General features: G+C 36.6%; 35 protein-coding genes and 1 pseudogene. 8 read left to right on the forward strand and 28 right to left on the reverse strand.

Annotated features, from left to right (window positions below; genetic code table 11):
• Together LIZ98_RS06985 and LIZ98_RS06990 are read left to right on the forward strand one after the other, a co-directional pair.
• Window positions 1–389: hypothetical protein (locus LIZ98_RS06985; RefSeq protein WP_227203003.1), on the forward strand; the 389-nt coding region annotated here is incomplete at its 5' end.
• The gene (locus tag LIZ98_RS06990; RefSeq protein ID WP_227139282.1) at window positions 383–649 is read left to right on the forward strand and encodes a hypothetical protein; all 267 of its coding nucleotides are present in this window, start codon (window positions 383–385) and stop codon (window positions 647–649) included. The genes LIZ98_RS06985 and LIZ98_RS06990, both read left to right, overlap by 7 nt.
• Before the next feature lie 379 nt (window positions 650–1,028).
• On the opposite strand, the gene acpS is transcribed toward LIZ98_RS06990, so the two are convergent.
• Window positions 1,029–1,385 carry a holo-ACP synthase gene (gene acpS, locus LIZ98_RS06995; protein ID WP_041845422.1) on the reverse strand — a complete coding sequence of 119 codons (357 nt, stop codon included), beginning with the start codon at window positions 1,383–1,385 and terminating at the stop codon, window positions 1,029–1,031.
• Between the two features lie 86 nt (window positions 1,386–1,471).
• Between acpS and LIZ98_RS07000 the strand changes: the two genes are divergently transcribed.
• A complete protein-coding gene (locus LIZ98_RS07000) occupies window positions 1,472–2,053 on the forward strand; it encodes a rhomboid family intramembrane serine protease (RefSeq protein WP_227092244.1) in 582 nt (193 codons plus the stop codon).
• Between the two features lie 264 nt (window positions 2,054–2,317).
• Here the strand turns inward: LIZ98_RS07000 and LIZ98_RS07005 are convergent, their stop codons facing one another.
• From LIZ98_RS07005 to LIZ98_RS07035, 7 genes are all read right to left on the reverse strand, one after another.
• Window positions 2,318–3,802, reverse strand: a complete 1,485-nt coding sequence (locus LIZ98_RS07005) for a PH domain-containing protein (protein WP_227139280.1) — start codon at window positions 3,800–3,802, stop codon at window positions 2,318–2,320.
• A complete protein-coding gene (locus LIZ98_RS07010; RefSeq protein WP_041845424.1) occupies window positions 3,795–4,274 on the reverse strand; it encodes a PH domain-containing protein in 480 nt (159 codons plus the stop codon). Before LIZ98_RS07010 ends, LIZ98_RS07005 begins: the two co-directional genes overlap by 8 nt.
• Before the next feature lie 388 nt (window positions 4,275–4,662).
• Window positions 4,663–6,084, reverse strand: coding sequence for a degradosome RNA helicase CshA (gene cshA / locus LIZ98_RS07015; protein WP_227139279.1), 1,422 nt, complete (start codon window positions 6,082–6,084; stop codon window positions 4,663–4,665).
• Window positions 6,085–6,189: 105 nt separating this feature from the next.
• A complete protein-coding gene (locus tag LIZ98_RS07020) occupies window positions 6,190–6,912 on the reverse strand; it encodes an alpha/beta hydrolase (RefSeq protein WP_108897479.1) in 723 nt (240 codons plus the stop codon).
• A 303-nt stretch (window positions 6,913–7,215) separates the two neighbouring features.
• Window positions 7,216–8,592 (reverse strand): UDP-N-acetylmuramoyl-tripeptide--D-alanyl-D-alanine ligase, encoded by a 1,377-nt coding sequence (locus tag LIZ98_RS07025; RefSeq protein WP_227139278.1) that lies wholly within the window; start codon window positions 8,590–8,592, stop codon window positions 7,216–7,218.
• Window positions 8,593–8,853: 261 nt separating this feature from the next.
• Window positions 8,854–9,930 carry a D-alanine--D-alanine ligase gene (locus LIZ98_RS07030; RefSeq protein WP_227139277.1) on the reverse strand — a complete coding sequence of 359 codons (1,077 nt, stop codon included), beginning with the start codon at window positions 9,928–9,930 and terminating at the stop codon, window positions 8,854–8,856.
• Between the two features lie 237 nt (window positions 9,931–10,167).
• The gene (locus LIZ98_RS07035) at window positions 10,168–10,956 is read right to left on the reverse strand and encodes a hypothetical protein (protein WP_227139276.1); all 789 of its coding nucleotides are present in this window, start codon (window positions 10,954–10,956) and stop codon (window positions 10,168–10,170) included.
• A 515-nt stretch (window positions 10,957–11,471) separates the two neighbouring features.
• Here LIZ98_RS07035 and mgtE point away from each other — a divergent pair.
• The 3 genes from mgtE to LIZ98_RS07050 all read left to right on the forward strand — a co-directional run bounded on the left by mgtE (window position 11,472) and on the right by LIZ98_RS07050 (window position 16,565).
• Entirely contained in the window at window positions 11,472–12,833 is a 1,362-nt protein-coding gene (gene mgtE / locus LIZ98_RS07040; protein ID WP_227139275.1) for a magnesium transporter, read from the forward strand.
• 607 nt (window positions 12,834–13,440) lie between these two features.
• On the forward strand, window positions 13,441–14,805 hold the full coding sequence (locus LIZ98_RS07045) for a hemolysin family protein (RefSeq protein WP_034767816.1): 1,365 nt from the start codon (window positions 13,441–13,443) through the stop codon (window positions 14,803–14,805).
• Window positions 14,806–15,386: 581 nt separating this feature from the next.
• On the forward strand, window positions 15,387–16,565 hold the full coding sequence (locus LIZ98_RS07050; RefSeq protein WP_227139274.1) for an FtsW/RodA/SpoVE family cell cycle protein: 1,179 nt from the start codon (window positions 15,387–15,389) through the stop codon (window positions 16,563–16,565).
• Between the two features lie 100 nt (window positions 16,566–16,665).
• Here LIZ98_RS07050 and LIZ98_RS07055 read toward each other — a convergent pair whose 3' ends face one another.
• The 6 genes from LIZ98_RS07055 to LIZ98_RS07080 form a co-directional block, all read right to left on the reverse strand.
• On the reverse strand, window positions 16,666–18,618 hold the full coding sequence (locus tag LIZ98_RS07055) for a TRAP transporter permease (protein ID WP_227139284.1): 1,953 nt from the start codon (window positions 18,616–18,618) through the stop codon (window positions 16,666–16,668).
• 46 nt (window positions 18,619–18,664) lie between these two features.
• Window positions 18,665–19,198, reverse strand: coding sequence for a DUF1850 domain-containing protein (locus LIZ98_RS07060; protein ID WP_041845431.1), 534 nt, complete (start codon window positions 19,196–19,198; stop codon window positions 18,665–18,667).
• A 276-nt stretch (window positions 19,199–19,474) separates the two neighbouring features.
• Window positions 19,475–20,491, reverse strand: coding sequence for a TAXI family TRAP transporter solute-binding subunit (locus tag LIZ98_RS07065; protein WP_227139273.1), 1,017 nt, complete (start codon window positions 20,489–20,491; stop codon window positions 19,475–19,477).
• Between the two features lie 341 nt (window positions 20,492–20,832).
• A complete protein-coding gene (locus LIZ98_RS07070; RefSeq protein WP_375293572.1) occupies window positions 20,833–21,924 on the reverse strand; it encodes a toxic anion resistance protein in 1,092 nt (363 codons plus the stop codon).
• 134 nt (window positions 21,925–22,058) lie between these two features.
• A complete protein-coding gene (locus LIZ98_RS07075; protein WP_034767775.1) occupies window positions 22,059–22,676 on the reverse strand; it encodes a 5-bromo-4-chloroindolyl phosphate hydrolysis family protein in 618 nt (205 codons plus the stop codon).
• A gap of 298 nt (window positions 22,677–22,974) precedes the next feature.
• On the reverse strand, window positions 22,975–23,988 hold the full coding sequence (locus LIZ98_RS07080) for a DUF1646 family protein (protein WP_227139272.1): 1,014 nt from the start codon (window positions 23,986–23,988) through the stop codon (window positions 22,975–22,977).
• A 471-nt stretch (window positions 23,989–24,459) separates the two neighbouring features.
• Here LIZ98_RS07080 and LIZ98_RS07085 point away from each other — a divergent pair, with 471 nt between their 5' ends.
• Both LIZ98_RS07085 and LIZ98_RS07090 read left to right on the forward strand, forming a co-directional pair.
• Entirely contained in the window at window positions 24,460–25,380 is a 921-nt protein-coding gene (locus LIZ98_RS07085; RefSeq protein ID WP_052480353.1) for a helix-turn-helix domain-containing protein, read from the forward strand.
• A gap of 128 nt (window positions 25,381–25,508) precedes the next feature.
• Window positions 25,509–26,609, forward strand: a complete 1,101-nt coding sequence (locus LIZ98_RS07090) for an ABC transporter ATP-binding protein (protein ID WP_041902675.1) — start codon at window positions 25,509–25,511, stop codon at window positions 26,607–26,609.
• A 328-nt stretch (window positions 26,610–26,937) separates the two neighbouring features.
• Here the strand turns inward: LIZ98_RS07090 and LIZ98_RS07095 are convergent, their stop codons facing one another.
• From LIZ98_RS07095 to LIZ98_RS07160, 14 genes and pseudogenes are all read right to left on the reverse strand, one after another.
• On the reverse strand, window positions 26,938–27,933 hold the full coding sequence (locus LIZ98_RS07095) for a LacI family DNA-binding transcriptional regulator (protein WP_034767761.1): 996 nt from the start codon (window positions 27,931–27,933) through the stop codon (window positions 26,938–26,940).
• A gap of 85 nt (window positions 27,934–28,018) precedes the next feature.
• The gene (locus LIZ98_RS07100) at window positions 28,019–29,074 is read right to left on the reverse strand and encodes an aldose epimerase family protein (protein ID WP_227139271.1); all 1,056 of its coding nucleotides are present in this window, start codon (window positions 29,072–29,074) and stop codon (window positions 28,019–28,021) included.
• 334 nt (window positions 29,075–29,408) lie between these two features.
• A complete protein-coding gene (gene galT / locus LIZ98_RS07105) occupies window positions 29,409–30,923 on the reverse strand; it encodes a UDP-glucose--hexose-1-phosphate uridylyltransferase (protein WP_227139270.1) in 1,515 nt (504 codons plus the stop codon).
• An 11-nt stretch (window positions 30,924–30,934) separates the two neighbouring features.
• Complete coding sequence (gene galE / locus LIZ98_RS07110) at window positions 30,935–31,924, reverse strand: UDP-glucose 4-epimerase GalE (RefSeq protein WP_227092232.1); 990 nt, start codon at window positions 31,922–31,924, stop codon at window positions 30,935–30,937.
• 286 nt (window positions 31,925–32,210) lie between these two features.
• Window positions 32,211–33,401, reverse strand: coding sequence for a galactokinase (locus LIZ98_RS07115; protein WP_227139269.1), 1,191 nt, complete (start codon window positions 33,399–33,401; stop codon window positions 32,211–32,213).
• A gap of 198 nt (window positions 33,402–33,599) precedes the next feature.
• A complete protein-coding gene (locus LIZ98_RS07120) occupies window positions 33,600–35,372 on the reverse strand; it encodes a phospho-sugar mutase (RefSeq protein ID WP_227139268.1) in 1,773 nt (590 codons plus the stop codon).
• 118 nt (window positions 35,373–35,490) lie between these two features.
• Window positions 35,491–35,859: a DUF488 domain-containing protein gene (locus LIZ98_RS07125; RefSeq protein WP_227139267.1), complete on the reverse strand. Its 369-nt coding sequence runs from the start codon at window positions 35,857–35,859 to the stop codon at window positions 35,491–35,493.
• Window positions 35,860–36,220: 361 nt separating this feature from the next.
• Window positions 36,221–38,554, reverse strand: coding sequence for a glycoside hydrolase family 31 protein (locus LIZ98_RS07130; RefSeq protein WP_227139266.1), 2,334 nt, complete (start codon window positions 38,552–38,554; stop codon window positions 36,221–36,223).
• Complete coding sequence (locus LIZ98_RS07135; protein ID WP_052522541.1) at window positions 38,544–39,608, reverse strand: LacI family DNA-binding transcriptional regulator; 1,065 nt, start codon at window positions 39,606–39,608, stop codon at window positions 38,544–38,546. The genes LIZ98_RS07130 and LIZ98_RS07135 overlap by 11 nt, the downstream gene beginning before the upstream one ends.
• A 47-nt stretch (window positions 39,609–39,655) precedes the next feature.
• Window positions 39,656–40,471, reverse strand: a complete 816-nt coding sequence (locus tag LIZ98_RS07140; protein ID WP_041847503.1) for a carbohydrate ABC transporter permease — start codon at window positions 40,469–40,471, stop codon at window positions 39,656–39,658.
• The gene (locus LIZ98_RS07145) at window positions 40,468–41,352 is read right to left on the reverse strand and encodes a carbohydrate ABC transporter permease (protein WP_043988561.1); all 885 of its coding nucleotides are present in this window, start codon (window positions 41,350–41,352) and stop codon (window positions 40,468–40,470) included. The genes LIZ98_RS07140 and LIZ98_RS07145 overlap by 4 nt, the downstream gene beginning before the upstream one ends.
• A gap of 67 nt (window positions 41,353–41,419) precedes the next feature.
• Entirely contained in the window at window positions 41,420–42,805 is a 1,386-nt protein-coding gene (locus LIZ98_RS07150; RefSeq protein ID WP_041902710.1) for an extracellular solute-binding protein, read from the reverse strand.
• A 359-nt stretch (window positions 42,806–43,164) separates the two neighbouring features.
• Window positions 43,165–43,464: a calcium-binding protein gene (locus LIZ98_RS07155; protein WP_041902664.1), complete on the reverse strand. Its 300-nt coding sequence runs from the start codon at window positions 43,462–43,464 to the stop codon at window positions 43,165–43,167.
• 100 nt (window positions 43,465–43,564) lie between these two features.
• Window positions 43,565–43,801 (reverse strand): annotated as a pseudogene (locus LIZ98_RS07160) (hypothetical protein); the annotation flags it as partial.

Below are 43,801 nucleotides of genomic sequence, written 5' to 3' on the forward strand. Positions count from 1 at the left end.
AGCTTTTCTCAACCAAAAGTGGCGACGAAAACGAGTCTCGTCGTCAAAAACAAGCTTTTCTCAACCAAAAGTGGCGACGAAAACGAGTCTCGTCGTCAAAAACAAGCGTTTCTCAACCAAAAGTGGCGACGAAAACGAGGCTCGTCGCCAAAAAAGAGCGTTTCTCACCGAAAAATGGTGACGAAAACAGATCTCGTCGTCAAAAAGAGGCTTTTCTCAACCAAAAGTGGCGACGAAAACGAGGCTCGTCGTCAAAAACAAGCTTTTCTCAACCAAAAGTGGTGACGAAAACGAGGCTCGTCGCCAAAAACAAGCATTTCTCACCTCAAAATGGTGACGAGAATGAGTTTCGTCGCCAAAAACAAGCGTTTCTCACTCAAAAATGGTGACGAGAACAGATCTCGTCGTCAAAAAAGAGCGTTTCTCACCGAAAAATGGTGACGAAAACGAGTCTCGTCGTCAAAAACAAGCGTTTCTCAACCAAAAGTGGCGACGAAAACAAGGCTCATCGTCAAAAACAAGCGTTTCTCACCGAAAAATGGTGACGAAAACAAGTCTCGTCGCCAAAAACAAGCATTTCTCACCTCAAAATGGTGACGAGAACAGATCTCGTCGCCAAAAATGGTCATATCTCACCGAAAAATGGTGACGAGAATGAGTTTCGTCGCCAAAAACATGCTTTTCCCACCGAAAAACGGTGACGAGATTGAGTCTCGTCGCCAAAAAAGACCATATCTCACCGAAAAATGGTGACGAGATTGAGGCCCGTGCCAAAAAGGATGTTTTTTGCCTTAAAATGGATATCAAAGGGAACCCGACACGTTTCATATTGAATATAATTCATCGGGAATTGTCCCTCTCAAAGTGTACCCGGCACTTTCACTTTTAAATCTAACTCAACCGGAATTGTGTCAGGTGTCAGGTGTCAGCTTGGACCTCTTAATAGGCTTTTACTTGATTCCGAAAATTCTACTCGAATTCACTTTGTTGCCGGAAGCTTGTAACTATTAACGAATAAGCAATAAAATTTAATCTTCTTCCTCAATGATCACTTGAGCTATTGCATAGTTGTCGCTATGACTAATTGACAAATGGACACGCAAATCAATCGGATTAACGAGATAAGGTTTGCCCCTGACATCTGTCTCAATCTCAATGTCATGAAAAGATAAATCCTTTCCAATTCCCGTACCGTATGCTTTTGAAAAGGCTTCTTTTGCGGCAAAACGCCCTGCTAAAAATTCGATTTTTCGTTTTGGAGATAATTGTTCAAAGATTTGTAGTTCTTTATTTGTCAAAACCCGCTCTTTAATCCGCTCATTATGTTCATAAACTTTTTTTATTCGGGTAATTTCTACAATATCAATTCCTATCCCTTTTATCACTTGACCACCTTCTATTTTTCACATTCTTTCATATACATAATGTACAAGTATAGGTAAAAAAGCAAATGGTATGGTGAGGTGCAAACATGTATCAAAGTAGGGGATTGAAAAATTTTATTCGAACACATCCGGTCATCTTTATATTAGTTGGTATAAACATTTTATTTTTCCTATTCATTACTTTGCCAATTTTTCCGAACCGCTGGATAGCAGAGAAAATGATTGGTGTTAATATCCTAATTGCAAATGGTGAATGGTGGAGGCTGGTTACACCGATTTTTATCCACAGTAACTTTAACCATTTGTTGTTCAATTGCATTTCCTTAGTTATTATCGGTTCACTTCTTGAAGAACGGACAAAAAAATCAACTTTTCTGTTGGTGTACTTGAGTTCAGGAATTTTTGCCAATGTATTTACATATATTTTCGCACCCCTTACTTTTATTCATGTCGGGGCAAGCGGGGCAGTTTTCGGATTATTAGGTGTTTTTGCTGTGTTAATCTATTTGAATAAATTACCTTATCAATTGAAAAACAGTTTACTGGTGATAATTATTCTGGCACTCTTATTTACATTTATGGAAAAAAATACAAATATATATGCACATCTCGGCGGGTTTTTGTGGGGATGTCTTTGTGGTTTTCTTATTATAAGAAAAACGATTTAATTTCTTAAACATCCGTATAGAAAATAGCTCGTGAACAAAATTGTACATCTTCAGTGCGGATTCCATTACCTTTGCAGCTTGTTTCATATTGCGGGTATAGAGTTTATCTTCATGTTAGAAAGTAGTATAGGTAGCTGAGGTAGATATTCGAGGGTACTTTTTATGCACTATAATATGTAAAAAGGGCCCAATTTGCTTAATGAGCCCTTTTCTTCAAAGTAAAAGAAAATAAAAGTTTTGTTGCCAAGTCGCCCTGCACTTATCTTATTCCACTTCATATTTTTCTGTACGGGAATACCATTGATAGATTGCTTTGGCAACAGACTCGTCTAAATCAGCCACACGACCGCTACCTGACATGACGTGTGAATAGATGGTTCCTAGACTCTTTCGCCGTTGAAACCAGTTTTTGGAAATCTCTAATGATTGGATTCGGTTTTTAAACGTATAAAACGTCCTTGTTTGAATCCATCTGCTGCGAAGTGTCAACTGATGCCCGCTCATATTCCATCCGGCTCCCCGGTAACTTTGATAGCCGAAGATCATGGATAACGGAATGAGCACCAATAACAACCATCCAAACGGACGTAAAAAATATCCTCCGATAATAACAGGGATAGAAATAACATAAGCCGGTCGCAACATATATCGAATTTTCGCACGGTCCGGTAAGGTTCCTAATTCAACGTCTACTTGATAATCCGGCAAACAGCTTTTTACAATGGCAGTAATTTCCTGTTTTTTTATTAACGGACAAATGATCACTTTCCCCGGTTCCTCCATATCCGTCCCGCCCTCATTTATTACTTGGAAAGTTACATATCCGAAAAGACGTCGCAAAGGATTTTCAATAATTTCCATACCTTGAATCCGGTGAATGGGAACGGTTATTTTTCGCTTTTCCAACAATCCGTGGGAAATGATTAAATTTTTCTCGGTTTTTTCTACCTTGTAATCGTAATACTTCAACATGGTTTGTACAATGGCAATCAAATAGGCAAACACGATAATGAATAATGACAGAATAATAAAGAGTGAAATACTGCTTGCAATAAATAGTTGTGCCTCTGTGTAAAATTTTTCATAAGGTATCAATTCATCAAATTGTGAGAAAAATGCAATGACCGCAGTAATTACACCAATAGCACCACCGCTTGTTATTGCCAATAAAAAAATATTTTTCATACTCGCTTGATAAATAATGTCTACAGGTTCCTCATCAGAAATAGAAGTATCTACAGCTATTGTCGCCATCTGTTCACCGGAAGCTTCCGTTGGTATACTTTGTTTTTTCTTTGATTTTTTTATGTATGACTGGATATTTTCCGCTTCCTCTTTTTTGATGGCAATTAATTGGGCTTCCGATTCATCCAGGGCGCCTCCTGCTGTTTCAACCGTAATTTTTGCCAAACCAAAGATCTGCTGCAATAAACCTTCTGTCACCGAAATACTTTGAATCCGCTCAAAAGGAATATATCGCTTTTTCCTAACAAACAAACCGTGTTCTATTCTTAACTCTTCATCTTCAATCCAGTAAGTGAAACGGAACCAATTAATAATTCCACTAATGATTGTAAAAAAAATGATCACCGACGGAATCCCGAAACGAAATAATAAATCGAGTGTTGAAGCGTCCTCACCGCTTCCACCCAAAATAAACATGAAAATGATGGGGAGAACTGCATCTTTTATATTTTTAATAATGAATAATATAACCGAAATCGGGTGCATTCGTTTCTTCTCAAACATCTTCATCCGCCACCCTTGCTAAGTTGGAAATGACATGCCTTAATTCTTCCGCTTCCACATCTTCTAAGGCAGGAATTTCATGAACAGTTGCTGCGGTCGATATTTTGACGGAAGCTAAATGGTACTTTTTTAATAATGGGCCTTGAGTCGTATCGACATGTTGAACACGAATCATCGGAACTAATGTTTTCGTAACAATCCATAAACCGTGCTGAATTTCAATTTCTTGTTCTCTTACTTCATAACGCCAGATTTTCCAGCGAATTTTTGGATTGAAAAAGATGATGAAATATGTTTCAACAATCCATAATAAAACTAATGGTATAATAATCCACTTCGGCCAATGGAAAATAAAAATAACAACACTAATAGTCACATAAATTAATAACGATAAACCAGAGGTAATGATTCCGCGGATTTTCCAAACAGTTAATGCCCGTTCAGAAATATGTTTTGCCGGTTCCCCTAACATGTTTTATCCTCCTTAAAAGTTTTCCTACCTTTATACGTTAATATCGGTAAAAAGTTACTACTATTTTACTATAATTGTATATGTTGAAAAATTCAGTCACAAATCCTTGAACATATGTTAATCCGCAACATTTTTGCCGTACTCTTCGAAGCCGATTCATCTCATGACAGAAGTCACAAGTGTTCTCATTTCATCCATTAAATGATTAACACGCAAAAATTTTATAAAAATTTCGCCCAAGTTCAATTTGTATCGTACATAATACCTAATGAGAAAATTTTTCGCAAAAACCTTTTTGTGTGCTAATCATAAAATGAAAATAGCGTCCAGAGCCGATCTGACGCTATTTAAAGAATATAATATTCAAGGTTTCGGGAATTACCGGATACTAGCTTTTTTTATAGCTGCGATTATGTGACCGTTGTCTTCTCGGCATTTCTCTTGAGCCTCTGCCAACTTTTTTAGAAAAATTATTTTTGTCTCGTTTTACCGGTAACGGAGCTTCGTAGGAAATTTTCACCGGCGTTGTAGCAGGTTCTTTTGTTAATAATTTGAGAGCGGCCGATACAATCGTAAGTGCGTCATGCTGCGTCAATAATTCTTCAGCTGCTTTCCGGTAAAGGGAAAGGTCATTCTCATCGATCGTATTATGAATCTTATCAATGGTTAAACGTTGTTGACCTTCAATCGCTTCTGCAATGGACGGGACCTGCATCCGTTTCATCCGTCTTTTCGTGGTTTCTTCCACTGTCCGTAAATATCCCATTTCACGCGGTGCTACAAAAGTGATTGCCATCCCAGTCTTTCCGGCACGACCAGTCCGTCCGATTCGGTGAACATAGCTTTCTGGATCTTGAGGTATATCAAAATTATATACATGAGTAACACCTGAAATATCCAACCCGCGTGCAGCAACATCGGTGGCAACCAAAACATCGATCGATCCTTCTTTAAATTTACGAAGAACAGAAAGGCGTTTTGCTTGCGATAAGTCGCCGTGAATGCCTTCAGCCGTATAACCTCTGATGGAAAGGGCCTCTGCCACTTCATCGACGCGCCTTTTTGTCCTGCCAAAAACGATCGCCAAATCCGGTGATTGGTAATCAAGCAACCGAGTTAACGCGTCAAATTTGTCTTTTTCCTCCACTTTAACAAAAAATTGATCAATTTGTGGAACCGTCATTTCTTTTGCTTTAATCCGAACTGTTTCCGGATCTTTCATAAACTTAATAGCAATCTGACGAATTCGCTCAGGCATAGTTGCCGAAAATAATAATGTTTGCCTTTCTTCAGGAACACTTTCTAAAATTTTCTCAATATCTTCAATAAATCCCATATTCAACATTTCATCAGCTTCATCGAGGACAACCGTATGAATATCTTGAAGCTTAATGGTTTTCCGGTGAATATGATCCAGCAGTCTTCCGGGTGTACCGACAATAATAGCCGGTTTCTTCTTTAAGGCACGAATTTGTCTTGAAATATCTTGACCACCGAAAACTGACAATACTTGGACATGCTTTTCATAACCAAGTTTAAACAATTCTTCTGAAACTTGAATAGCCAATTCTCGGGTTGGGGCAATGACTAAACTTTGGATATTTTTATTTCTGGTATTGATTTTTTCAATCAAAGGGATTCCAAAGGCGGCCGTTTTCCCCGTACCTGTTTGCGCTTGTCCAATGATATCTTTTCCTTGCATGCTTAACGGAATTGTTTGTTCCTGAATCGGCGTCGTTTCCTCAAAACCAATTCGCTTCAGTGACTTTAATGTAGTAGAACTTAAATTTAAATTTTCAAATTTTCCCAATGCTTTCATACTCCTTTAATTTACAGAAAAAATACTCTCACACCTTTTTGAGAGTAATGTACTTTACACTATGATTTTCTCCATTTTGGTTCATTTATATTACCATTAATTAGCTGTCATTGCAATTTTTTTACAAGTATCCTCTTCATTCAAGAAGGTGAAAATTTCCTGAAACACTCGCTGCTGTTCTTGGCAATAGCAAATATGGTGATTAGCCTCTTCAAGTAAGAGCAGCTTTTTTTCCGGTGTATTTATTGACTCATACAGAAAATATGCACTTTTCAAAGGTACAATTGGATCCATTTTTCCTTGGACAATCAATGTCGGTACATTTACTTTTGAAAAAATTGGCCGGATGGTGTTGACAAGTTTACGAAATTCCAAATACGCTTTTAAAGGTGTGGAAGTAAACTTTCTTTTATATTTTTGAAAAATTGTACTGTGACGGAATGAATTTGTCAGGCACTCTGAAATCATATTTTGCATTTCTAATAAAAAATTTCTTGGATTCATATAATAAGCCGCTGCACTTAATAAAACCATTTTTTTCACAGGATATTGAGTAGCTAACCAACTCCCTATGAGACCGCCCATGGAGAAACCACATATATATATTGTATCACATTGTTCCATCAATTTAACGAGTTCTTCTTCAGCATGACGAATCCAGTCACTATAGCGGATCCCTTTAAGTTTCAGTTCATCTCCATGACCGGGTAAAACCGGGGTACGTATCAACCAATTCGTTTGATTATTTAAAAATGAGACGAGTGGTTCAATTTCTCTTGGTGAACCGGTAAAACCGTGAATACATAACAATCCATTCATGGCACACCACCCTTTAAGGAAAACTCCTCCCAGTAAGATGCCATTTTTTTACAAGCGAGTTGAAAGAATTAGGGAGGTTGTTCTTTAAATTTCCCTAAAGTGCGGGTTTCATGCATTTTTCAAGGGACGACCTTCGTAACGGTTTGACCACTGTTTAGGGATTACCAAAAAATAAATATTATTGCCGAGATCTGGAAAAAGCTCATACAGAATTTTTCAATTAACAATGGCCAAAAAGCTGGGGCCGGAGTTATCCTGTCAGAATTAGGGATTTCAATTACAACAGAGACCAACTATTGTGCTTTACAACTTAATCCCTTCGACAACCTCTTCCAGTCTCATCCCTCTTGAAGCTTTTACCAAAACGATTGTTTGACTGTCTAACTTAGGTTTCAAATGTTCAATTAATGCTGTTTTATCGGTAAAGGAAAAACACCTGTTTGTGTCAAATTTTTCCTTTGCGCCGACTGCAATATGTTTTCCTAATTCCCCATATGTGTAAACGTAATTGATCTTTTCCGGGCGAATATGGCGACCTACTTCTTTATGAAATTCTTGTTCTTGCGGCCCCAGTTCTAACATATCACCAAGAACGACGATTTTTTTATCAAACCCCGGGAGGTCCGCTACTAAGTCAATAACGGCTTTCATCGATGTCGGACTGGCGTTATAAGCGTCATTTAAAATTTGGCAACCGTTTATGCCAGGTATCATCTCTAATCTCATCTGGGTGAGCTTGATTTTTGAAAAACCTTCATTGATGGAAGAAAATGATACTCCCCATTCCCGGGCGACAATCATTGCTGCCATGGAATTTAAAACATTATACTCCCCTAAAATCGGGAGGTTAAACGTGATGTTAGATTGATTAATTGTAAAGAGAGAACCGGCTGCGCTCATTTCCATTTTAGTCGGATAGTAATCATTTTTTGCCGATTTGCCGAATGTCTGGATTTTCCATGGTTTATCCATATGCATGAGTTGGGAGACAATGAGCGGTTCATCACCCGGGTAGACGAATAAACCACCGGATTTCAGGCCGTTTACAATTTCTAATTTTGCTTTTGCGATTCCTTCTCGTGAGCCCAGTTCCTGTAAGTGAGCATCCCCGATATTTGTAATGATGGCTGCATCCGGTTTTGCCATTTTAGTCAAAAAATCAATTTCACCAAAGTTACTCATGCCCATCTCTAATACGGCAACTTCTGTATCTTTTTGTAATCCAAGGATGGTAAGTGGAAGACCAATATGGTTATTAAAGTTTCCAGACGTCTTTTGAACTTTATATTTTACCGATAATACTTCCGCAAGAATATCCTTCGTAGTTGTTTTCCCATTACTCCCGGTTACCGCGACAACTTTTAAAGATAATTCATCCCGGTAAACTCTTGCAAGTTGTTGCAAAGCTTCTAACGTGTCGTCAACGATGAGAATAGGGAGATTGGTTGGAGGATTTGGGACGTCTTTCTGCCATAAAGATGCACCGGCGCCTTGCCTCATTGCTTGTTCAACAAATTCATGCCCATCATGTTTTTCCCCTTTTAGCGGGATAAACAAATTTCCTTGTTGGATTGATTTTGAGTTGATTGAAACACCTTGTACTGTTTGATCTTGAAAGGAAGAAATATCATTGTGGACTTGAATCATGTTTGCTAACTGTTGGACTGTTTTTTCAATCATCCTAGCACCTCCAATGGTGAATTTCGTTTGCAATTAATTTTGGGGCTGCATGTGTTGTTTCTAGAATTGTTTGGCTGACAATTTGCCTCGATTTCCTGCCCATTTTGCTTCAAAAATAAAATAATAGTTAAATTTTGCCCTTGTTATAAACGACAGTATCTCAGTAAGCCTACCCCGAAAAAATGTACATTTGGACAAATCACTAAAAGACTTTATTCCAAGGAAAACAACACACCTTGAAATAAAGTCATTAAAACTTGCTTAGTCTAATGTGTACCGGATTTTTTGTTTCTCTTCATAACGTTCGAAACCAAGTTCGATTAGTCGGTCAATCAATTCCGGATAGTCCAATCCTGAATGTTTCCAAAGTAACGGGAACATGCTGACCGGAGTGAATCCCGGCATCGTGTTAATTTCATTAATCAAAACTTTTCCTTCTTTTGTAACAAAAAAGTCTGCACGGACAAGGCCTGAACAATCTAAAGCTTTGAAAGCTGCTATGGCCATTTCTTTTATCGTTTCATAGATTTCCTCGGACACATCTGCCGGGATAACCAAAGCCGTATCATCATCTTCATATTTCGCTCGATAATCATAAAATTCTGTTTTTGGAACAATTTCACCAGCCACAGAGCAAATCGGTTGATCATTTCCTAATACACCGATTTCAATCTCGCGGGCTTCCACACCTTGCTCAATGATAATTTTCCGATCAAATTGAAAGGCTTCTTGGAAAGCCTTGGCTAATTCTTCCCGGTTTTTACACTTGCTGATTCCAACACTTGATCCTAAATTGGCCGGTTTAACAAAACAAGGATAGTCAAGAGCTTTTTCAACCTTTTCATATGAAGCAGCGGCATCATTTTCCCATTCGTGACGAAGAACGGATACATAATCAACTTGATTCAATCCGGCATCACGAAACAAGTTTTTCATAATGACTTTATCCATTCCGGCTGCTGAAGCCAAAACACCATTCCCAACATAAGGAAGATTTAAAACTTCCAGCAAGCCTTGAACTGTTCCGTCTTCTCCGTTAGGTCCGTGTAATAGTGGAAAAATAATTCCCGGTTCATCCATTTTTTCTATCGAGTCTCCTATAAAAAGAGCCGGACTGGTAGTTGTCGATTTTTGTCTATCCAATCTCAATTCGCCAATTTGTTTGACCGGATTTTCTAAAGCTTCACGTTTCACCCATTGGCCAGCCTCTGTTATATAAATCGGGGTAACCTCATACTTTTCAAAATTTAATGCTTGGGTAACAGCAAAAGCCGTCCGTATGGATACTTCGTGCTCGGCTGATTTACCGCCGTACAATAAGAAGATTTTCTTTTTCATGAATAAGCCTCCAAACAAAATAATAACAACATGTAACTAATTTCCCATATATTTTACCACTAATAAACGAACAATAAAGGTATTTTTTCAGCAGTTCATTCTTTTTGTATCATATGATTTAGAAGAATGAATAACACCCAAAAAAGTCTGTTTTTCGAAAAAACACACACTCAAATTAGAAAATAATGTGTCAAGCTAATGTGAAAAAACCTTTTGGGTGCTCATTTATCGAACCTTTCAATTTCCATTTTTATTTAAGTTTACTTGCCATTCCTTTTGTTTTCGGTCAAATACAATACTTCCATGTGGCACAACAGCGGTTGACACAGCTAGATATTTTTCCATCATTTCATCCATATCATAATAATCACCGACAACCCAAAACGGGATTTCAATTTGACCGCGTTCTTGGCTAAAATGTTGAAACGAAAAGACTAGACCTTCCGTCAATACAGAATTCAGTTGGTGTAACACATTTCGTTCGATTGGTGGATATACCTTTTTTTTACGAAAACCAATGATTGATTTATCATATTTCGCTTCACTTAACCTGCTGGCCAGAATCCCGCCGAGGCAATCATAAAAGTCGGTCCAATAGCGATAATACGTTTTATTTAGCCAGCCATCATCTTCCGTCAAATAGGCAAAGCGATTGTTTAATTTTTGGAAAAATGGGAGTGACAGGTGTTTTTTCATATGGCCTAAATATAGTAATTCCGCCAATTCTTCCCCTTCAATAGTATCTAGACTAAATACATCATCAAAATCCACCCAGCAAAATTCAGCAAATTTATGAACTCCTTTTCGGATTAGTTGTTCCACTTGATCCTTTAATATATAATCCAGTTGGGTATCTAAATGGAATTCCGTGTCATCATATTTGTGTTTTAACAACAATAAGTTTGCTAATGGCTTTTTCAATGATTGAATAAATCCGGGAAAAGTAATCCCGTTTGAAATGACATAATGATCTCGTGTATTTACTAATATATAAATTAAATCTTTGAAATCATCATTTCTGGCCACCTTGTTCATCTCCCTAAAAGTCGGTCATTATATAAAATGGATATTCCACTCATTATATAATGAATGATATTAATAATGCTTTTCAAATTTATTACGATTATATATCCAGATTGGTTTCAATTTTACGTTTTCTACATAAATAAGTTTCTTACATACAAATTTTATCATATTTTTTCCATTTTCCTTTTTCCCCTGTGAAAAAATTTTTGTATATACTAATAAGGTGTTTTGATTATTTCACATAACTTGTTTTGCCTTCATATATATGTGAAAATAGTTTTAGAAAATATATTGGAAAAATGGACGCTCATGATTCCGCCTTACCATTGACTATAAAGAAAACTCGAGCGTCCGAGCCTTTCGGCGAGAGCAGAGCCGTAGTTCACCGAAAAAATATAAAATTTTTTCGGCTGCGATGTATTCCCACGTAGCTTTTCTTGTGAACTTATGAGTTAGGAAAGTAGAAATTGGAAAATTTTTACTTTCCTATTAGCAAATAAAGGAGGGGAGCTTTCATGAACCATTTAATGACAAATGAGCAACTATTAGTAACCGTTGTAAAATTATTGCGAGAAAACAAACGGAATGAACTCATGCTCATCATTGATGAATTGCAACCTTATGATATTGCAAATTTATATAAAGAGTTACCGCATAAATTGAAAACTCGGTTTTTATTCCACTTGGACAACCATCTACTGGCAGACGTAATCCAAGAAGTGGAAGATTCCGATTTACAATTGGAAATTCTTAATAAATTAACAATCGATAAAAAGGGCGAGGTTTTAAACTTAATGGATAACGATGACCTTGCCTCTTTGCTTCATGACTTACCGATCGAGAAAAGCGAATCGCTCTTGGCAGAAATGAAACTTGAAGAGTCGGCAATTGTTCAAAACATTATGAAATACCCGGAGGAAACAGCCGGCCGACTTATGACGAACCGATTTGTTTGGATCCGTAATACTTTTACAGTCAGGGAGGCTGTTGAAAAATTAAAGAACTTTGCCGAGTATGCCGAAACCATTAACTACTTATATGTTATCGATGAAAACCGGAGACTGGTCGGAGTAGTTTCATACCGCGATCTCCTTCTTGCCGATTTGAATGATAAAATTGAAGACATTATGTTTGAACGGGTTATTTCGGTATCTGACTATACCGACCAGGAAGAAGCAGCACGAATTTTGGAAAGATATGACTTTCTCGCTCTTCCCGTTGTTAACGAAGATAATGTACTGCTTGGGATCATCACGTTTGATGATATGTTAGACGTCATTATCCGTGAAGCAAATGAAGATATAGAAAAATTATCCGCTTCAGGGAAAGCCATCGATTTCGATACAAAAGCAACCATCGCTGCCTGGCGGAGATTGCCTTGGCTCGTTTTATTACTCATTATCGGATTGTTTTCCGGTAGTATTATCAGTTATTTTCAAGAAACATTGGATCTTGTTGTTGCATTGGCATTCTTTATGCCGATGATTTCAGGGATGACCGGGAATACCGGCACACAATCTTTGGCCGTCGTTGTTCGTGGTTTAGCCGGACAAGATTTAAATAAAAAGGCGATTTTTCATCTGATTTTACGGGAATTTATCGTTGGCTTCATTATCGGCGTCATTTGTGGGATTCTTATTTCTTTTATTGCTTATTTTTGGCAAGGAAACATTTATATTGGGCTTGTCGTCGGTGTATCCCTGTTTTTAACCTTGATTATTGGCACATTGGCCGGAACAGTAATTCCCCTTATTCTCTATCGGCTGAAAATTGATCCGGCGATTGCTTCCGGTCCACTTATTACAACATTAAATGACATTTTTTCACTGACAACGTATTTTTCCATAGCTTCCATTTTTTTAGACAAATTATTATGACTATGTGTTTTTAGAAGGATAAAGAATACACCCCATCTCCCACCTATCTTCCCCTTTGATTTGGAGCTTTAGGTGGGAGTAAATTTTTATGTAAATAGTTATCTAAATATTACAAATTTATAAATAAAACCTCACAATAAATATTGACTCCAGAAATATATATATCTATAATAGATATAATAAAGAAAATTTTTTGCTTTTTTAACTGTTTATAAGTTTCAAACAAGGCTTAAGTGAATACAAGTCATTTTTCTGTTAGGGGAATGGAAAATTCAGCCAACATTTCATACTTATTTTTTTATAGAAGTCTCCAAAGCTCCATTAACAAAAACCCCAATGTGTTGTAAACTATTAATTAAAAGGAGGAATGTACCTTCGTAAAGAATGATGAATGACCTTACACTGCCTGTCTAATAAAAATAGTTAAGAAAACTCAGGCGTAAGAACCTGACGTTGCGTAAAGTGTAGTTCACCGAAAAAATATTATACTCATTTTTCGGCGAGAAATGTAACTTTCGAGGCTTTCCATATGCACTTTGCGTTGGAAAAATTATGAATTCTTTTAGGAGGTGAACTCCCGACCCTGTTTTAAGGGGCGGGGATTTTGTTGGACGACATAGTTGGTCTGATTTATATCGCCGTTCTAATTGCGTTAACGGCATTTTTCGTAGTTTCTGAGTTTGCCATTGTTAAGGTGCGAACGTCGAAAATTGAAGAACATATCGAAAAAGGAAGAAAAAGTGCAATTGCTGCAAAAAAAATCATTACCAACCTGGATGAATATTTATCTGCCTGTCAACTTGGGATTACCGTTACCGCACTTGGAATCGGTTGGTTAGGAGAATCTACTTTTGAGTCGATTTTTACCAAACTTTTTACGAACTTCAGTATTCCTGAGTCGATTTCCCATTTGTTGACAATTACCATCGCATTTTTAATAATGACGTTCTTACATGTTGTTGTTGGCGAGTTGGCACCAAAAACGGTTGCTATTCAAAAAGCTGAAGAAATTACATTACTGGTTTCCAGACCGCTGATTTTATTTTACAAAATTATGTATCCGCTCATCTGGGTACTGAACGGTTCCGCACGCTTAATTACGAAAGCTTTCGGTTTAAAACCTATGGCGGAAAATGGTAGTGCTCATACGGAAGAAGAACTTCGGATCATCTTAAGTGAAAGCTATCGAAACGGTGAAATAAACCTGTCAGAATACAAGTATGTAAATAAGATATTTGAATTTGATAATCGGATTGCAAAAGAAATCATGGTTCCGCGAACAGAAATTGTAAGTATTGACATAAATGATTCCATTGAGTCTCTATTAGACCTTGCTCGTGTAGAAAAATTTACCCGTTATCCGGTGATTGACGGAGATAAAGATCATATTGTCGGATTTATTAATATGAAAGAACTGCTAACAACTTATATTTCCGGCAAAGATCTTTCAAAGTATACCGTCAGATCCTTTATTCGACCTATCATCAGGGTGATTGATACAATCCCTGTTCATAATCTTCTTGTCAAAATGCAAAAAGAACAAATTCATATGGCTATTCTTTTTGATGAGTATGGTGGAACAAGCGGTCTTGTCACGGTGGAAGATATTGTGGAAGAGATCGTAGGTGAAATCCGGGATGAGTTCGATTTAGATGAAATCCCATTAATTCGACAATTGTCTGAAAACCACTATATCTTTGACGGTAAAGTATTAGTCAGTGAAATAAATGCATTATTATCACTTGACATTAATGATGAAGATGTTGATACGATTGGTGGATGGTTTTTAACGGAAAATTTTGAGGCAAAACAAGGTGACATCCTCATCTATAAAGATTACCAATTTAAAGTAATTGAGATAGAAGATCACCATATTAAATATATCGAAGCAAGAAAAGTTGTCACAGAGAGTAACTATGAAAATCCAGTTCATCCGACGAACATGGCGACTGCGAATACAGAAGTGGTTTAATCATGTCCATGGGAAAGGACAACTTTTATCAAAACCGTTCACATGAAATATTTGATGATTGTAAGTGTAAAACGGAAAATTTCAGTCGTACCTTTATGAGAGAACTAGGGAGGAAAGCCATGCGTGATTTCATGCTTTCCGTTCAGGCCGCTTTCTCCCGGTTCAACGTTCGTATTTGGTATTTTACATGGAACTGCACCTATTATGGTAGTTCCTTTTATTTTGGAGTTTTTCACCTGATTGATTCAGGAGGTTTCGGGGCACGATATGTCACTATTTCATATCTATAAAACTTGAAGAAAAAATAACTGAATAGATGTGCATCCCCAAAATTAACATTCTGCCAAATTTTTGTTTTTGCTACTTTCACTAAATCGATTATAATATGGTTATGTAAAAAATAAACTAACATCCAAACAACATTTGGACGAAAAATTCCCTGTCCAATTTTCTTGAACCATTTTTTTACAACAAAAATCCGAAAATTTTATCCGTAAGATTCCGAAAAACGGACTTTTTGGGTGTTAAACGTGATATAATATTATTTTATTCGATTTTTTAAAAGTGAAAAGGTGAATATAATGGAAAATGAAAAAAAAGTTCCAGATCGTTTTGATTGGACTTTAGCTTTTATATTATTTCTGTTTTTTATTGTTAGTTTAATATCTATATACAGTGCTCAGACTTCAGGGCAATATTCAACAAACTTTGTACTTGATCAATTAAAATGGTACATCGTTGGGGCTATCATTATTGGGGGGGCCTTGTTTTTTGATCCGGATCAATATAAAAAATTATCATGGATATTTTATGGTTTTGGGATATTTTTACTTATTGTATTATGGATTGCAGCCAAACTCCATTTGGGTATTGCAGAGGAACGAAATGGAGCCTATAGCTGGTTCACCCTTCCATTCGGGAGCATTCAGCCGTCCGAATTTATGAAAGTATTTTTAATCTTGGCGATTAGTCGGCTTACATCCGATCATAATCAAAAATATCCGGTAAAAACATTACAATCAGATTTTTGGTTGTTAGTTAAAATTGGCCTCACTGCTTTGGTTCCATTGGTGTTAATTATGGAACAGCCGGACTTAGGAACTGCATTAGTCATCATGGCCATTACAGCCGGAATGATTTTAGTATCTGGAATTTCATGGAAAATAATATTACCCTCTTTCTCTCTAGTTGCTCTTCTTGGGGTAGGTATTATTGGTGTTATGATATATTTTCCGGATTTTCTAAAAGATCATATTGACCCTTATCAGTATGGAAGGATTTATGCCTGGTTAGACCCATATAGTTATGCATCCGGTGATGGTTTACACTTAATTAGTTCCCTGCAAGCAATTGGGTCCGGTGAGATTTTCGGGAAAGGCTTTATGGGGAAAGAAGTATACGTCATGGAGCGCCATACAGACTTTATCTTTAGTCTAATTGCTGAAGAATACGGCTTTATCGGTGCCAGTGTCGTTATCAGTTTATTTTTCCTGCTTATCTATCATTTAATAAAAATTTCATTAGAAACGAACTCTCAATTTAATTCTTATATTTGTGCAGGTATCATTAGTATGACTGCATTCCATGTATTTCAAAATATCGGGATGACTATCCAAGTATTGCCAATTACCGGAATCCCACTTCCTTTCCTAAGTTACGGGGGAAGTTCATTGATGGGCAATATGCTCGCCATGGGGTTAGTTTTCAGCATCCGGTTTTATCATAAAAATTATATGTTTGAAGCAGATACAGATGAATAAACGGGGGTCTTGACTCGCAGTTAAGGGTAAGATAAATAAATATAGATAACTCCGGACGTCAAGATTCAGGTCCGGAGTTTTTCTACTGTACATTTATTTCTCACAAATTCGCTTCTTTCGCCTCTTTCTCCCCTATTTCTGTCCCTTTTTTCAACGCAAATTGATAAACAACCATGGCAATAAAGCCGGCTAAGCCAATCAAATCAGAATAGCCTTCAGGATAAATCAATAACAATCCAATAACAACAGAAGCAATTCTTTCAATCCAGTTTAGTTTTTTATACCAATAACCAATTAACCCGGCACCGATACCAACCATCCCAGTGATGGCAGTAAAAATAATCCATAGCACACCTAAGAAGGGCGTATTAATCATCAATAACTCAGGTTCCAATACAAACATATACGGTATGATAAAAGCAGCGATGGCAAGTTTCGAAGCATTAATTCCCGTTCGGATTGGTTCCCCGCCCGAAATTCCTGTTGCCGCAAAAGCAGCCAAAGCAACAGGTGGTGTAATATCGGCAACAATCCCAAAATAAAAAACAAACATATGGGCAGCCAAGACCGGCACAGCCACTTCCAACTGATTATTCAACGCCAAAATGGCCGGTAATGCAATTGTTGACGTAATAATATAATTCGCTGTTGTCGGTGATCCCATGCCGATGATGATGGATGTGATCATCGTAAAAAATAAAGTCAATAATAATAAAGCATTCGGGTTATTTGTAATTGTCTGGGCGAGTCCGACAATTTCGTTTCCAAGTTTCAAACCGAGCCCTGTTTTTGTGACAACTCCGACAATAATCCCGGCACAGGCGGTTGCAGCTGCGACCCCAAGTGCAGAACGAGCCCCTTCAATGAGAGCTACAAAAAATTTCGATAATGTAATCCGCGTATCTTTTCTAAACAAGCTGACAATAATCGTAAACAAAATACCTAATAGAGCTGCGCGGGAAATACTCGTACCGATGTCCATGAAAATGATAATGGCAAGTATTGGCGTTAACAGATAGATTTTCTTAAATACTTCCTTTTTAGCTGGAATTTCTTCTTTTGGCAAACCGCGTAATCCTTGTTTTTTCGCTTCAAAATGAACCATAATCCAAATTCCGGTAAAATATAAGATAGCTGGAATAACTGCAGCTTTGACAATTTCAATATAGGGTACACCGGCAAATTCAACCATTAAAAAGGCAGCCGCGCCCATAACCGGCGGCATAATTTGACCACCCGTTGATGCTGCAGCTTCTACCGCACCGGCAAAATTCCGATGATAGCCTAATCGTTTCATTAAAGGGATGGTATAGGAGCCCGATTGTACCACATTGGCAACAGAACTGCCTGAAATCGTCCCTTCCAATGCACTTGTAAAAACCGCCACTTTTGCAGGACCACCAATACGTCTTCCTGCAATTGAAATGGCCAAGTCATTGAAATAGTTTCCTACCCCTGTCTGTCCAAGGAAAGCCCCGAACAAGATAAATAAGAAAATGAAAGTCGATGATACTTGAAGTGGCGTACCAAGGATTCCCTCTGTTGTATAAAACATGGAATTTATTAATTGCTCAAGACTTAACCCTCTATGTGCCAACATTCCCGGCATACTTGGTCCATATAAAGCATAAAGAAGGAAAGCTATTGCAATGACAACCAAAGGAAGACCGACCACTCTTCTTGCCGCTTCCAAAACCAATATAATAGCCAGACCGCCAATAATCATTTGTGCTGTATCAATACTACCGATTTTTTGCACCAATGAATCATAAAAAACAGGCCAATAGCCACAGACGATAATGGCCAGAACTGCAAGAATATAGTCGTACCAAGCTATTTTTTGGCGTAATGCAGTCTTTCTTGCGGGAAACAATAAAAAGATTAAAACCAACGCAAAACCTAGATGGACTGTTCGTTGAATATATGCTGTTAATTCCCCGAATGCACCCGTATAAATTTGAAATAAAGAAAAGGCAACTAACAAGCCAATAATAACTTTTGACATCATTCCGGACAGTTTTCGTGTTCGTGATTCAGCATCATATTTTTCCATTAATGCCTTTTGCTCTTCTTCGGATAATTGAACTTTTTCATTATGCTCAGTCACGGATTTCAACTCCTTTCACAGATTGCCATAATGATAGATGATCTACTTGAACCTTATATATTTCCCCAGGTTTCAGATAATCGTTAAATTTGACGATATGTTCTTCATTTTCACCCCAGACTAGGCGATGTTTCGAAACGGTTTTTCCATTTCGGATCATCATCGACGGAAAGACATTACCTACATCTTTTATATGATATTTCCCATCCTTATATTCGAAAGTTTGTCCCGTTTCCGCATTGGAAGGCATTCCAATACCAAATTCTTCAAAAACAAATTCGTATTCCTCCATCGTATCATCCGGCAAAATCCGATATTTCTCAATAACATCGGTTAAATGAATTGAATGGGTAAAAATAATTTGAAAAGTATCTCCCTCCTTAACGGGGAGATAGGCAGCGATTTGACCGGTGTTCCGTTCATAAAAGACGAGCGATTTTCGAAATGGAATAAATAAAACCGTTAGCATGATAACGAGGAAAACGATAATTATAATTAAGGTGTTCATATATTTCTTACGTTTCATGTAAGTTCATCCTAATAATAGACTACTAATCAATAAGAGGCCGGCCGCGTATGCAAGTGTGCTTTCACAGCCAGCCCGTATGAAACTTCTATTCTATTGAGACACAAGACTGCCGGATTGAGGTTTTGAACCCAAATTTCTTTATAAACCTTCTATTCTATTGAAAAACAAGACTGCCGGAATGATGTGTTGATCCTAAATTTCCTTATAAAACTTCTATTCTATTGAAAAGCAACACTTCCGGTAAGATTGGTCCCAAATTCCTTTATGAACCTTCTATTCTGTTGAAACTCCGGCTTCTTTAAAATATTTTTCTGCACCCGGATGCAAATCAATGCCGATTCCTTTTAATGCATTTTCCAACTTAATGTATTTCCCTTTTGCATGCGTAATGCTGCCTGTATTTTCATAAATCGCTTTCGTAATTTCATATACCGTATCTTCCGGCAAACTATCAACAACCGCAAGCATGGCCAAGACTGCGACGGTGTTTACATCTTCTTTCAGCCCGTATGTTCCTGAAGCAATGGTGTCTTCCGCATAATAAGGATATTTTTTAACTAGCGCATCTACTTTATCTTGGGCAATCGGAACAATTTTCACCGGATTTGTAGCAGATAACCCTTCAACGGCTCCGGTCGGTGTGCCTGCAGTGATAAATGCTGCATCAATATTACCGTCTTGAAGTCCACCGGTAGACTCGGCAAAATCAAGGTTTTGAGCATCAATATCATCCATTGTCATGCCATGGACTTCCAAAATTTGTTGTGCATTAATGTATGTTCCTGAACCCGGTGCTCCGACAGAAACCTTTTTTCCTTTCAAATCTTCAACCGAATTAATATTCGACTTTGCAAGCGTTACAATTTGGATCGTTTCCGGATATAACGAACCAAGTGCAAGCACATTTGTTACTTTCCCAGTTTTTTCAAAAGCATTTATTCCTTCTACGGCAGCTGCCATCACATCGGTTTGAACAAAGGCAATTTCTGCATTCCCTTCACTTAATGCAATTACGTTATCCGCTGATGCATTTGAGGAAACAGCATCCGTTTGAATTCCGGTTTTGTCTGTAATGATTTTTGCAATTTCTCCACCCAATGGATAATATGTACCACTTGTTCCACCGGTTAACATGCTTAAGAATTTTGGCTTTTCTTCAGTTTTTGATTTCTCCCCTTCATTAGAACCGCCACTGTTTCCACCACTTGATTCACTTCCACCACCACATGCAACAAGGAAAAGTGAAAGAGCAAAAACTACTGAAAGCAATGCAAAAAACTTCTTTTTCATCCCGTTTCCCCCTTTTAAAATTTGATAAACAATAACAAAGCGTTTCCTGAATAGAATAATCTGACTTTGGCGCAATATTTTTCTGAAATAAGAATGAACGCTCATTCATAATTAATTGTGCCAAATTCACATTATTTAATACCGCTTTATTATTAATATTAATATAACTAGGAATTAATACCATTGTCAAACTATTAATGTTAGTAATATATAAAACCTAGAGTGTGACTAATTAGTTATCCCTTTCATTGTCATATAAAATCATTTCTTCTAGCATATGTATATAAAAAAACCACCAGTTATCCTCATTTATTGAGAATTCTAACTGATGGTTCACAAAATTAATTTTCTCGAATTTCCAATAGTTTTTGTTTCAATTGTTCTTCCATTGTAACGAGTTCTTGTTCTGCTTGATGGCGTTTTGCCCGACCTTCTGCTTGTATTCTTAATGTTTCTTCCAGTGTTGATACAAGATTTTCCTGTGTTTTCTTCAATGTTTCAATATCAACAATTCCCCGTTCATTTTCTTTGGCAACTTCAATTGAATTTGTTTTTAGCATTTCTGAGTTTTTCAGAAGTAAGTCATTTGTTGTTTGCGATACTTGTTTTTGAGCCTCTACCGCTTTTCGTTGCCTTAATAATGTCAAGGCAATGGCAATCTGATTTTTCCACAGCGGAATCGCCGTTGTAATGGATGTTTGAATCTTTTCCATCAACGTCTGATTCGTATTTTGAATCATCCGGATTTGCGGTGCACTTTGAATCGTGATTTGCCTGCTTAATTTTAAGTCATGTAACCTCTTTTCCAGACGGTCCGCAAACTGGATCATATCGTTAACTTCTTGATATGCCATTTGATCCCCTGATTGTTCCGCTTTCCGTTTCAATTCGGGAATAAGTTTCGTATGCAGTTCCTCTAATTTCACTTCTCCAGCAGCAATATAAATATTTAACGCCTGAAAATACTCTTTATTTTTTTCATACATCTGGTCAAGCAACGTATTGTCTTTGATTAATGTGTTTTTGCAATGTTCAAGACGGACGGTGATTCGGTCAATTTGCGCACCGGTTTTTTGGTATCTTGCTAAAATTTCATTAACGGAGCGCGACATTTTTCCAAACATCCTTGAAAAAATATTCCGTTTCTCCACTTGTAATTCATCAGGGTTTACTTGATCTAATTTTTTCATTAAATCCGTTATAATTTCCCCAATCTCACCGATGTTCCCGCTCTTCACATGGTCAAGCATTGTAGAAGAGAAATTCATTAATTTGGATTGGGCCTGTGTTCCATAAAGAGAAATGGATGTTTGATTTTTCGGGTCAATTTGATTAGCTAATTGGTATGCCCGCTGTTTATCCTCATCCGGCAATGTTTCAATAATTTTTTTCGGTTTCGTTTCTCCAACTTTATTAAACAAATCCATTCCCATTTGTTTTCCTGCTTCTTGCAATTCCTGCTTATTCTCGGCCGATTCTTTAGACAGATCTCCAAAAGGATTGGCCAATAAATCATCTATATCACCGGTTAATTTTTCCTTCTCAACCATTTAGCTACCTCCTGCCTTCATTTTCGTTCAATAAATTTCTTTGCTACATCAATTTCAAAATTTAAGTTGTTTATATCCCCTTCAATCATCAAGTGTAAATCTTGTTCGATTAGTTTTACCAGATCATCCATTGTTTCTCTAGTTTCTCGCAAAGATTTTGCCAAGTCCACTGTTTTTGCCGGCTGCGATGCGAGAAACGTATATTTTTCGGCTAACTCAACAATAGATTCCAAGTGCGAATAATAAAATTCATCTGCAAGAAAAAATCGTCTTGGTTCTTTCTTTGTGATATTGTATATTTTATAAATAACCCGTAATGTTTCAAAATTTTGTTTTGCATTCGTTAAATTTTGAATCTGGATAAATGCCTTTTGTAGACGGTGAATTTTCTGTTTCGCTTCTTTTAAATTTTCTTCAACTAGTTTATATTCTTTTCTCGTTAAACCGTTTCTTCGTAAAAATTGCGATTGAGTACCTACCTTCATCCCGTAATATACCGCAGTACCGCCAATTAAGCCAAAAACGGATGACCATAAGAAACTTTGGTCAAATCCAAAAAAACTGATCAACCAAATCATGACCATCGCAAACCCGGCTGTAAATGTTCTAAGCATAAAAAACAAAAATGTTTTCAAGATTATCACTCCCATAAAAGAGAACTGAATAATTACTTTAATCGGTAACTATCCTTTTATCTCCATTAACCATTCAAGTTTCATTCGATATTAGTATTACGAAAAAGACATGCGATTAGTTTCAGAAAAACAGACACTCTTTCATTTCTATTTTAATCTACAAACGAAACAAATAGCAACAAAATCAGAGGTGTCTCCAACTGAGACACCTCTGATTTTGCGCCGATAGCGATAGCGACAGGCGCAAAAGTATTTCTGCGCCGAAAGCGATAGCGACAGGCGCAAAAGTCTTCTCCTTTTATAATCCGCTTATAAGTAAAATAACAAAATACACAACCATGATGACCATGCCAAACGGAAGCCCGACTCTTGCCCATTCTTTACTTGTTATATTTAGTTTACCGGCCGAGATAATATTAGGAATATTACCCGGGATTAACATACCCCCACTAATAAGTAATCCCATCAAAATAGCTTCAATCGTACTTTGACTCATAGCCGGACTAATTTCAGCCGCAGCTAAAGTTGCGTTGTCAAGAACGGCTGAGATAATATTAACCCAATAAAGAATTCTCGGACTTAAATCAAGCAAATACGCATTAATTAACGGTTCAAAACCTGCACCTAACATGGTCAAACCGAAAACGAATAAATAAATTTTGACGGTACGGACAAATATTTCTTTATATGATTCTGATTCACCGGTCGATTGAAGGCCAGCCCCTTCTCTACGTTTGACTGCAAAAGCGGCAAAAATCCCTAAAAGAATTACTCCAGGAATAATAAATGGCCCGACCAGATCAATCAAATAAAAGAAGTTTTCATTCATCTTACTTACAACAATGGTGGATAACGGTTCCCCAATCGGCGTCAAAGCGGCTCCGAGTCCGATTGAAAAACAAGAGATAACCGTCAATAGTACTTCTTGTCTTCTTTGTAATGAAAGATTACTAATAATCAATACTAATACAAGAGCGGCAATAATAGCAGTAATAATACTTGAAAGCAGTCCCAAACCAATAACAACCAATGCAATAAATAACGGAAATGGCATTTTATGACTTATTGTATTGATTGCATTTCCCAATTGGGTCTGAAACCATTTAAAGAGCACACCCGCTATGAACACCGCTAAAGTGATTTTAATTGGATCTTCCAGAGCGTGCATAAATAATTCAACATCCAACACGCCTCCGACAATTGCGGCAAGAATCCCCATAACAAACAGAAAGTACTCTAAGTTATGTTCAATCGTTTTTACTGTAAAAGGTAAGAATAGAACCAGTACTAAAATAATTAACAAACCGAACATATGATTATTCCTTCTTTCTTTCTTCCTTTATACCAGACTATTTTAACATAATATACCATATGAATGTAACTATTGTTTTTCTAAAAATACTAATTTTTCACCTAAATGTCTCTATTAAAATTTCTAAATCTAAATGACAGGGACAAAACCGGATGAAATGGAGCTGAAACGGATAGGCCCCCTTTAATTGAACACAGGCCCTTTAAAAATATAGAACTTGATGTTCCATGAAAAATCAGGATAAAATTAACTATAGATACTTTGCTAGGAGACGTTTTTAAAATCCAAACTATATGATTATTCCAAGTCTGTTCGAGTAAATACTTATTTAAAATGAATTGGACCCACTGAGGGTAAAAGCTTTTTGCCAAACTTGAAACTATTGACGATTTGCCTATTGCCTAAACAAAGGGTAAATTTCTTCAAAAAAATTCTAAAAGAGGACCTAATACTAAAGGATGAGGATTAGAGATGCATAAAAATATTTTAAAACTGTATCCGGATGCCGTAATTCAGGATCTACCTTCCTACGACGATGAATGCTTTTGTTTTTACGATGAGTCGACCAAGCAATATTTCACAATAAAAAAATCATCGGTTACTGAGCGTGAAAAATTGTTGCTTGAAACAAAATATACGCTTGTTGAAGAAACACCTGAATTTTTAAACAGCCAAGTTGAACAAAAGGCTTGGTATCAATTTTTGCTAAATGATGGAAAACTCCCGGGTAATAGTGGACGTATCCGCTTCATTCAGTTCCATCTGGAAGAAATAAACGATTATCACGATTTTGTAGATGCTGTGGAATCATTTATTCAAGACCGGGTCGCTTTCGTTTGGTTTGATAAAAAAACAGGTATCATCATTGAAAAGGAAATGAATGATTTTTTAACGGAAAAAGATTTTGATTCCTTTAAGGACGCCATTTTAGCAGATTTTTATATTAAGGTTGATTTTTATATCGGAAGGTTCTTTGAAGTTTCTCAAAAGTTAAAAGAACGGTTTTTCCGTGAACAATATTATTTTAAAATGGGAAGAAACGTTTATCCGCAAAAACATATTTTCTCATTTATTCATGCTTTTCCAATTGTCATGATGACAACTGAATGGCATCGTTTAATCCCGATTTTAGAACAGGAGTACCAGGATATTTTTCAAGGGGATAAGGAAATGGTAAAAATTATTAAAAAATATCTTGAAAATAATTTTAATACAAGCTTGTCAGCAAAAGAATTGTACATGCATCGAAATAGCCTACAATACAAAATTGATAAATTCATTGAGCATACGAGCATTGATATTAAAAAGTTTCAAGGGGCCATTTCCGTTTATTTCATCAGTATATTTGCCGATGCCTCACTGTATATAGACGGGGGCCAATTTTCTTCATAAGTACTCCTCATGAACAATGTGACAAAAAATCACCTGGTTTCTTTGTGCACATTGCCCATTCACAATTGAAAACATTTTCACTAAAATTTACTTATAGGAGAAATCGTTTTCACAGGAGGAATGGAAAAATGGCAGATTTAAAACTCAATCACATTTACAAAATCTATGATAACAAAGTAACCGCTGTATCTGATTTCAATCTTCATATTCAAGATAAGGAATTTATTGTTTTCGTCGGTCCATCCGGTTGCGGGAAGTCAACAACTTTACGGATGATTGCCGGACTTGAAGAAATTTCAAAGGGAGAACTGTACATCGATGATAAATTAGTGAATGATGTCCCGCCAAAAGATCGGGATATCGCGATGGTTTTCCAAAACTATGCATTATATCCGCATATGACGGTTTATGATAATATGGCATTCGGATTAAAACTGAGAAAAATGCCAAAAGATGAAATTGACAAACGGGTAAAAGATGCTGCAAATATTTTAGGACTTGAACAATATTTAGACCGGAAACCGAAAGCCTTATCCGGTGGTCAACGGCAACGGGTTGCTTTAGGACGTGCCATTGTTCGGGACGCAAAAGTATTCTTAATGGATGAACCTTTATCAAACTTGGATGCAAAATTACGGGTTCAAATGCGTGCAGAAATCGCCAAACTTCATCAACGCTTAAATACAACGACCATTTACGTAACCCACGACCAAACAGAAGCAATGACCATGGCTACTCGGATTGTTGTTATGAAAGATGGGGTTATTCAACAAGTCGGTTCACCAAAAGAAGTTTATGACAATCCGGAAAATGTTTTCGTTGGTGGATTCATCGGTTCACCGGCAATGAACTTCTTTAAAGCAAAAATTGAAGGTGAATATGTTGTACTTGATGATAAAGTTCGTCTGAAAATCCCGGGCGGCAAGTTAAAATTATTAAAAGACAACGGCTACGTAGGAAAAGAAGTAATCTTCGGTATTCGTCCGGAAGATATTCATGATGAACCGGTATTTATCGAGTCATTCCCTGATGATGTCATTGAAGTTAACATTGAAGTTGCCGAATTAACCGGTGCCGAATTAATGCTGTATTCTTCTCTTGCCGGACATGATTTCGTCGCACGGATTGATGCACGTAACCAAATAAAAGCCGGAGACAAAGTAAAACTAGGCCTAGATTTGAACAAAGCGCATTTCTTTGATACAGAAACTGAATTGCGGATTAAATAATCTAAGCATCGTACATGATGGGGTTATCCCTGTAAACACATTTATAAAAAACTCGGATACCTGAATTTTTTTATCCAACTTTGACAGTACAAATGATAAAAACTCCTTGAAAACAGTGTCAGATCCAAGTTTTCAAGGAGTTTATTATTTTTTGACATGTAGATATGCATAAAGTCTATTTACAACCTATATAAAGTAAGGACACGATTTGATATGGAGTAAACACATGTTAAACTTTTTGTGGTCGAGACACGTTTTGTTTTACTGCCGACCGCAATACTTAATATTTTTGTTACGGCTACCTGAGGTCTTTTCTAAAAGCGTCCAGTTAAAAGCTACTGTCTCGAATAATCAAATTTGTCGCTATAAAGACTTTTTTTGGAATGGTTCTTCCCTCGATTCTTTCCACTAACAAGTCTACTGCAGTCTCGCCCATTAATTCCGTATGCACTTTTACCGTTGACAAGGATGGATAGACATATTTTGAAACGCTGATATCATTCAATCCAATTATGTTTACCTCTTCAGGAACGTGGATATTTTCCTCGTTTAAAGCCTGAAGACAGCCAATTGCAATTTGATCATTACCGGCAAAAAAAGCGGTAGGTAAATTATTTCCATGGTCATGAATCGCTTGTTTCATTAATCGATAACCATCTTTGACTGTAAAATTGCCGATGTACACAGCGGATTCATTAAACTGACCGTGATCAGACAAATACTGACGGAATGTCTTTTCTCTTAAGTCGAGAATATTGTCCGACTGATCACGATATGTTTCTCTGCCACCGATATATCCGATTGATTTATGACCTTTCGCAAGTAAATAATCAATCACACTTTTTGTTGCCCGTTCAAAATCGACGACTACGGAATCGAAGCGATCATCATCGGGACTGCAATCGACAAAAATAATATTATCCGTAATATTCATCAATTTCTCCGCCTGAGCCGTACTAAATTTACCGACAGCAATAATTCCGCGAACATCACCAAATTCCTGTAAATCCTCGTAGCTACTATAAAAATATTTTACAGCACTAATGTTTCGCTGTTGACATCGGTCCGTAATTCCTATACTAATTGACAAATAATAAAGATCTTCTAACTCTTCCTCTTCTGTATACCAGCTAATGATTGCAATCTTTGTTGGAATATTTGTCTTTCTTACTGATTTTTTCTTATACGACAGTGATTCAGCAATCTCAAAAATCCGTTTTCTTGTTTCATCTGTTACAGAAAGAGTTTGATCATAATTAAGAACTCTTGAAACCGTTGCAATAGAAACACCAGCCTTTTCCGCAATATCCTTAATTGTTGCCATCTACTATTTCCCTCCTTTCTTCCCTTCAAGTTTTCTGAATCGTTTTCCGCCTGATTTCGTCACTGATCTTGCAGCAATCTTCATGTTAAGCCTGCTCCACGCCAAATGAATAAACGGTTTTCAACTCATAAGTTTCCCCTTTGTCTAAAACAATTGAAGGAAAATGTGGGTGGTGGATGGCATCAGGTAATCCTTGGGTTTCCAGACAAAGGCCTAAATATTTTCTTGCTTGAACGCCTTCCTGTATTGTAAAATCTCCTTGAAGTTGATTACTAGAATACAATACTACACATGGTTGATTCGTCTCAACTGTCAAGGTTCGACCACTTACCGATTCCTTTAAGAAAATCTCCCGGTTATGATTTTCTGTAAAAATAAACGGGTGATCATAACCATTCCCAACTAAAATGTTTTGCGGATGGTTTGAGTGGACACCATCGATTATCTTCCGGCCCTGTCTAAAATCAAATACTGTATTTTCAACATTTATTATGTTACCCGTTGGCAAAAGTTCCTTGTCCAATTCAAGGAAACGGTCACATTTCAATGTCAGTTCATGATTTAAAATATCATCCTTCACTTGACCGGTTAAATTAAAATACGAATGATTGGTCACATTTAATATTGTCTTTTGGTCAGTTGTTGCATGGCAAGTAAATATCCATTGGTTATCATTTGTCAATAAATAAGTAACCGTTAACTCAACATTTCCCGGGTAGCCTTCTTCTCCATTTTTACTAAAATAAGTAAATTTCATACCAACAGCATTTTTTTGTTCAATTGGTTCTGCCAGCCATACCCGTTCATGCAAACCTTTTACCCCGCCGTGTATATGATTATTTCCTTCTGTTTTCGGCAAAATATATTGCTTTCCATCTAGCTCAAATTCAGCATCTTTAATTCGACCGGCAACTCTGCCAACTACAGCACCAAAGTAGGTTTTGTGTTGAATATATTGGTCAACATTATTGAATCCTAAGACAACATTTTCGAATATACCATTTCGATCAGGAACCAAAATTTCTGTGACAACACATCCGAAATTCGTACAAGATAATTTCATCCCACGATCATTTTCAAGGGTATAAAGATAAACTTTTTCTTCATCCACTATTCCAAACTCTTTTGTAGTTATATTCACAATCTCGCACCACCTATATTTATTTTTGGGACAGCCCTTGTCAAAATGTGTTTAATAAAATAAATGGTCTTTCTTGTCAATAGTTCTTGCTTTCGTTCAACCTTTGCCAAAATGTTATTGTTCAATTTGATTCGACCTTTAATGCTTTTGTTCATCCTTTGTTAAATGATATTAAGTAATTTAATTGCCTCAACATTTCGTGCTTTACTCAGCCCTTTTTAAAATTTTATTATTCAATTTGATTGGCCATCATTCGACATTTCGTGCATCCATTCAGCTTTTGTCAAAATGGTTTTTATTAATCTCATTTGTTCCAAGGAAGCTGTCCGCCATCCTACTTATTTAACGTTTCAATAAATCTTTGAAAAGCCGCTTTTCCTTTTGTATCTCTTTTAAATACACCGGCATCCATTAAAACTTGTAAAAACTTATTACCCACTTCAACTTTAACAATTTTTTTCACATTTTGTTCATTAATTTCTCCATCATATTTTTGTTTAAGCTGCTCCGCCCAAGGTAGATGGTAGTCAGCAATTTCATTTGGTTGATTGCACAAAAATTTTCCAACCTCTGCCAATTCATTTTTCAGACGTGCCGGCAACACCGCCAGACCCATCACTTCAATTAAACCGATATTCTCTTTCTTAATATGATGTACTTCTTTATGTGGATGAAAGATTCCTAGTGGATGTTCTTCACTCGTCCGATTATTTCTTAAAACAAGGTCCATTTCATATTGACCGTCACGGATTCTTGCAATCGGCGTGATCGTGTTATGTGGTGTGCTACCTGTAAAAGCAATAATTTCTGCAACCGGATCACTATATGTTTTCCACTTCTCCAAAATACGGTCAGACAACTCGATAATATCATCCTTTTTACTACTTCTCAAACGAATAACCGACATAGGCCATTTGAGAATCGAGCAAGTAACATTGGAAAAGCCTTGAACAGAAAAGGCATATTCTGCTTCAGCAACAGCCATGGGAAATTCATAGTGCCCACCCTGATAATGGTCATGGGAAAGAATAGAACCGCCGACAATAGGCAAATCCGCATTCGAACCAAGAAAATAATGTGGGAACCTTTCGACAAAGTCAAGCAATCTTCCAAAAGTTTCCCGGGAAATTAACATGTTTCGATGGGTTTTCGACAGCAAAATACAATGCTCATTGTAATATACATACGGAGAATATTGTAAATACCAATCCTCTCCGCGAATATTCATCCGGATCATACGGTGATTGGACCTTGCCGGATGCCCGATTCGCCCTGCATACCCTTCATTTTCAATACATAATAGACATGTAGGGTACCCGCCTTTTTGGGGAGCCGACCGCTCTTTGGCAATTTGTTTCGGATCTTTTTCCGGCTTAGACAAATTGATTGTAATATCCAAATTTCCATATTCAGTCGGAGCTTTGAATACAATATTTTTTTTGATTCGGTTCATTTGAATATAATTACTGTTTTTACTTAATTGGTAAAAATAATCCGTTGCTGCAACCGGTGAGTTCTCATATTTTTCATAAAAGCGTTGATTAACCACGGAAGGACTTGCAAGAAAACAATTCATGATTTTTGCAGAAAATATTTCTTTTGCATCTAAATAATCCTCTATGATTCCGTTTTTCACCGCATATTGAACAATTTTCTCCAACAATTCCGGAATAATGAGGTCCGGGTCAACCGGTACATCTTTTGGTAATTTCGAAGTATCTTGGACTTGAAAATCATCCAGATTCAGCAATGATAAAATTTGATTGCGGACGTAAATTTCGTCCATCGGGTCAATGATAGCCTGATGGATCGCTTCATTTATTAATTGTTGAATGGTTTGATCAATCATGAAAAACACCTTCAGTCTTCATATCCATTTGGATGATTGCTGTGCCAATTCCATGCGTCTTTAATGATCTGTTCAATATTTGTTTTCGCCGGATTCCAGCCTAATATGTTCTTTGCCTTTTCAGAAGAAGCGATAAGGACACTTGGATCCCCTAGACGTCTTTCTCCAATTTTTGCCGGAATTTCTTTACCGGTTACCTTGCGAGCCATGTCAATAATTTCTTTTACGGAAAAGCCTTGACTGCTGCCTAAATTGAAAACAGAACTGTCGCCTCCATTTTGCAAGTAGTTTAGCGCCAAAATATGTGCATCGATTAAATCTTCTACATGGATATAGTCACGGATACATGTTCCGTCTTTTGTTGGATAATCTTCACCAAAGACGGTTATATATTCACGTTTTCCTAATGCAGTTTCAAGTACAACCGGAATTAAGTGGGTTTCAGGATGATGATCTTCTCCAATTTCTCCTGTTCCACGAGCCCCCGCCACATTGAAATATCGTAAGGCGACATATTTTAAATCAAAGGCTTTTTCACACCAAGCCATCATTTTTTCCATGGTCAATTTTGTTTCTCCGTACGTATTTGTCGGAACAGTCGGCATATTTTCTGTAATCGGTACAGATTTCGGTTCTCCATAGGTCGCTGCAGTGGATGAGAAGACGATATGACGTACCCCTGCATTGCGCATCGCTTCCAGTAAAATTTGTGTTCCATATACATTGTTATCATAATATTTCAACGGATCAACCATTGATTCTCCAACGAGCGAGTTAGCGGCGAAATGGATAACCCCGTCGATTTGTTCATTATGAAACACATTATTCAAAAAGTCCCGATTGCGAATATCGCCTTCATAAAATGTTGCTTTCGGATGTACCGCCTTTTTGTGACCGGTTTGTAAATTATCGACAACAACCACTTCATAGCCACGGTCAATTAATTGATAAACAGCATGGGAGCCGATGTAGCCGGCACCGCCCAAAACTAAAATACTCATTCATATCACCCTCGTTTCATTTTACTTCTATTTTACTATATCAGATTCTCCAAGCACCAAGAAGATAAAAGAAGAATGTTTCAAAAGTCCGGAAAAAGGCTTACCTCTTTTTACGTATGAAAAACATACGCTCCGGCCTAAACTGTTTTGCATACCGACCAATCCAACAGTTTTCTCTTCGCCGGCGTGAAAAATATACGCTCCGGTACTAAGAAATACTTATTTTCCAAAAACTTCCTTTTGAACACACAAAAGTGGGATACCCGTATTCATTTATAAAGTTTTTTCAAGCGCCTAGACTGATGTTTTTCGAGTGAATTTCTTTTGCACCGTCACCGGCTGTAACGATATAAAATTCAGCCTTATAACCAATTTTCTCTTCGTAAATTTTACCGACTTCCTTGATAAATGCATCCACTTTGTCTTTCTCAACGATCGCAATGGCACAACCGCCAAAACCGGCTCCGGTCATCCTCGCACCGAGAACACCTTCTTGGTTCCAAGCCGCTTCAACAATCGTATCCAATTCTTTCCCTGTTACCTCATAATCATCTCGCAAGGAAATATGGGATTGATTAATTAATTGGCCAAACTGTTTCAGATCGTTTTGTTTTAGTGCTGCGAGCGCCTTTATTGTTCGATCATTTTCATATACGGCATGTTTGGCACGTTTTCTGTGAATGGGATCTGTGATTTCCATTTGTAAACGGTCGAATTCATCGGGTGACAAACTGCCTAAACTGTTAATCTGTACATGTTTTTGTAAATCTTTGAGAGCTTTTTCACATTCACTTCTTCTCTCATTGTACTTAGAATCGGCCAGTTCCCGACGTTTATTCGTATTCATAATGACAATCCGGTAGTCTTCCATTTCAATTGGTGCATATTCATATTTCAATGTATGACAATCCAGTAAAATTCCGTGATTTTTTTTACCCATTCCAACTGCAAATTGATCCATGATTCCACTGTTAACACCGATAAACTGGTTTTCCACTTTTTGTCCGAGTTTTACTAATTCTATACGGTCTACTTTCAAGTTAAAAAGTCCTTCCAACGTAACGCCGGTAACTAATTCAATGGAAGCCGATGAAGAAAGCCCGGCACCATTTGGAATATTCCCGTAAAATAACACATCAAGACCGGAATCAATTTGATATCCCGCTTCTTTAATGTAACTAATCATTCCTTTTGGATAATTTGCCCAATTGTGGTTCAAGTCATATTCTAAATGGTCAAGGTCAAACTCGACTACCCCAATTTCAGGAAAATTTACGGAATACATGCGGATTTTTCGGTCAGTTCTTTTGTTTGCCAATGCATACGTACCAAATGTAATCGCACAAGGAAAAACATGCCCCCCGTTATAATCGGTATGTTCACCGATTAAATTGATTCTTCCCGGGGCGAAAAACGTCCGGTAATCGCTTCCACCGAATACTTTTGCAAATTCATTTGCCAGCTGTTCAATTTTCATAGCTAAACCTCACTTTATAAAAAGTCAATTTTTTACTTGTTTGAATCCTACATTAATCTTTTCGCTTTCATCTTTATTATAAAATATATAAGTAAAATTAACAACAAAATTTTACTTATTTTTAGTAAAAAAGAGTCTGCATTTTAAACAGACTCTGTCAATATTTTAAGCTATTAAAGAATTAGTTCAGCCTATTATTTACTTGTTAAATTCAGCCTTACAATTTTTTTCACTTACAACAATATGGTGGACCTTCTCCATAACTGCTTGTTGTAAATTGTTGACTAGCTGTTCACTTTCATTTAAAGAGGACCCCTTGACAGCAAAGTAGAATTTACATTTTGGCTCCGTACCGGATGGGCGGACACAGAACCAGGATCCGTCCTCAAGGAAGTATTTCAAGACGTTGGATTTTGGTAAACTGATTGGATTTAATTTACCATTGCTTAATTGTTTGCGAATGCTTGCTTTATAATCCTCCACAGCAGTCACGCGAATACCGGCTATTTCCTTTGGCGGATTGGAACGGAATTCTTCTAAAATGTTCGCAATTTGTTCGGCTCCGTCTTTTCCTTTTAATGTCAAGGATGATAATGCTTCTTTGTAATAGCCGTATTTTTCAAAAATCTCCATTAATGCATCATACAAGCTTTTTCCTTGAGCTTTGTAGTAAGCTGCCACTTCTGCCGCAAAAATGGCCGCTTGTACAGCATCCTTATCGCGGACAAAATCACCAATTAAATAGCCGTAACTTTCTTCATAGCCAAACAGGAAGTTATGTTTACCTGTTTTCTCATATTCTTTGATTTTTTCACCGATGAATTTAAAGCCGGTTAATGTATCAAATGTCGGAATTCCAAAACTTTCCGCAATTGCACGACCGATTTCCGAAGTAACAATCGTTTTTAGAACGATACCATTTTCAGGAAGTAATCCCTTTTCTGCCTTTTGTGATAACAAGTAGTGGAGCATAATGGCGCCGGTTTGGTTTCCGGTCAACACTTGATATTCACCTTCTGCATTTTTTACGGCAACCCCGAGCCGGTCCGAATCCGGGTCAGTACCTAATAAAATGTCAGCATCTATTTCCTTCCCGTATTTAATCGCCAGTTCAAAAGCAGCATGTTCTTCCGGGTTTGGTGATTTTACCGTTGAAAAATTAGGATCCGGATGTTCTTGTTCTTTTACAACAGTCACGTTTTTGAATCCAAATTGTTTTAGCCCCTCTTGAACTAATTTGTTTGCTGTTCCATGTAATGGTGTAAAGACGATTTTTAATTCTTCACCAACTTTTTCAACAATTTCTTTATTTAGTTGAATTTTGGCAACATTTTCCAAATAGATTTGATCAATGTCCTCACCAATGTATTGAAGTAAGCCGTTTGCCAATAATTCTTCTTTTCCGGTTACTTCGATTGACAGTTCATCTTCTACACTGTTTACAAAGTTGGTAAGTGCATCTGCCTGTTTTGGCGGAAGCTGACCACCGTCATCCCCATAAACTTTATAACCATTGTATTCAGGTGGGTTATGACTGGCTGTGACCATAACACCGGCAGCAGCTCCTAAATGACGAACGGCAAAAGATAGTTCAGGTGTTGGTCGCAATTCTGAGAATAGATAGGACTTAATGCCATGTTTCCCAACTGTTTTCGCCACTTCTAAGGCAAATTCAGGTGACATATGTCTCGAATCGTAGCTAATAACGACGCCTCGTTTTGCACTGTCTTCACCTTGGCTTAATAAATATTGTGCAAGACCCTCCGATGCTTTACGAACAGTATAAATATTCATCCGGTTTGTACCCGGTCCAATTTCCCCACGCATTCCACCTGTACCAAATTCGAGATTTTTGTAAAAGAGTTCTTCTAAGGACTTTTCATCTTCTTTCAGCTTATATAGTTGTTCCTTTAAATCTCCATCCAGTGATTCATTGTTTAACCACTTATCAGCAATTTCTTTCCAACTCATGAAATATCCCTCACTAACCGATAATATTATTGAAAGACTCTTTTTCCATTATAACAAATATCGTTTAGGATGGACATGCTCTGTTAGTAAGAATGGACTACTGATTTTTCCAGCATGATTACATCTCACATCTATTTAATATCTCTTCTTTTAATACTACTGCGTGGTTCTTTTCGATATCTTTTGCACCGTAGAGGAGTATGACATTGTCTTCAGCCAACATTTGGCAAATTTCGTCGACTTTTTGACATTTCTCTTCATCATTCCTGAGCTCTTGGAAATATTTTAAGCGGAATTCCTCGAATCGCTCCGGTTTATGGCCAAACCACTTTCTCAACTCACTAGACGGTGCTACCTCTTTAAACCAATAATCAATGTTGGCATCTTCCTTCTTGAGTCCCCTAGGCCAAAGTCGATCGATTAGGATACGGATTCCTTCCGGGGTTATGGATTTATCATATATTCTATGTAGGATGATTTGATTCATTTTCACTCACTTCCGTTCATTTACTTGCCACGAATTTTGGGACAGTTAGACCTTTTTCTGTTGGCGAATTCATTACTTGTCAACAATTCTAACGGTTAAGGGATCAGACTTATTTATCTCTGATCCCTTTTATTCATTTTCCTAATTTTTCTTCTTCAATTTGCTCCACACGAGAATTAATTGTATTTTGTCCTCCTACGAGGCCACTTAAAAGGTACATAAATATCCAAAAAATTACTTACCAAATACCATGTCTAGATGTTTTCTTGCGGTTTACCCTACGATATTAAGTGTACTTATTCCTCCTTTTTTTACACGACTTATACTATTTTCAACAACTATAGCACACATCATCTAAAAATCAATTCATCTTGACATACATCAATTCAAATAAGGATTTACTTAATCCAATGTTTTCCAACTCATTAATTATTGATATAAATTGTAAATCAGGTATTCCTTTTTGGATGATTCCCCATAGATAATCTTTCAATGTAATCTCAATTTCTGCTTTATACAATCGAGAAAACAGTTCATCTTTTATGTCTTGGGATTTGATAGCTGAAAAACCTTTAATATTTAATTCTATTGGTAAATCATCCTTACCAAATACCAAAAAACTTTGACTATTATTTTGGCTGTTAAAGGGTTCTATGTCAATTTTGGAAATATTTATCGGATCAATTGAAACTGGATTTGTCGCATTTAACCTAATCTTATGTTTACGATTTTTCGGTAAAATTTCTCGGTTCCCCGTTGTTTCTACCTTGATCTTTTTAGATTGATAGTCTAAGGTAAATTTTGTCTTTACCCGTTTATTCGCAACATCTTCTATCAATTCAAATTCATTCGATTGTCCGGGATAAACGAGCCATTCAATGGTTTCAGGTAATTCCATTGCTTTCGTTTGTGTTGGATTTGCATCCATTGGGATAATGGCACCTTCTTTTGCAAATACCGGCATTTCGGTTTGGTCACGATATACCTTTAATACTGTTTCTCCTTTGTACCTGAAATTTGTAAATATGTCATACCAGTTTCCATCAGGAAAGTAAACCTTGACACTGCTACTTTTTAAAATAGGATCAGATTTACTTGTAATCGGAGCGACAAACATTTCTGTACCAAAAAAATATTGATTCTTTGCCTCGTATGCTTCTTCAACCAGTGGATAGTTATAATACATTGGTAAAATTAACGGTAACCCCTCTTCATGAGTGAACACGTTCATTGTGTATAGATAAGGTAATAGGGCATGACGTAATTGCAGGTACTTGATCATCGACTTTTTAACTATATCATTAAAACACCACGGTTCTTTGCTAGTAAATGCACTGCTGGAACTATGCAATCTGTTAATCGGACTAAAAACACCGAATTGCACCCAACGCAGCGATAACTCTTCATCCCTAATTCCTTTCATATGTCCACCAATATCATGACTCCACCATGAATAGCCAATATTAGATGCTGTTGATGTAAAATATGGCTGGAAGTCCAAAGATTCCCATGAAATTATCGAGTCGCCTGAAAATCCAATCGGATATCTATGACTTCCCGGGCCTGCATAACGGGATAGGATGATTCCGTTTTTCTTTGACTTTTGAATATCAGTATAATGATAGTGGTTCAATAACCACAATGGGTCTAAACCTTTTGTACCACTTTCTTTTCCTTGTTGCCAATCGATCCACCAAAAGTCAACACCATCCTTTTCGAGCGGATGGTGAACATCTTCAAAATATACCTTTCTAAATTTTTCATTCATAAGGTCAAATTTTGCCGGCTCTTCAATTTCTACATTTAACCCTAGCTTTTCAGCAACGACCGGATATTGCTCTTCAAAAGCACGTATGCCGTCAGCAGGGTGTACATTTAAAGTAACAACTAGTCCTTGCTCATGGAGCCAGGATAAAAAACGCTTTGGATCAGGAAATAAATCTCTGTTCCAGGTATATCCGGTCCATCCGCTCCCGAATCTATGCGGAATATCTGTGATATGCCAATCCATATCAATAACACTTACAGAAAGAGGAATTTTTTCTTCCTTAAATTTCTTTATTAAGTCCATATATTCCTGTTCAGAGTATTTCCAATAACGACTCCACCAATTTCCCAGTGCATATCTCGGCAAAAGCGGTGTTTCCCCGGTTAAACGGTAAAAATCCTTTAAAGCTAATTTATAGTCTCTTCCATAGGCAAAAAAATAAAGGTCTATCTCATTATTCTTACGCTCTACGAGATTATTATTTTCATCAATTAAAAAGGAATTCGAATCATCCAATAAAGCAAAACCGTTTTTCCCAATAATTCCCTCCTCGAGTTCGACAGCACCGTTTGACTCATCTAATGTTCTTGCAGTTCCTTTTAACGTCTCCGGAGTCTCCCCATAATGCCAACGATTCCCATAAACGGCAAAATTATAGCGAACATCAATAAATAATGAGCTGGAGGAAAATTTTTCACTTTTGTCATAATAAAGTTGGAATGCATTCGTAATAATTTTCAATTCACCTTCATCTTCAATAAGCTCGTAGTTTACTTCCCCAAAGTCACGATTAATAACAATTTGAGTAGCACTATCTTCAAATTCTCCTGTTTCTGCGTACTCCAAACGAATTAGATTATCTGTTATCAATGTAAACCGATATTTTTCACCCTGAATTATATTTTTGTCATTTGGCTTATTTTTCATTTTTTCTCCTCGCTTGTTTACCTATTTTAGAAGCTACATTTGTAACAGACTCTCTCACAATGAGATCACCCGATAGATTCGTTATTTTATCAACAGATTCTCCATGAATGGCTTTATTCAAAAGATTAAAAGCAATAATCCCCTTATTTTTTTGATTTAATCGAATCGTTGTTAATGGAGGATCCAGAAATTTTGCATAAGACACATCGTCAAATCCAATTATTGACAACTTTTTTTTATCATATAGTCCTCTCATTCTTAAGTAATGAATCAAATTAATGGCTAAATAATCTGACGAAACAACAAGAGCGGTTATTTCTTCTAAAACATCAGTAATCTTTTCAAACTCCTTATCAGTAAAGAAAAATCTATAGTCAAAAGAAATAGAGGATTCTTGAAGTGCCTTTTTAAAGCCATAGAAACGTTCGTTAATAACCCCAGGCTCGTTTTCATTAAATGTAAATCCTAGGAAACCAATTTTTCTATGCCCTTGACTTATCAAAAACTTGGTTGCCTCATACCCTGCCTGTCTATCTTCACTTGAGATAATATAACGGTTAGGCAAATTTATAAATTCTTTTTCCATATCTGCTGTTAGATGTGTATCAACAAACACGATTGGTGTATCCGATGGTATATTTTTATGAATTTCCTCGAAACTATTTTCCGACAGTCCAACTATGATAAACCCTTCAAATTTCCAGTTTTTTTGGACCTTAATTACATCATCTACTGTTTCAATATTATAAACGAGTACAAAATATCCATTATCCTTTGTTTTTTCTTCAATTCCTGCTAATAATTCAGAGACGAATGGGTCGGAAAAATCAATCCTTCCCCCAACTGAGTGATATAATAATCCAATTAAATTAGACGACGAATTAGCTAATGATCTGGCATTCATATTCGGAGTATAATTATACTTCTTTATAATATCGTTAATTAATTCAATTTTTTCCTTGGAAACTCGATCGGTTCGGTTCTTTAGTACATTGGTAACCGTTGTCATACTAACTCCGGCTTCCTCAGCAATCATTTTTATTGTCACTTTCACCTTAATACACCTACTGTTATTATTTCTGTCTATTATTTTATACGTTATTATTTACCGGTTCCACTCTGAATACCAGCAATAAACTGTTTTTGGAAGATTAGATAGATAATGATTACCGGGATGATTGAAATTGATGTAGCCGCAAACAAACCACCATAATCGGTTCCATATTGACCATTAAATAACCTTAATCCAACCGGCAGCAACTGTTTACTTTGGTCATTTATCATTAAATACGGCCATAAGAAGTCTTCCCAACTCCACAAAAATTGAAAGATAGCCAAACTTGATATCGTATTACGTGACATGGGTAAAATGATTTTATGGAATATAAACCAGTCTGAAGCCCCATCGACTCTGGCAGCTTCTAACATTTCATCAGAAATCTGTGATATAGATTGACGAAACATAAAGATTCCAAAAGCACTAATCATCGATGGTACAATTAAAGATGTATACGTATTTAACCAACCAAAATCCATCATCATTTCATATTTTGGTATGATTGTTACTGCCCAAGGTATCATCATGGTTGACAATACGATTGAGAAAAGTAAATTATTTCCTTTAAATTTAAATTTAGCAAATACAAATCCAATTAATGCGCTTGTATAAATAATAATTACTGTAGTAGTAACAGCGATAAATAAACTATTGGCAAACATTCGCATAAAATTAAAGTTTTCTTGGATATTGACATAGTTATTCAAAGTAAATTGACCTGGCCAAAAAGACCCACCTATCTTAACAATCTCACTGTTCGGAGCAAAAGATGATATAAGCATCCAAACAAAAGGTATGACAGTGATGATCGCCAAAATAAATAAAATTACGTTAAATAAAGTGGTTTTTATTTTTGTCATGGAGTTATCTTCCTTTCCTCGGTAACTTTAAACATGATGGCTGTCAATATAGCAATAATGACAAATAAAATCATTGACATGGCCGAAGCTGTACCAAAATTATATTTAACAAAAGCTTCATCGAAAATGAGATAAGATATTACGTAAGTCGAAGTTCCCGGACCACCTTCAGTCATAATAAGAATCTGAACATATGCTTGAAGGTAGGAAATTAAAGATGTAATTAAAATAAAAATCGTTGTTGGTTTTAATAATGGTAATGTAATATTAGTAAACTTTTTAAATCCACTTGCACCATCAACATCTGCAGCTTCGTACACATCCTTTGGTAATCCCATTAAACCTGCTAAAAATATAACCGTGGCATAGCCAAAATCTTTCCATATGGTCATAATCGTGATGGCAGGTAGCGCATATTTCGGGTCATTAAGCCAATTAATATCTAAATGAAAGATATTATTAATTAAACCAAACTGAGGATTGAACATCCACATCCAAACAAATGATACTGCTACTAAAGGTGTGATGGTAGGCATGTAAAACATTCCGTTAAAAAATGATTTATACTTCGCTAATTTTGAATGCAATAGCATGGCTAATCCCAGTCCAATTACAAGTCGGAATGACACAGAAAAAGAGGTAAAAAGTAGCGTATTCTTAATTGAGTTCCAAAATAATCCATCACCAATAACTTCTTTAAAGTTATTTAAACCGACAAAATTAAATTGATCGATAAGTGGATTCCAATCATAAAAACTTCCAATAAAAGCCTTGGAAATTGGGTAAACCATAAAAATAGCAAAATAGATAACTAAAAATGCGATTGCTACATTTTTTAAGCTAAGAAAGTTTTTAAATTTGTTTTGTATCGATGCAATCATAACCATCTTCCTTTTCTACTTAAATTAAGCAGCAGACAGTAAATACCGACTGCTGCCAAATAATTAGTTAATTTGCTTCATTAAAAAATTGATATTTATTTTCTAATGATGTAAATGGTGCATCTTTCATATCTGATTCCATTTTTTCTTGACCATCTTTTATAGCGGTGTTCATATCCTGTCCGTTATATAAAATATTTTCAATTACTTGTTTAGACGTTGTTTCAATTGTTGCCGGGAAAGGTCCTGGCCATATCAACCGTTCAATACGCGGTGCCAAAATTTTCAATAAAGGATCAGATAAAATTTCTTCATCGTTTGCTAAAGACTTTTTCGTTGGGAAAGAAGCATATGTAAAAGCAGCTTCTTTAGAATATTGATCATTTGCCAGTAAATATTTTAAGAAGTCTTGAGCTACTGCTTGTTGCTCTTTCGATTGATTTTTGTTTATCCCCGGTGTACTTTCACCGTTGTATCGATCATAAGCGAATGGAATTTCCTCTGTTGGAGTTGGTGTTGGGAACACACCATATTCAATATCTGGATATTTCGTTGCCAGTTCTCCCTTCATCCATCCCCATTTATAAACCATAGCAGTTTGTCCATTACCAAAACTCATGGTTGAATCATCACCAAAATCTTTCGAACCTACTTTATCAACCTCATATAAATCTACTAAGAATTTAGTTGTTTTCTTTGTTACTTCGTTGTCATAATTCACGGTTTTCCCGTTATCTTTAAACATTAATTCCCCTTGTTGATAATTCATCCCTTGCCATATTGCATCATAGCCACCACCGCCATTATAATTAAAACCTGCTTGGACCAATTTTCCATCTTTAAATTTTGTTAACTTTTTCGCAACTTCTCTAAATTGGTCCCAAGTTTTGGGAATATCTGCCTCTGTTAATCCCGCTTCAGCCCAAAGTTTCTTGTTGTAGTAGATATTTCCTGTATTAATTACTAGATCGGTATAATAAACTTTCCCGTCAATAATATGTGGTTCAACACTTGTGAAGTCTGCTTCCAAGTCACTTGCAGAAATATCATAAGGTGCTAGATATGGAATAAGTATATCGTGTTGGGAATTATGAATTCCAAACATTGCAGGTCCATTTTTCCCCTTTAAAGCTAATGGTAATTTTGTCCAGATGTCATCCCATGGATGTTTAACAATTTTAATCTTTACGTTTGGATAAATTTTTTCATATTCTTTTGCCATTTTGATTACCGGATCGGTGTCGTTCCAAGTCCAATATTCTATTTGGATTGGATCGCCATTATTCACTAATTTATTAGGATTATATTTTATTGTTTCGCCAAATTCCTCGAGTCCTTTGTCTGTCTTTTCATCTTTAACTCCTCCTGTTGACGAAGATTTACTGTCGGATGAACAAGCTGATAATCCAACCAATAAAAATAATGTTACAATAACCCCCAATAACTTTTTCATCACTCAATACTCTCCTCCTTTAGGTTTAGCGCTAAACCTTTTATTTACATTTTTTAGTTTAACGCTAAACCTTATTTTTGTCAACGCTTTCATTTACTTTTTTCTAAAAATACAGCTTTTAAAAAATTTGTGATGGAACTAAACTCAGCATTTGCCCCTCCAACCAAGTGAATTCCAGATTGTGGTGGCCTCTTTTTCCATCAATTGTTAAATGAACTACTCGGAAGCATGTCCGAAACATTCTCCCTTAAAACTTCATTAATTTGAAATGCCTTTGCTTGCCGAACAGAGTGGAAAAAAAGTAACCACCAAACCTGCAAAAAAAGCTGGCGGTTATGATATAAATCATTAAATTTATGTTAGCGACTGTTTATAAACCATTCACCATAGTCTTCAAGGATTTGTTTTTGCTTTTCGTTCATGTGCATAGGCTCCAAATCTAGCAGTGGGAAAACTACCTTTTTCCTACCAAATCTTGTATTTACAAGAATTCCATATTTTTCATCAAAATCACTTATGGCGTGAACGTTTAACACATCTCCCTGCAGAACGATTGTACCGGGCTCCTGCCACTCTATGACTTTTGCCTTAAACGGGAAATCGAATGCATTGTTTATATGTTTGATCCAAATTTGTTCTTCATCCGGGAAATCTTTCATCTTGTTTATGCCCTTTCTTTATAAAAAATAGGGAATCGCATGAATTTCAAGTCAGTTTATGTACAGGTGAATCCTGGAAGAGAATAATAATCGACACGGTTTAGCCTTCTTTTAAAATCTGCTTTATCTCATCCTCCGAAAAACCGGTTAAAGAAATAATCGTTTCTATGTCTAAACCTGCATTCGTCATTTTTTGTGCCATCTTTCTCCGCTCGAGGAATTGACCTTCCCTTTTTCCTTCCTCAATTCCTTCTTTTCTACCTACTTTTCTTCCTTCTTCTCTACCTTCCTTTTTCCATCTCTCAAGTAACTCACCAAAGGTAATAATTTCTTTTGT

This window comes from Caldibacillus sp. 210928-DFI.2.18 (assembly GCF_020554505.1).
Taxonomy (GTDB): Bacteria; Bacillota; Bacilli; order Bacillales; family Caldibacillaceae; genus Caldifermentibacillus; species Caldifermentibacillus hisashii.

Coding starts and splice junctions, on each gene's coding strand:
- LIZ98_RS07155 (WP_041902664.1), bottom strand. CDS start 43,464: ATGAAAGATTTCCCGGATGAAGAACAAATTTGGATCAAACATATAAAC.
- LIZ98_RS07090 (WP_041902675.1), top strand. CDS start 25,509: ATGGCAGATTTAAAACTCAATCACATTTACAAAATCTATGATAACAAA.
- LIZ98_RS07145 (WP_043988561.1), bottom strand. CDS start 41,352: ATGATTGCATCGATACAAAACAAATTTAAAAACTTTCTTAGCTTAAAA.
- LIZ98_RS07150 (WP_041902710.1), bottom strand. CDS start 42,805: ATGAAAAAGTTATTGGGGGTTATTGTAACATTATTTTTATTGGTTGGA.
- LIZ98_RS07095 (WP_034767761.1), bottom strand. CDS start 27,933: ATGGCAACAATTAAGGATATTGCGGAAAAGGCTGGTGTTTCTATTGCA.
- LIZ98_RS07080 (WP_227139272.1), bottom strand. CDS start 23,988: ATGTTCGGTTTGTTAATTATTTTAGTACTGGTTCTATTCTTACCTTTT.
- LIZ98_RS07050 (WP_227139274.1), top strand. CDS start 15,387: ATGGAAAATGAAAAAAAAGTTCCAGATCGTTTTGATTGGACTTTAGCT.
- LIZ98_RS07000 (WP_227092244.1), top strand. CDS start 1,472: ATGTATCAAAGTAGGGGATTGAAAAATTTTATTCGAACACATCCGGTC.
- LIZ98_RS07115 (WP_227139269.1), bottom strand. CDS start 33,401: ATGAAAATTGAACAGCTGGCAAATGAATTTGCAAAAGTATTCGGTGGA.
- LIZ98_RS07020 (WP_108897479.1), bottom strand. CDS start 6,912: ATGAATGGATTGTTATGTATTCACGGTTTTACCGGTTCACCAAGAGAA.
- LIZ98_RS07120 (WP_227139268.1), bottom strand. CDS start 35,372: ATGAGTTGGAAAGAAATTGCTGATAAGTGGTTAAACAATGAATCACTG.
- LIZ98_RS07025 (WP_227139278.1), bottom strand. CDS start 8,592: ATGATTGAAAAAACAGTCCAACAGTTAGCAAACATGATTCAAGTCCAC.
- galT (WP_227139270.1), bottom strand. CDS start 30,923: ATGATTGATCAAACCATTCAACAATTAATAAATGAAGCGATCCATCAG.
- mgtE (WP_227139275.1), top strand. CDS start 11,472: ATGAACCATTTAATGACAAATGAGCAACTATTAGTAACCGTTGTAAAA.
- LIZ98_RS07030 (WP_227139277.1), bottom strand. CDS start 9,930: ATGAAAAAGAAAATCTTCTTATTGTACGGCGGTAAATCAGCCGAGCAC.
- LIZ98_RS07010 (WP_041845424.1), bottom strand. CDS start 4,274: ATGTTAGGGGAACCGGCAAAACATATTTCTGAACGGGCATTAACTGTT.
- LIZ98_RS07060 (WP_041845431.1), bottom strand. CDS start 19,198: ATGAAACGTAAGAAATATATGAACACCTTAATTATAATTATCGTTTTC.
- LIZ98_RS07085 (WP_052480353.1), top strand. CDS start 24,460: ATGCATAAAAATATTTTAAAACTGTATCCGGATGCCGTAATTCAGGAT.
- galE (WP_227092232.1), bottom strand. CDS start 31,924: ATGAGTATTTTAGTTTTGGGCGGTGCCGGCTACATCGGCTCCCATGCT.
- LIZ98_RS07125 (WP_227139267.1), bottom strand. CDS start 35,859: ATGAATCAAATCATCCTACATAGAATATATGATAAATCCATAACCCCG.
- LIZ98_RS07005 (WP_227139280.1), bottom strand. CDS start 3,802: ATGTTTGAGAAGAAACGAATGCACCCGATTTCGGTTATATTATTCATT.
- LIZ98_RS07055 (WP_227139284.1), bottom strand. CDS start 18,618: ATGGAAAAATATGATGCTGAATCACGAACACGAAAACTGTCCGGAATG.
- LIZ98_RS06990 (WP_227139282.1), top strand. CDS start 383: ATGGTGACGAGAACAGATCTCGTCGTCAAAAAAGAGCGTTTCTCACCG.
- LIZ98_RS07065 (WP_227139273.1), bottom strand. CDS start 20,491: ATGAAAAAGAAGTTTTTTGCATTGCTTTCAGTAGTTTTTGCTCTTTCA.
- LIZ98_RS07130 (WP_227139266.1), bottom strand. CDS start 38,554: ATGAAAAATAAGCCAAATGACAAAAATATAATTCAGGGTGAAAAATAT.
- LIZ98_RS07070 (WP_375293572.1), bottom strand. CDS start 21,924: ATGGGAATGGATTTGTTTAATAAAGTTGGAGAAACGAAACCGAAAAAA.
- LIZ98_RS07140 (WP_041847503.1), bottom strand. CDS start 40,471: ATGACAAAAATAAAAACCACTTTATTTAACGTAATTTTATTTATTTTG.